We start from the raw sequence: 57,671 nt of genomic DNA on the forward strand, positions 1-57,671 counted from the left end.
AAATCTTAAAATCTTAAAATCTTAAAATCTTAAAATCTTAAAATCTTAAAATCTTAAAGCCTGAACTAGACATTGTTATGAAGATAAAGCGCTCATCTTTGAGCGCTTTTTTGTTGATGTCGCTAGGGGAGTTCTAACGGCCTATGACTGACCTTTATCGTTGGTATTTGAGTTCGATAAGGTGAATTGGTTGATAAGAGATTCAAGGTGATCCGACAGCTCTTCTAAATCATTACTGATTCCACGAGTTTCAGCTGCAGACTGCGATGTGTTGTCGGCGTGAGAAGTGATGGTTTCAACTTTTTGTTGCACATCTTGGGTTGCTTGTGTGGTGGATTGCGTCTGTTGCTGAATATTTTGTGCATGAGCTAACACTTGTTTCATCTCTTCAACGACACCGTTCATTTCAACGGACAGTGCGTCGATATCTGTCGAGCTTTGATGTGCTTGTTCGCAAACGCGGTCAGCAGAATTCAGCGATTCTTCACTGCCTTGTTGGAACTGATGAATGATAGACTCAATACTGCCAGTAGCCTCTGCCGTTCGTGATGCAAGATTACGAACTTCATCTGCCACTACGGCAAAGCCGCGACCTTGTTCTCCCGCACGGGCCGCTTCAATCGCTGCATTCAAGGCTAGAAGGTTGGTTTGGTCGGCAATGCCACGAATCACACTCAATATTGAAGAGACTTCTCCAGTTTGCTCATTAAGTGTTTGTATCTTGTGTTTCACTTCTTCGATACTGCTCACTAGATTCTTAATCTCACTACTTGCATCATGTGCTTGGTTAGCACTCTTACAAGCCACATCTGAGGTGTGATTGATGAGTTCTGACGCGGTTAAAGTGGCTTGTTCTACATTGACCTGTTGTGCTTGTATTCCTTCGACATTGTTTTGCACTTCTGTGGTTTCGTTTTGTTGATCGCTGGCGGCTTGCTCGGTAATTTGAGCAACGCTAGTCAGTTGATTGGCTGACGCATTCAGTTTGTGCGAAGTATCTTGTACCTTTTCTAAGCTGTTAGAAACGGTTCCCATGAACGAGTTGATGGCGTTAGCCAGCGTGCCAATCTCATCTTTACTTTGTTCGGGCAAACGAGTGGACAGGTTTTTATCGCTGCTGACTTGAGTCATAAAGCGAGAGGTTTGTTGAAGCGGGCGAACGATTATCTTACGAATCAATCCCATAGTAAGAACGAATCCGGCAAAGGAGATCACTGCCATGATACCGATCGCTGTCATCGTTTGAGTATTGATCAGCGAGTTGACATGGTTAAGGTTATATTCAAGTCGAATTGCACCTAATACTTCCCCTTCTGGCGCCATATGACATGCCACACAATTGGTGCCGCGATAGTTCTCGCTCGACTTCATTGGCAGAGCAATAACCAAGCCTTTTCCCCAATCGGCAGAAAAGGGTTTGATAACGGTTTCACCCGCTAGCGCTCGTTTATCAATATCATCCACAGGTGTTTGGTTGCCATTGCCAGGCCCGTATAATTTACTTACCGCATCAGCACGCAATACACGAACATTTTCAATGCCTTCTTGAGCTAAGGCTTTCTGACGAAGGGTCTCTTTTTGTGCCATGGTGCCAGTGAGCATCATCATATTGAGGCTATCGAAATAGTTGCTCGCTTTATCGTGAAGTTGCTCACTTAACACTGAGTTTACAAGTTGCTTTTGCTGCGAATATTGAAAGTAGGTCGATATTGCTAATAGAAAAGTGAACACGATGGCGAGGGCCACTAGGATTTTAAAGGTGATTGTTGAGCGCATAAGGTGTTTGTTTTTATTAAGTATAATGACATGCATACTTTACGTGTAAGCGGCTCTACCACCTATGGGGTATAACCGATTGTGTGACCACACTCCGGTTGTGGTTATGTTTCTGTGATGTAGCGGGTTTGTAATGATGTTCTTTGGGCGAATGGATGGGAGTTTATCGCTAAATTTGAAGGGTATTAAAGCCCAATAAACGTACATAACTTAAATAAAAATTACTCTCTAAAAGGCACCTAATAGATGCCTTCTTCGTATTATTCAATCTGGCTTAACTGCTGAGTCAGTATCATTCCAGTGAGCTTTTAACTAGTTAGGTTTAAGCCCAGTTGAAGTGCCATGCTTAGCTCATTGCGTTCAACAATCTCCTCGACAACTTTGCCTTCATCATTGAATCGGAAATAAGTAAGGCTAGTCCAAGTAACGTTTTTTCCATTCAGTTGGTAGCCTTTCCACTCATCAGCACCTTTAGCTCTGTGAGTGAGCGCAACAACAACTTGATGGCCGTCTTCTACGATTTTTTGAAACGTCGTTTCCTGTGATTCATATCGTTCAGTAACGTGAACTTTTAACATGGCTTCGAACTCAGAGAGGCCGTTAATTATCTTATTGCAATCAGGTCTATGGATCATCGTATTTTCAGCGAAATATTCGCCAATACGGTGAGTTTGTTTACCGTCTACACAATGCTTAAAGTAGTCTTTTACAACCTGAACTTGTTTGCTTGTCATAGTTTCTATCCTTATGTTTGTTGAGTGCCAACAATCTAATGGAACGTTACTGCCTTGAATAGAGCCCATTTTGTAGATAGTCTGTCGACAATATGTAAACTGTGGGGTGAGTTCATGAACGTATTAACGTCTATTAAGTCATTTATTGTGACTGTTGAGGAGGGCAGTTTTACAGGTGCGGCTAAGAAGATCGGAGTGTCGAAGTCTTTAGTTAGTCGCCATGTAAGAGAGCTTGAGGCTTACCTAAATACTCGCTTATTGAATCGCTCTACCAAGTCACTGTCCTTAACTGAGGTTGGTCGCCGCTATTTTAATGAGGCTCATGGGTTGGTCGACGGCATTGAAGATTTAAATGATTCTTTGAGGTTTGATAGTTCAGAAATGGTTGGCTCTTTGAGTGTTATGGCGCCTAAAGGTCTCACTGAGATCATGTTGATGCCCTTCATTTTGAAATTTTCAAACAAATACCCAGATGTGGCGTTCAATCTCATGCTTTCAGATGGTGTTCAAGATCTCGCGACGGTTGGTTATGACATTGCGATTCGTTCTGGTGATTTAGTTTCGAAAGACTTAGGCATGATCGCGCGCACTATCTTTGTAAATCAGAACTTGGTTTGTGCTTCACCTAAATACCTAGAAAATAATACAGAGATTACAACGCCAATTGATTTAGCTAATCACACCATAATTGAAGATCCAAACCTTAAGAATGATGGTGTGTGGAGGTTTGAGTTTGGTGGGTATTTCCATGATGTAAATCTTAAGCCAACACTCACGGTAAACAGCGTGCAAGCAGTAAAGGTCGCGGTTCGTTTTGGCTATGGTATTGCAATGCTGCCAAGGCAATTAGCCGAAGAAGATGTAGAGTCTGGCGCAATTGTGGAAATCCTATCGCAGTACACGCTTAAAGAGAGAACGGTTTATGCACTTTACCGTGAGAGAGTGAATACTCCGCGTAAGGTGAAGGTGTTTATTGATGAGCTATGCGAGCACTTTTCATGATGTGAATATGCACCTCGTTTTGGCCACTGATACGGTAACTTTTGAGGGGAACCCTTGCAGCTAATAAGGCCGTACAGTGGTGATAGAACTTGTAGTGTGCATTGGTTTTACGTAATATTGCGTGTCATTTTTTTAGCCTGAGAAACACAATGAGAACTGAGTTATACAAAGAGTTTATGTTTGAAGCAGCCCACCATCTTCCACACGTGCCAGAAGGGCATAAGTGCGGTCGTTTGCATGGTCACTCTTTTCTTGTTCGTTTGTACGTAGAAGGCGAAGTTGACCCGCATACAGGTTGGGTAATCGACTTTTCTGAAATTAAAGCTGTATTCAAACCAATTTACGACCGTTTAGACCACTACTACCTAAACGACATTGAAGGTTTAGAAAACCCGACAAGTGAAGTATTGGCTAAGTGGATCTGGAATGAACTTAAACCAAGCTTGCCACTTCTGAGCAAGGTTGAGATTAAAGAAACATGTACAGCGGGTTGTATCTACCGCGGTGAATAAGGTTTCGATGCTGTAGATTTCAAAGATACAGCTATCAAAGTTACAGCTATCAAGGCAACAGTCTTCAATACTATAGCTTTCAAGGTTATAGCCTTAAAAGCTATAATCGAACGAAAGGCGCTTACAAGAGCGCCTTTTTTGTAGCTGTCATATATGTTTGGGTGCTCTTTATACAAGCTTTGTTGTTTATGGGGTGGGGTGTTTATAGTTCCGCTTTTTATTAATAATGATTATTGTTTTACGCGGTTTGGTGGTCGATTTGTATCCAAATGGCTATTTTGTTCAATTTAATAGCAAAAAATGTGGTTATAGCGTTGTGTTTCAAAGCTCATTCGATAAGATGAAAAGACCTCTATGATAGAGGTAGGGCAGCAACGGATACGCTGCTTCAAATACTATGGAATGTGACTCAATTATTGGACACATACATGAAATTCAAGATTACATCGCCGATTATTGAACCTACAGAAGGTTCACCACATCACTTAACGCAAACTCACGCTTCTCGTTTTACCTCTTTTAAGACAAGCTCCCCTTTGAACACCCTGTTCGACAACGTCTCTGCACGCTTCTTTACTGCTTATCGCTCCTATTGTTATTCGTTTTATAACTTTATTTCTATCTGAACTCCTTTGTCATCCGCTTGATGTACGAAGACTCACACCTATAAAAACTAAGCAAATAAGTTAAAAACAATGAATATTAAAATGATGGGTAGCTCCCTAATTATCGCTGGTACCGCTCTCGGTGCTGGTATGCTTGCGATCCCAATGGTATTAGCTCAATTTGGATTGCTTTACGGCACGCTGCTGATGGTTCTGATCTGTTTCGGTACCACTTACGCAGCATTATTACTTCTAGAAGCGACCATCAAAGCCGGTGGCGGTCTAGGGTTGAACTCTATTGCTCGAAAAACTCTGGGCAAACAAGGGCAGTTGATTACCAACGGCCTACTTTACGCGTTATTGATTTGCCTATTGATGGCCTACATTCTGGGTGCGGGTGATTTGCTTAGTAAGTTACTGTCTAACTTCGGTGTAGACATTAGCGCAACGACGAGCCAAATCACCTTTACTTTACTTGCGGGTGCCGTTGTCGCGAGTGGCACAGGAGTGATTGATAAGCTCAACCGTGCATTGTTCTTTGTGATGCTAGCAAGCTTGTTTGCAACTATGGTGTTTTTGGCACCAAGCATGACGCAAGAAAACTTGATGCAGGTAACCAGTCATGACCACGTCGATCTAATCAAAACCAGTGCAATCCTGTTCACAAGCTTTGGCTTTATGGTTGTGATTCCAACCTTGGTTTCTTACAATCACGAAGCGACGGACAAACAGCTGCGTAACATGGTGATCGTCGGTTCTCTGATTCCATTAGTGTGCTACTTGTGCTGGTTGTTTGCTGTGGTTGGTAACTTGAGTGAAGAGCAATTTAGAAGCTTCAAGAACGTATCAGATTTGATGGCGGCGTTTGAGGCTCAGTCTCCTTGGGTGGGTAACGTTCTGTCTACCTTCACCGGCTTGGCGTTGTTGACTTCTTTCTTTGGTGTAGCGATGGCGTTGTTCAACCAAAACAAAGACATGTTCAACCAAAATACAGCGGTCACTTACTGCATTAGCTTTATCTTGCCTCTGGCGGGTTCACTGCTTGCTGCAGATAAGTTCCTACAAGTGTTGAACTATGCAGGTATCATCTTAGTTTTCTTAGCCGTGTTTGTTCCGCTAGTGATGGTTCATAAGCAACGCTTTATGAAGGTAGCGGAAGACAGATACAGTGCTGAAGGTGGTCGACCAATGATGCTTTTCTCATTGCTGTTTGGTTGCTTCTTGCTAATCTCACAAGTGATTTAGCAGAACAATTTAGTGGTTGAATCAATCAGTCACCAAGCTTTAGCGACAAAAGCTTAAGATACAAAAAAAGGAACGCATCGGCGTTCCTTTTTTATTATCGGTTTATTAATTCAGAAATGATTAACAAACAACCTTAACTGCCAAACCACCTTGAGAAGTCTCACGGTATTTAGCGTTCATGTCTTTACCTGTTTCTAGCATTGTTTCGATAACTTTATCTAGAGAAACAGTAGGAGCAGAAGAACGACGAAGTGCCATACGAGTTGAGTTGATTGCTTTAACTGCAGCAATACCGTTACGCTCGATACATGGAACTTGTACTTGGCCAGCAACTGGGTCACACGTTAGACCTAGGTTGTGCTCCATGCCGATTTCTGCAGCCATACATACTTGCTCTGGGCTACCACCCATAAGCTCAGCAAGACCAGCAGCAGCCATAGAACACGCAACACCAACTTCACCCTGACAGCCAACTTCAGCACCAGAGATAGAAGCGTTACGCTTGTAAAGACCACCGATCGCGCCAGACGCTGCGAAGTAACGGATGTAATCTTTCTCTGTCACTGTTTGGATGAACTTATCGTAGTAAGCCAATACAGCAGGGATGATGCCACACGCGCCGTTTGTTGGTGCCGTTACTACACGACCGCCCGCTGCGTTTTCTTCGTTTACTGCGAAAGCAAACATGTTCACCCAGTCAACAACCGTCATTGGATCGTTAGTTGTTTTTTCTGACGTGATCAGCTGTTGGCGAAGTGCTGCTGCACGACGAGGTACACGCAGTGGACCAGGCAGGATACCTTCAGTATTCATACCGCGATCCATACACTCACGCATCGTTTTCCAGATGTTAGCGAAGTAAGTGCGAGACTCTTCGTCTGAGTGGAAAGCCGCTTGGTTTTTCATAACCAGTGTACTGATAGAAAGACCACTTTCTTTACACTGATTAACCAGCTCTTCCGCTGTTGTGAATTCGTAAGGTGCTTTAATTGGGTTTTCTTCTTCTTTGCCGAAGTTCTCTTCGTCAACGATGAAACCACCACCAATTGAGTAATACGTTTTTGAATATGCGACTTCGTCATCAACCCAAGCATGAATGCTCATGCCATTCTCGTGTAGAGAAAGGTTGCTAGTGTGGAAGTTCATTCCGCCGTCGCGAGGGAACGAAACAGTATGACAGTGCATACCGACAGGTAGACGTTCAGTTTCTTCTACTCGAGCAATGAAGCCTGCAATAGAATCGATATCAACACGCTCAGGAGTATTGCCAGCAAGACCCATGATGATTGCGATATCTGTGTGGTGACCTTTCCCTGTCAGTGATAGTGATCCATATACGTCCACGGTGATTTTAGTGATGTCGCGCAATTTTCCCATTGAACGTAGGTCATCAATAAATTCTTTACCCGCTTTCATTGGTCCAACTGTATGTGAGCTCGATGGACCAACACCGATTTTATAGATATCAAATACACTAATCATAGCGATTACCTCAAAAAGAGAGCCTCCCAAGGGGAGTAGGGAGGCTCATTTATTATCATTATATTTTTTGTCTAACCTCGCCATATAAGATGAATGTCATCTTATAAAAAGGGCTTGAGATTAAAGAGCGCCGTAGATTACAGAACTAATAGCCGCTAGACCACATAAAGCTGTAAAGATTTGCACAGGTGCTGAAGTTTTGTACTTAGCCATAGCTGGTACTTTGTTCATTGCGAATACAGGCATTAGGAACAGGATAGCTGCAATCATTGGAGCACCCATTGTTTCAATCATGCCTAGGATGCTTGGGTTAACTACCGCAACAATCCAAGTTGTAACAACGATGAACGCTAGAGAAGCTTTCTCAATCGTGCTGATTGAAGAACCAGAGCGAGACTTGATTAGACCAACAAGACCTTCATGAGCACCTAGGAAGTGACCGAAGTAGCTAGAAGTGATTGCTGCGAACGCTACTAGAGGACCCATGTAAGAGATAAGTGGAGACTCGTGAACGTTAGCTAGGTAAGAAAGTACAGAGATGTTTTGAGATTGCGCTGTTGCTAGTTGCTCTGGAGATAGAGAAAGTACTACAGAGAAAACGAAGAACATTACAAAACCCATCAGCATCATTGCTGCGCCACCAGTGATCGCGTCAGTTTTCTTAACCGCGTCTTCACCGTATACACGACGTTGCTCTTTAGAGAACTGTGAAATGATTGGGCTGTGGTTGAAAGAGAACACGATGATTGGAATCGCAAGCCAGATAATAGAAGGCATTGCTGACCATTCTGGGCTTGTTTCCATCATTGAAGTGTTCCAATCAGGAACTAGGTAGAAAGACAATGCTAGTAGGATGAATACTAGTGGGTAAACCATTGCTGAAGTTGCTTTAAGCATCAGCTCTTTACCGAATACAACACCTGCTGTCATAGCAAGGATAAGTGCACCAGAAAGAAGAGGACGAGGAATAGATTCCATGCCCATTTGGTTTACTAGGAAAGAGTCAACCGTGTTTGTGATACCAACACCGTAGATAAGAACGATTGGGTAGATAGCGAAAAAGTAAGCGAAAGTAATAAGGTTCGCGCCAGTCTTACCGAAGTGTTCTTCAACTGTGTCTGTAATATCTGCTTCTGGGTTCTTAGAAGACAGTACGAAACGAGCTAGAGATTTGTGTGCGAACCAAGTCATTGGTGCCGCGATTAAAGCTAGGATAACTAGTGGCCAAAAACCACCCGCACCAGCTTTGATTGGAAGGAATAGTACACCAGCGCCAACTGCTGTACCGAATAGTGATAGACACCAGGTGAAATCTTTATAGTTAAACTTGCTTGTATCTGTAACGGCATTTGCCGAAGAAGTTGTTGTGTTCATGTTAAATTACTCATTTTTTGGGAACAGGAAATAAGTCGGGGCTAATTCTGCAGAATTTTCTTCTACAAAAAATAGATCTAAATCATGTAATGAAACGGCGTGTCACATGATATGCGAAAAACGGATTTTTGATCACGAAAATAGCGTGCCACAGGTGATTTATGCTCATGCGTGCTATTAGTTTATCTTATGTGAAAGGCGGGGTTGTACAGAATTATACCAGGGAAACGTTTGCGTAAAATTGGATTAATAAATCTGTTCCATGGAAAAGGCTGTGTTTGTTAACAAGGATTAAACAAAACGTAGTTTCTATGTAATTTGTTGCACTACGTGTTGCTGCAGTGATTGGATGATTTGAGCCGTAACGCCCCAAATTAGGTGCTCTTGGAAGGGCATGGCAAAAACACGATGCTTGATTTTTTTTAAGTTAACAGTGTGGCTGTGTAACTTGGCTTGGTCTAAAACATAGGTGGCGGGCACCTCAAAAATCGAAGCAACTTCGTTCTCATCGATGATGGGTTTATAGTCCGAATCGACCACTACAACAATCGGTGTAACTAAAAATTTACTAATGGTACTCAAAGTAGGTAATTGCCCAACAATTTTAACCTGATCCGATCGAATTCCGACCTCTTCGTGAAGTTCTCTAAGTGCGGTGAATTGCATAGAAGGATCGGAGAGTTCGTGTTTCCCTCCAGGAAAGCTGATTTGACCAGGGTGATGTTTTAAATGAGCGGCTCTTTTCGTAAAAATAACATGTAAACCATCCTCTCGTTCCACTAAGCCGACTACCACTGCTGCTTTACGCAATTGATCGTCATTGATATGTGAAACGCGCTCAACGGATTCTGGGTGATAGCCAACGGTAGAGTTGAGCTGGAATTGTTGAAGGAAGTTATCTTTGTTCATATAAAGCCAATATATTGATTATTATGATTTTAAGTATAGTCATAACCGTGTGTTGATTACCAATTTCGAATTTGCCTTCACTTTCCTCCGTTAGTACCGGCAATAACTGGAAAATAAGAAGGGACTGGGTAGCGGCGTTTTTCAAGGTAAATGTTCCCAATCTTCTAAGAGTGACGGATTTTGCTATATTTGAATATGTGTACTTCTACTAGTAAGCGTTATCCATGTCATAAATTGGGTGATGAAACGTACATTTTCTGTTTAAGAATTTGATAACAATGACTTAGTGGACCATTCTAAAAAGAAATAGAAGAAAAGGTATGAAATGAAAGGAATCATATTCACCGAATTTTTAGAGCTTGTTGAAGACAAGTTTGGATTAGAGCTTTTGGAAGAAGTTCTAGAGATGTCAGAAGATGAAGGGATCTACACATCAGTCGGAAGTTACGACCACAAAGATCTTGTTCGATTGATTATAAACTTGAGTAAGAAAACCGATATTGATGCAGCGAGCCTGCAACGTGTTTTTGGACAATCGGTTTTTAAGAACTTACTGGCCTCATTACCGAATAAAGCGAGCCTCGCTCATAGCAACACCACTTTTCAATTTATTCAGCACGTAGAGCGTTACATTCACGTAGAAGTGAAGAAGCTCTACCCAGATGCTGAGCCTCCAAAATTTAGCTTTATCACCACGACCGAAGCGCAACTTGTTTTTGACTATAAAAGCGCACGATGTATGTCTCACGTTTGTTTGGGATTAATCGAGGGGTGTGCTGACTATCATGGTGAAACCATCGTGGTAGAAATGACACCTCAGAATGATGACCAAAGTGTGGTTAGGTTTAATCTCAAAGTAGAAAAGTGATATGGATCTGGCATCTGCCCAAGAGAAAAAACTGAAACGTCAAATAGCAGCACGGAAAGCGGCTGAAACCTTGTTGGAGCAAAAGAGTCTCGAACTGTTTGAGGCCAATCAACAGCTTGAACTTGCGTTGCGCCAATTAGAAAAGCGTTCAAATGCGAATATTCGACGGATCGAATTCCAAGAACAAATCGACAACCTGTTGATTGATTTCGGACGCGCGTTTCTGAGGAGTGATCTCGATGACGTAATGTTGTCCCAATTGACGGCGAGTGTAACTAACAGTTATCTAATTGAAGCCAGTCGCTTGGTGTTACCCCCCAATCTAATCCCTCAGTTACAAACCCATGACTATGGTGATGAAACAGTCGAGGTAATAGAGAAAGACATTCAAGAACCTCATTGGCAAGGTTGCTTGCTTACCGTGCCATTAGAGGTCGAAAAAGTGATTGTGGGCGCGTTAATCGTTCAGGTCAGGTTGTTAGATCAAGACTACGAATTCATCCAAAGCCAACTGTTGTTAGTGACGGACCTTATCTGCAGTGCGTTAACTCATCAACTTGCGATTAACCGAAATATAGAATCACGTAAACGAGCGGAAGAGTCCGAAAGGGCAACGCGTGACTTTGTCGCCATGATTAACCATGAATTGAGAACCCCACTCAATGGTCTTCTTGGTAGTGCGGAGTTGATAAGCGACACCGAACTGAGCAGTTCTCAACGTGAGATCGTGAATAACTTGAGCCAATCCGGTGAGTTTCTTAGAACCATCATTAATGACCTTCTCGATTACAGTAAAATCAATGCGGGTATGCTGGAATTAATTCCCAAAACATTTGCACTCCAAGATTTGAAAAATACCATTGATAGTATTTTTACCAATCGAGCGATTGAAAAGCAGATCCAGTTTGATGTCAATGTAACCGATGGGGTACCCAGTCACTTCTACGGTGACTTAGAGCGTATTACTCAATTGTTCGTGAACTTAATCGGCAATGCAATTAAATTCACCGATCAAGGCCATGTGAGCGTAGAGATAAAATGGCTTAACGACCAATTTATTTTTTCTGTTGAGGATAGTGGCGTTGGTATTGCTCAATCTGCTATTAAGACACTGTTTGAACCTTTTACACAGGCCGATAACTCAAGTAGCCGAAATTACGAAGGGACAGGGCTTGGTTTAGCGATTTGTCGCAAGCTAGCTGCGTTAATGAGGGGAGACATTGAGGTGAGCAGTATTGTTGGTTCGGGTACGACATTTACCATTTCACTCCCTCTTCAAGTTGTCGATACACTGGCTGAGCGCGATAGTGTCGCCAAAGGTTTTGAGTCTGAGGTTGAATTGACATTGCTTAAAGTGCTGGTGGTTGATGATATTAAGATGAACCAGATCATCATCCAACAAATGCTACGCAAATACGAAATAGAGCCAGCGATTGCCGGTAATGGTATAGAAGGTTTGGAATTAGCGTCGAATAATGAGTATGACATTGTGTTTATGGATTGCCGGATGCCAGTCATGGATGGTTTTGAAGCGACGAAGAAACTGCGAAGTTCAGGATATAGCCAACCAATTATTGCATTAACCGCTGGTACGACAAAAGAAGAGCGAGAGTTGTGTATTGAATCTGGTATGGACGATATATTGAGTAAACCCTATACCGCTAACGACTTAGTGATAATGCTGAATAAGTGGGGCTAATAAATATCATTGCCTTTGTAGTGAGTGAATATGCAACGTTATTGATTTGTCTCTAATGTCTTGAGTATATTGTCAATGTAACAAGTGAGCTGACAATGCTATACGTTCACTTACTTTATTGGTCGCTTTTATTAATTATATTAAGGAGGTTTGAAAAACTATAAAAATGGATTCGATATGAAAAAAATGATAGTGACGCTTGCTCTAATTGCACCTTTATCTGCAGTGGCTGCACAAAAAGACCCAAATGGTTTCTATATCGGAGTAGGAGCTGGTTCAACTGAACTTGATGATGGTGGTTTTGGTAAGGCCATTACTCGCAAAACCACAACAACTGAAACTGAATCACCTTCTTATAAACTCATTGCCGGTTATCAGATCAACCGTATTATTGGTATCGAAGGCCAATATACTAAATATGGAACGTCTACAACAAAAGTAGGCAGTTCAAAAGCATTCACAACAGATTTTAGTTCAATTAGCGTTGCTGCGAATGTTGGTTATACGTTCGATATTGGTCTTCGACCTTATGCACTTTTAGGTTATAGCTTTTTAAATTCAGAAATTGAAAACAGTGGTAATAATAAATACTTTGCGACTAAGTCATCAACCGTATCTGGTATAAAAATGGGGGTGGGCGTAGAGTATGCAATTCCTGCTGCACCAGCTCTAGCATTACGTGCAGGTATTGATTGGGAAGCAGCTGATATCAAAGTGAAAGATGAAAAGAACAAAGAGTTATCTAACGTTCACACACTAGGCTCATTCTATTTGGCTACAACATACACCTTCTAGGCTAGTGTTATTGAAAAGCTAAGTAGGTGATTGCCCACTTAGCTTTTTTAATATTAAAGTACTTTCCAGATTGGCTTTTTAGCTGTTTTTAATAACCCGTCTTAATAAATCTAGATTAAATTTATCTATCAGGCAGTACAGGCAATATTCTACTCAGCTTATCAAGAGTCTCTTGGTACTCAGAAGCACAATCACTATCAAATACTACACCTCCTCCAGCCCAAGCATAAAGCGTATTGTTTTCTGCCACTAAGGTACGAATCGTAATGCTGGTGTCCATTCTGCCATTACGGCTGATATAACCAATGCTACCGCAATACGCCGAGCGACGATGAGGCTCTAGCTCCTCAATGATCTGCATCGCGCGAACTTTTGGAGCGCCGGTAATCGACCCCCCGGGAAAGCAAGCCCTTAATAGGTCATGTGCTGAATGATGGACATCAAGCTCTGCCCTTATCGTGCTCACTAAGTGGTGCACAGCAGGGAAACTCTCTATATCGAATAGCTTTGGTACATGAACCGATCCCGGCTTTGCGACTCGGCCAATATCATTACGAAGCAGGTCGACGATCATCAGGTTTTCTGCCTGATCTTTCTCAGCATTCAACAGGTCTTGAGCATTGGCGTCATCAATCATGGAATTTTCAGAACGAGGACGTGTCCCTTTGATTGGCTTGGTTTCAATGGTGCCACTATTGAGCTCTAAAAAACGCTCAGGTGAGACACTGAGAATGGTGCAGCCTGCTAAACGGATAAAACCAGAGAATGGAGCTGAGTTGTACTTCTCTAACTTTTCATAAGCGAGCCATTCACTGCCTTGGTATTGGGCATTGAAGCGCTGAGCAAGGTTTATCTGATAACAGTCACCCGACAACAAGTACTCTTGAACGCTATCGAATTTATTGGCATAACTTTGTTCAGTCATATTGGATTGCCATGGGGTGGTTAATCCAAACTTCTGACGAGCTCGTTCTGTTTGTTCCGCTCTTTCTGCTTGTTGGCTTGGCGATTGTTGTTGAGTTAACCAATCCCAATGGGTATCAATGTTTTGCCCAACAAGGAACGCAGCTTTAAGCTTATGATCAACAATCACAGCCCATTCATACAATCCAACCGCCATGTCTGGTGCAGAAATATCACGCTTAGCAAGAGAGGGAAGAGCTTCTATTCGTCGCCCTAAATCGTAACTAAAATACCCTAAAGCACCACCAACGAAAGGCAGTTCAGGGTGCTCACTGATTGCGGGTAGTAATTGCTGCTGATATTGGTCGAGTAGTTCGAAAGGGTCTGACTCTGAAACCTCGCACGTCTCATTAACATTGACGGTCGTTTTCGCACCGATTGTCTCGAAGGTGGCGATGGGTTGAGCAACTAAAATGTCGTATCGACTATCGACGTGGCTTTCTGAGGCAGAGCGTAATAGCATTGCCCACGGCACGCTTTCAATATGAGAAAACAGCTGTTTAGCTAAAGTTGATTGATATTCAAGCGGCTTGATTTGGATAGAGCGAAATTCGTTGTTATTCATTTGTTTAATTTGTGACAAAGAGTTCGATCACTGCATGGCGTGTGAGAGGAAGCAAGAGTATCATAAATTGAAAATAAAATGGGTTCTTGATTAGAACGGTGCAAACTACATGGTTTAGTTTACAGCTATGCAAGCGATTGCTAAAGCAACTAAATACAGCTCAACACAATAAAAAGCTAAACCATCTAATCCGATTCGGCACACATAGCCAAACGATGAACCCACATGGAACCAGAACAATAAAGAGGCATGCAATGACGGTTATTCGTAAGCAAGATGTGATCAGCAGTGTCGCTGACGCACTTCAGTACATTTCTTATTATCACCCTTTAGACTTTGTCCAAGCCCTAGAAAAAGCGTACGAGAAGGAAGAGAGCCAAGCAGCTAAAGATGCTATTGCTCAGATTCTTATCAACTCGCGTATGTCTGCGGAAGGCCATCGTCCAATTTGTCAGGATACGGGTATTGTTACTTGTTTCGTGAACATCGGTATGGATGTTAGGTGGGAAACGGATCAAACAGTACAACAGATGGTTGATGAAGGCGTTCGTCAAGCTTACAACAATCCAGATAACCCATTGCGTGCATCTGTCCTAATGGACCCTGCAGGTAAGCGTATTAATACCAAAGACAACACACCAGCGGTTGTTCACATTAATATGGTTCCAGGCAACAAAGTTGAAATTCAAATCGCGGCAAAAGGCGGCGGTTCTGAGAACAAAACCAAGATGGTTATGCTGAACCCTTCTGATGATATTGCAGAGTGGGTAGAGAAGACGCTACCAACAATGGGTGCAGGCTGGTGTCCACCGGGCATGCTAGGCATAGGCATTGGTGGTACGGCTGAGAAAGCCGCGGTACTCGCTAAAGAATCTCTGATGGAACACATCGATATCCAAGAGCTTATCGACAAAGGCCCAGAGAACGCAGAAGAAGAGCTTCGTTTAGATATCTTCAACCGTGTAAACAAACTGGGCATTGGCGCACAAGGTCTTGGCGGTCTAACGACTGTGGTTGACGTGAAAATCAAAACAGCACCAACGCACGCAGCCTCTAAGCCTGTTTGCTTGATCCCGAACTGTGCGGCAACGCGTCACGTACACTTCACTCTAGACGGCAGCGGCCCTGCAGAGCTAACACCACCTAAGTTAGAAGAGTGGCCAGATATAACTTGGGAAGCAGGCGCAAATACACGCCGTGTTAACCTTGATGAAATTACTAAAGAAGACGTTCAAGATTGGAAGACCGGCGAAACGGTTCTTCTATCAGGAAAGATCTTAACGGGTCGTGATGCAGCGCACAAGCGTATTCAAGGCATGCTTGAAAGTGGTGAAGGTTTACCAGAAGGCGTCGACCTGAAAGGTAAGTTCATTTACTACGTTGGCCCTGTTGATGCTGTGGGTGATGAAGCGGTAGGTCCTGCTGGCCCGACAACGTCTACTCGTATGGATAAGTTCACCGACATGATGCTAGAAGAAACTGGCATTATGGGCATGATTGGTAAAGCAGAACGTGGCCCTGCGACCGTTGAATCAATCAAACAACATAAGTCAGTTTACCTAATGGCTGTTGGCGGCGCCGCTTATCTTGTTGCAAAAGCAATTAAGAAAGCACGTGTGGTTGCGTTTGAAGATCTCGGTATGGAAGCGATCTACGAGTTTGAAGTTGAAGATATGCCGGTAACGGTTGCGGTTGACTCTAATGGCGTGAACGCGCACCAGATCGGCCCTGACACGTGGAAAGTGAAAATTGCTGAAGCTGAAAAAGCATAATTAACCGACGCCAAAAAATTGTAATTGTCGCTAACTTCAGCGTTTGAATTGCAAATCTTGACAGAAAGTTGAAGACAAAAGTGCAGCATTATTTGCACTTTTGTCTTATTATCAATGATATAGTGATAAACACATAGTTTGATATAAGAACATAGGAGAGAGGAATGCCTCGTTTTATTCAGATCCTACAGATTATCTTGGCAGTGGTGATTGGTGCTTTTGTTGGTTACGACCTGATCTTGAAAGGGATCAGTATCTTTGATAATAAATACGTGACGATTACTTGTGCACTTTGGCTAATCGCAGAGATTGCACTGTTTGTTATCTACAAGTTGATTGAAGACGATTAAGAGTCGGATATCGCAGAAAAATTCTAAAGCCCCTGATTATGAATGTAGTCAGGGGCTTTTATTCATCTAGCATTAAGAATGGGTATTGCATACTCACCACTATTAGTAAAAGAACAAGAAAAAGAAAAAGAAAAAGCAAAAGCATACAAACAACCCTAATAGGGAAAGAACATAGGCTAGCCTATCTATTATCATAACCGACTGGCCTAATTATCACGGAGTCGTTCAAATGAAACACCTAACTCAAGAAATGAGTGACTTTATAAGCAGAGGAACGGATTCTCACATTCGAGTAGCGGTCACGGGGCTTTCTCGTGCGGGTAAGACAGCATTCATTACTTCGCTGGTTAATCAGCTTCTTCATACGTCTACCCACAAAAATCTGCCTCTACTTGCATCGGCGAGAGATGGCAGAATTATTGGCGCAAAGCGCATCCCGCAACAAAACATGATGATCCCACGTTTCTCTTATGATGAAGCGATGGAGTCGTTGAATGCACAACCACCAGAATGGCCAGTGCCAACGCGAGATGTTAGTGAGATTCGTCTAGCCATCAAATATAAGCCTGCAAAGGGCGCGAAAAAGCTGCTGAGTAAAAACAGCACGCTTTATCTAGATATTGTTGATTATCCAGGTGAATGGCTGCTTGATTTGCCGTTACTGGATATGGACTTTGATACTTGGAGCCAATCTCAGTTTGCCGCGTTGAAAGGCGACAGAGAAACCTATTCGCAACAGTGGAACGCCATGCGTGGTGATATCGATTTGCTAGCAGAAGCAGAAGAAAAGAAACTGGTCGCGATTGCCGATAGTTACACTCAGTACCTTCATACTTGTAAAAGTAACGGACTGCATTGGGTTCAACCGGGTCGATTCGTATTACCCGGTGAGCTTGAAGGCGCGCCTGTACTGCAATTCTTCCCGTGTATCGCGCCTGAAGGTAAGTTTTCAAAAACAAGTAATTACGCGGTACTGAAAGCGCGTTATGAAGAGTATCAACAGAAGGTCGTGAAAGCGTTCTACAAGAATCACTTTGCTACGTTCGACAGACAAATCGTGCTGGTGGATTGCTTACAGCCGCTCAATGCGGGCTATGACTCTTTCATGGATATGCGTGGCGCATTAGAGCAGCTACTAAAAAGCTTTAAGTATGGTCGAAGCAATATATTAAGACGCTTATTCGCGCCGAAGATCGACAAGATATTATTCGCCGCAACCAAGGCCGATCACGTGACACCGGATCAACACCCGAACTTGGTATCGCTGTTACAACAGATGGTGCATCCGGCTTGGCAACAGGCGGCGTTTGAACACATCGACATGAGTTGCATGAGCATCGCGTCTATTCAAGCGACCAGCGCGGGTTATATCTCGTCGGGCTCAGACAATGTTCCGGCGTTGCAAGGTGTGACTTTAGATAATGTCCCTCAAACCATGTATCCGGGAGAGGTGCCGCGTAAGTTGCCCAATAAACAGTATTGGGAAACCAACCAGTTTGATTTCACGAGCTTTAGGCCGATGGAGCAACATTCCGATGAGCCTTGCCAACATCTAAGAGTCGACAAGGTTTTAGAGTATCTCATTGGCGACAAGTTGAAGTAATTGAGGCAATCAAAATGAGTGAATTAAAAACAAAGCAGGTCTTTAATGAACCGTTGAAGACCTCTTTTGATGAGCAAGACAAGAGCGAAGTTGGCCCGGATTTAGGCGCTCAACAACTGTTCACAGAGCAAGAGAAATTTGTCCCTGTCGCACCGCAAGTGGAAGCCGAACTTGATGGTGAAGCTGAGCAGCAATTGGAACAAGTGATTCGACCGAGCAAAAAGAAGAAGTGGTTTGGAACGGGTTTATTGGTCGCTTTCTCTGGTCTAGTTGGATGGCAGGCAATTGATTCGGTGATTACCGCGATTCAAACGGCTGACTGGCTTGCGTTAGGTTGGGCTGGCTTTATTGCTGCCATTGCTTCATTGGGTTTAGGCGCAATAGGCAAAGAGCTGTGGAAACTGCGCTCACTTAAAGATCACTTTAGTGTGCAAGAGCAGAGTGAAGAACTACTCCAAAGCCAAAGTGTCGGTAAGGGCAAAGCGTTCTGTGAAAACATTGCCAAGCAGGGCGGTATTATCGCTGAATCACCCGCTTATGATAAGTGGCGAAACAGCATTAACCCAGCGCACAGCGATGCTGAAGTGTTGGATATGTACGATGCGTTGGTCGTGAGTCAGCAAGATAAGGTAGCTACTCAGATCGTCACTAAGTTCTCTACCGAATCCGCGGCTTTGGTTGCTGTGAGCCCATTGGCGGCTGCCGATATGTTGCTGGTGGCGTGGCGCAATTTCACCATGATAGACAAGCTTGCTGATGTGTATGGCATTGAGCTTGGCTACTGGTCTCGTATTAAGCTATTTAAACTGGTGTTAATCAACATGGCAGCTGCGGGTGCCAGTGAACTCGCGATAGACGCGAGTATGGACCTCGTCTCGATGGATCTTGCAGGCAAGGTTTCAGCTCGAGCAGGGCAGGGGCTCGGTGTCGGTATTCTCACTGCGAGACTGGGTTTAAAAGCCATGACATTGCTGCGTCCTATGCCTTGGCATAATGAGCGAAAAGTAAAAATATCAGATCTTCGCAAAGCCGTCCTTTCTGAAATAAAGCGCATTACGCTTAAATAGAGTGAGTTGCTTATCAATAAAGCGCATCACGCTTAAACAAAGCGAGCTACTTAGCAACAAAGCGAGCTACTAACCAATAAAGCGAGTTACTTAGCTATAAAGTGTATGACATTGAGTCGTTTGCGAGTGAAGAGTAAACATATGTTTACTCTTCTTCTTGACTGAACTCAGAGCTTAATCCACACTACTGTCAACTTATCCTGACACCTATAATAGGACTATTTGTGCGTCTTGAAGTATTGTGTGAAGACAGACTCGGCTTAACGCGTGAGTTGCTCGATATCTTGGCCTCAAAAAGCATTGATTTAAGAGGAATCGAAATTGATGTTAAAGGCATTATTTACTTAAACTGCCCTGATATTAATTTTGATGCTTTTAGTGAACTTATGGCTGAAATTCGCCGAATTTCAGGTGTGAAGGATGTACGTAAAATCCAATTTATGCCAAGCGAAAGGCATAACACAGAGTTGATTGCTCTGCTGGCAAACCTACCTGACCCTGTGATAGCGATTGACCTTAAAGGCTCAATCGATATGGCAAACCACGCTGCATTGAACCTCTTTAACAAGCAAGAAGACGAAGTGATCGGTGAGCCGCTAGCGACGTTCGTTCCTAGCTTTAACTTCTCTCGTTGGATTGAAGGCGATGTAACGCGCCATCGTGAAGTTGTGGTGTTAGATGGTTTAGATTTCTCTATTGAGATCCTGCCGATTTACCTTGGTGGTGATGTGAACGAAGCGGTACTGGCTAGCGCGGTAATGACAATTCGTTCTTGCAACCAAGAGATGAACACGCCAGACGCAATCCCTGAACAGAATAACCTAGGTTTTGAACACTTTGTTGGTGTCTCTAATCGCCATAAAGCCTTGATCAGCCAAGCTAAGAAACTGGCTATGCTGGATCAACCTCTGCTTATTGAAGGGGATACAGGCACGGGTAAAGAGATGCTGGCTAAAGCGTGTCATAACCGTTCGAACCGAGCGTCATTCCCATTCTTGATTCTAAGCTGTGCATCGATGCCTGATGATGTAGCGGAAACGGAATTGTTTGGTCATGCACCGGGTTCATTTAACCATGAACAAGGTCATAAAGGCATTTTCGAACAAGCGAATGGCGGTACCGTATTTTTAGATGAAATTGGCGAGATGAGCCCGCATCTACAAATCAAACTGCTGCGTTTCCTACAAGATGGTTCATTCCGTCGTGTTGGTGAAGAAGAAGAGATGCACGCGGATGTTCGTATTATCGCATCAACGCGCCATCGTCTATCCGAATTAGCCGACTCGGGCTCGTTCCGTGAAGATCTGTTCTACCGCTTGAACGTGCTGACTTTATCGATTCCTGCTTTGCGTGAACGTTCAAACGATGTTGCCCCATTACTGGAGCTATTCGTTGCAAAGTACGCACAGCAATTAGGCATGTTGAAACCAAAGCTGACTCAAGAACTAATCGACCAATTAGGTAACTACCAATGGCCGGGCAACATTCGTCAGTTAGACAATATGGTTCTACGTGCTCTAACAGAGTTGGATTCAGATACGTTAACGGTTGAGCAATTCCACCTGCCACAGCTTGAAACCATGACTGCTGGAATGGCGAACTTGAGCTTAGACGGCTCGCTGGATGAGATCATGAAAGACTATGAATCTCAGATTCTAGAGAAGCTCTACCAGTCTTTCCCATCAAGCCGTAAGCTTGCAAAACGTTTGAATGTATCTCACACCTCAATTGCGAATAAGCTTCGTGATTACGGTATTAGAAAGAACTGATCGAATAAGAACAAGATTATGGAAGATTTGAGTACACCGGAGCGCATTTATAAGCGTGACGGTAACCTGATTCTGAGAACGGCTGAAATCGACGACGCAGCGATGATCAGTGAGTACTTTCAGGTTAACAGAGAGTACCTGAAACCTTGGGAACCGATTCGCGAAGACGCGTTCTTTGATAGAGCGAGTTGGGCGCAGCGACTGATCAAGTTAAATGAGTTGCATAAAATGGGGCTAGGCTACTACTGTTTATTGATTAACGCTGACTCTAACGAGATGCTAGGTACAATATCGTTCAGTAATTTGTCTCGTTTCCCGTTCTACGCCTGTAATGTCGGTTATTCATTGAGTCAAAGTGCACAGGGCCACGGTTACATGCGCAGAGGCTTGAGCATGGCAAAAGACTACATGTTTGATGTGCAGAACATGCACCGCTTAATGGCGGGCTACATGCCTCACAATGAACGCAGTGCGGGTGTATTGGAACATCTTGGCTTTATTCGAGAAGGCTTTGCCAAAGATTACTTACAGATTAACGGTAAATGGGAAGACCATATACTGACTGCGTTAGTTAACCCTAACTGGGAAGACAAACGCAATGTCTAGACTAAATAGTATCTAGGCGTAAGAGCAAGTAACGAATTTAAAGGCAGCGAATATCAAGCGATCTCTAATCGCCGCTGTATCAAAAAGAACATATAGGCATGGTAGAACCATCAGCCTGAGAAGATATTTGAGGAATTTTGATGTCATACACAACTTTGGACGAATACCAAAGAAAATGGATTTTCACTCACCAGTCAATGCCGCTGCCAGCAGAGGATTTGGAAAAGATTAAACCAATGACACAGGCGAGAGCATCTCAGTTTTGGAAAGAGAACGTGAGCCCTCAAAGCCCTGATGCGGAAAGACTAAGTTCGCAAGATTGGCCAAGCAAAGCGTCTAACTGGAATGAAGAGATCAGCTGGATGGCAAATTGGGAAGCCGATGAGCCTGAAATGCCAGAAGAAATCCTTAACTTCATTGATTGGCAAGATGACGTAACTGTTTATTTTTGCTACGAAAAATACAATGTTCTTGAAACCAAATGGTCGGTTTTCAAGAAGCATTGGAAAAACTTTTTGTTCTACGATGATGGCCCTATCTTACTAGGTCGCCGTCGTTCAGAAGCCCTTTGGTTTGCTACAAATGGTACGGTTAAAATTGGTAACCGTGCTTAAGTTGGTTTGATTTAATCGTGCGAGTGTTGGCGATCCGATCAACAGATAGACAGACAAGAAGCGAGCATTAAGCTCGCTTTTTTTATACCTGATGATCTTTGAAGATCATGGGGAATACCCACTGTCTGAGCTCAATTGAAAATGAGCGCTTCCACTTTTTTAAAGTGGGTAAATTTCGAAATTGAGATCGCTATCTCATTGGCTTAGTTGAAGTTTTGTGGGGTTGAGCTATCTTTATATTACTGCCTTAGTGGAGGTGAAGTATTATGATTTGGGATACTCTCGAACGTGTAAATAAACTTCGCAAGGAAGCAATGGAAGATCCAGAGTTTTTGGATTCAGCAAAAATGCATGAGGAATGGCTTTTAAGCGAAACTCATAATCAATTGAACCAAGGAGCTAAAGAGAAGAAACCGAAAAAGTTATCTGATATTTATGAAAATACGGATTTTCCTATCAACCCAACAGGTACGAAACATTAACAATGATGAACTGCAATACGGCTAAGGCTCTTAACCAAGATGCGATAAGTCGACTAAACATACCAGCCTTAAGCCACCAATAAAAAAGCCACTTTCAACGAATCGAAAGTGGCTTTTTCTTTTCTCGTTAGCTTCTTTACTCATTAACAACTAAAGCTAATCGTTTTTAAACCTAGTTATTAATCAGGCTTAACCCGCTTGGTAATGCATCACCAAACACGCGTTTAGACTCGCTCTCAGAAAGTTCAGTGACTTCACTCACTAGCGTTAGCCATGAATCAGGTACCTTGCTTTGCTTTAATTTATCAAGAACTTGAGCACGGTAGTCATCAGAGATATCGAACTGTCGGTCACCTGTCTTGCGGCAAATCATCACTGCCGCGAAAGCAATCATTTGCTCTTTCTGCCAATTTTGGTCAAGCAGCTTTGGTAACCACTGTTCTGCTTGCTCTCTTGGAATGACGCTGTGTTGGCTTCCGTATAAAGGTGTACGAGACGCTAAGCGACCCAGAGCCCACCAGTGAGCCTGTTCGAACTGATTATGGTTAATTGCTTTGCTCAAGAACCATGTAGCCAATAGAACTTTATCTTCCACCTCGAGTTGCTCAAGGGACGCTGCCAATCTCACCATGGCTTCATAGCCATTGTCTTGCGCATCTTTCGCTGTCTTAGGGTTCTTCATTGCACCTGGGTGAAGGTACTTCGCGATATCAGCCAAGATGGTTTCTTGCTGTTCTTGATTCAGGCCACCCGCAACACGACGCCAGAATACCCACCAGTCCGTCCAACCTTGGTGGTTCTGGAACTGAATGTTTTGTTGATAAAGGCCCCAAATTTGTTCGATACGCCATGAGTCAGTCGGATCGCCAAAGCCTGGACGCAGCGAGTAACCCGCCAAACGCAGCCAGTTCTTCTCGTGTGCTTCTGAACGACGACGGCGTTTACGACCTAATGAAAAGGTATCAAACAGATGGCGAAGGGTGGTAAAGTCCCATTCATCACGTTTACCTAGTCGCTTTTCAAGATCTTTGGCTAGCGTTTTGATCTCTTTAGATTCCGCACTTTTCTTGTTGCCGCTATACAGGCGAGAAATCAACTCCTTACATTCGTCTAGTCTTGGATGAAGTTTAGAGTTATCGGATTCATCGCTTTGCTTGTTTCTGACTTCGAACTCAAGCAACCAACGCTTAGTGTCATCTTCCGTACTCACACATTCCATTTTCAATGTGCCGACTTCGGTTAACTGACAAGCAAGCAACACTTCAACACGCTCTTTTTGGTTGGCCTGAAGCTCTGCAGTGCCTGATCCTTCCAGCGTAGAAATATACGGTGGAAGAGGGGAGAACAAGTCAGCATCCACATTGACCATCACACCGTTTTGAATGGTAGTGTCATGAGCAATTTGATCGTGTGTTGAAGTCAGTAGATTGAAACGTACCGGCTCACCCAAAGTCAGTGAGAAACGACGGCTGTTCAAACGTATTTCTTGGCCTTCTTCAGTCCCTTTAGCAAGCAGACAAAGTGCTTTACCCATCTTGTTCTTCTCTTGTAGATGCAAGAAGTAAGAACGAGCGGCACCGCCACCGATTTTCAGTTGTGCACCACGGCGTGCTTTACCAAAAGCTACTGCACCAAGGGCTACAGACCAATCTGGATGAGGGTTATCGAGCACTGTAATCGGAGAACCGTTCCAATTGCCCAGTAGCTGAGTAATTCGCTCTGTTACCAGCTCACTGTTGAACACACCACCGTTGAGTAGTACACCAACAGGAATCGCCGGTTTTGTGTCATCAAATTCGATTGTTCCAGATTTCTCTAGTGCCGCCTTTGATACTTGCTGGTGTGTCGCTAGGAATTCGGCAACGTGCTTACTTACAGCAGGATCTGCTGCGTAGGGTAGACCGAACTCTACAACCGCGCTACGTCGTTTGTCGGGTACTTCCGTAAACTCTGAAAGCGGGAAGAAACCTTCTAGTGCAATCTGATGAACTTCTTGTTTGGTTAAACCAATACTCTTCGTTCCGCCAAGCAGTTTTGAACCGCTGCCCAGCATGGTGATCTTCACATCGTCTGGCGCATTAGCAGAAAGCAGGCTCTCTTTTGCGGCGCGAGTTTGTTGAATAAGCTTGGTTAGGCTCGAAGCATTCAATTTTTTGTTTTGATTGAAGCGCTGCTCTGCAAGGTGGGCAAGAGCTAAATCGAGGTTATCACCCCCGAGCATCAAGTGTTCGCCAACGCCGATACGGTCGAGTGCGAGCTCTTGATTGCCACCGTTATCCGATTTGAAGCTAGCTTCGATCAAACTTAAATCGGTTGTACCGCCACCAACATCACACACTAGAATCAGCGGGATCTGTTGAAGTTCATCTGCAGCGGTTTGTTGGTGGCGTGCATACCAGTCATAACAAACGGCTTGAGGTTCTTCGAGCAATAGAATCTTACCTAAGCCAGCCAGAGCAGCGGCTTCGAGTGTCAGCTTACGTGCTGTCTCATCGAATGAAGCAGGAACGGTGACTACAACGTCTTGGTCTTCAAGCTTATTGCTTGGATTACGGTAGTTCCATGCTTGGCGGATGTGGTTGAGGTAGCTTGCACTTGCGACAACAGGAGACACCTTATCGACGTCAGTTGCGCCTGCCCAAGGAAGAATGTCGGAGTTACGATCAACCGCTTGGTGAGATAGCCAGCTCTTTGCACTGGATACTTGGCGGCCTTCGACTTTTGCGCCCAGTTCGCGAGCCCATTCACCAACGATGACATTTTGAATATCGCCTTCAACTAAGCTCGGTTCCCAAGGCATAGTGAGATCGGAAGGCGAGATCTGACCTTGTGCGGGATGATAACGAAATGATGGAAGTAGCGGCTTGCGAACCACTTCACCGGGGCCGATGAGTTGGTCAATATCGAAAAGAGAAACGGGAGCATGTTGTAGGTCGTCGTTGATTTCACAGTAGGCAACCACAGTGTTGGTTGTGCCTAAGTCAATGCCGACTAAAAAACGAGGAGATGCCATACAAAACCTTATTCTGCCAAAGTGATGACCAGTTAATGGATAGTCTTGGTCTTATTATTGTCTTTGGAATGTTTTTAATACAGGGCTAGGGAATCGCATTGATAAAGTAACGGCACCCGCTAAGGTGCCGTTGATTCATTATGCTTCTACGTTTGAGTCGTTATTCGAGTCTTCACGAACGTCGAACTCAACATGCCATTTCTGACCATTGTCAGTGGCTATCGCTTCTAGGTATAACGTGCCTAATTCAGTTACACGAGACGCCAAAGTCACCGGAACCACTTCACCTTCGCGACGGCCTTCAGAAACAGGCAGTGTCACTTGGATTTCAGGAAGCTCATCTAGATCTTCTGGAGCCCAGTGATCAAGGTGCGTACCCGCTTCATCTTCACGACGTGTTGTTGAACCGAAGAATTGGAAGTGAACAGGCTGACCAATCACTAGACCGAACTCTTGGCTAGGAACTAGAACGCTTGAGCCTTCTTCCATGCCAAATGGTGCAACACACAATGCTTCCATTGGAGGCGCCATACCTGGAATTGCTGGCATCGCGCTTTCAATTCCAACGTAGTAAGAAGATGCGATACCACCACGGATACGAACGCCTTGGCCACGACGAACTGCGCCGTAGTAAGAAGCGCCACTTGCAACTGCTAGGTCTAAGTCTAAGCCTGAAAGCTGTTTAGCGAATTCTGCGTCTGCATTAATTAGCCATTCATTGATCGTGTCTGAAAGACGATCAGCAAGTAGGTTAGATTTTAGAACACCACCATTGAACAGTACCGCTGTTGGCTTGATGAAGTCTGCTGCTGGCGCTTCTGACCCTTGCGCTTCTGTACCGGGCATACCCGGCATGTTTGCAAATGGGTTGAAATCTTGTTGAGCGGCTTCACTATTTCCAGAAAGCGCATTGGCTTGCTTAGAAAGGAATGCAGCAATGTGACGAGTAATTCCTGCGTCTTGAGCGTAAGGCAGACCCATTTGAGTCAGTGCACCACGTGTTTTTTGTACCGGGTGATCCGTTACAGCGACTTGTGGGAAGAAGCCGTCAACCAATGTTTGTTGTACTTCTTGCTGAGTCAGTTCTGTTTTCAGTGTTGCGCCAAGTAGCTTAGAGCCACGGCTTGGAACAACGATCGGCACAGATTGGAGTTCAGCATCGTTTAGCAGTGCTTCTTTCGCATCACGACATGCATGAGTCATCGCTTGAACCTGCCAAGGAGCCAGTTCTTTGCCTTCTTGAGCCAGTTTCATTTTCAGACGGTAAGCGAGCGCTAAGTCCATGTTGTCGCCGCCAAGTAGGATGTGCTCACCTACTGCAATACGGTTCAGACTTAGGTTGCCTTCATCTTGTGTTACTTCAACCAACGAAAGGTCGGTTGTACCACCACCGATATCAACAACAAGAACGATGTCGCCAACGTTCACTTCATCACGCCATGTGTCGTTACTGTTATCGATCCAGCTGTAAAGAGCCGCTTGTGGCTCCTCAAGAAGTGTCAGGTGAGTGAAACCAACATTACGCGCAGCTTCAGCTGTTAGGTCACGAGCTGCAGGATCAAACGAAGCTGGAACGGTGATTGTTACGTCTTGGTCTGCCAGTTTGTATTCTGGGTTAGCGTGGTTCCAAGCGTCTTTAAGATGCTCTAGGTACAATTCAGTTGTCTTAAGCGGAGATACTTTTTCAACTTCTTCAGGGCTACCTGCAGGAAGGAACGCATCACGACGGTTTACACCACCGTGGCATAGCCAAGATTTAGCACTTGCGACCAAGCGGATAGGGGTTTTTGAACCTAGGTTACGCGCAATCGCACCAACTAGGGCTTTAGGTTCAGAAGACCAAGGAAGAACGCGAGAGCCCGCATTCATTTCATGTTCGTGCGGCTGGTATAGGAACGAGCCAAGTTGGCTGCGAGTTTCTACTGTACCAGGTGCCGTCAATTGAGGGATTGGCATCACCTCTACACGAGCATCTTCATTGCTTGTGTCGATGTAAGACAAAACGCAGTGTGTAGTACCTAAATCGATACCGACACTGAACTTAGGCGCTTGCTGTTGCTCTTGAGAAGATAGCTCTTGTGAATGCGTCTGTGCAGATGACTCGTGTGATGATGGCTGAGTTTGGTGTTCCATTATAGCTCCACCTCTGCCAGTGCAATCACAGATGCATCGTAGTTCTCAGCAAGCTTAGGCAGGTTCATGTCAGTTGCTTTCCAACCTTTGTGAACCAATGTGCCATTGAACGGTGCATTGCCCGTTACGTTGCCTGTTAGGCGAATTTCTTGAGGGTTGAAACCTTCAGCGATAGTGATGCGCGTTTCTTCATCTTCAGTACGGATGTGAGAAAGCGTCACGTAATCGGCTAACACTTTTTTACCGCCAGTGTGAATTACACGTGCTGCTGCGCCAACTTCTTCGTCAGAGAATGACGTTAGGTCTTCTTTTAGGAAGTCAATTAAACGAGCTTCTTGCTGCATGATAGACAGTAGCTGCATTGCAGAATCTGTTGGTGCTGTTGCCAGCTTAGATTCAACTTCTACGATTTTTTCGATTACACGTTCAACTTCAACAACTTTCTCTACTTCGACAATTTTCTCAACTGGCTTTTCAACTTCAACGATCTTTTCTACTGGCTTTTCTACGACTTTCTCAACCACTTGGGTTTTACGAGAAACGGCAATAAGCAGTAGTAAAACGCTTGATGCAGTTAGGCCTGCGTGAAGCATATCAAACGTTTGTGGGATTAGGTTCAAATCAACGATCATAGTGATTTCTCTTTAAAATTGATTTAACGGTATATTCGTCGGTTTAAAGGAATATACAGATTGGAAAGAAACTCGGTAGCACGAGACTGAAACGGTCGCTTTCAAGCTATAAATATGGGTGGATACTAGCATATTCAAGGCTTAAGAGGTGTATTTAATGTTTTCAAACAAGTGGCTTTTTAGTGTGTTAGCTTGAAATTTAGTCGAGATTTGTCTGGTTATTGGTCATGGGGGTCAGTAAAATTTACAAAATGCCCGTTTAATGTGACATTTAGGACTAAACATGAATGGAGCATTATTTCCGTCCGTTATATACTTTTCATTCAATAGAGCCTATTTGGAACCCGCATGCCCCAAACTACTGACCCACTAACAGGGTTGAAGAGACAAACTCTCCCGTTGGTCGTATTTTCGGTCAGTTTTTTGATTACTGTTTTGTGCTTTGTATTAGTCATGCTTAATCAAAAGCGTGCGCTGAATATGAATTTGGATAGTTTTGCTACTCACCAGACATTGAGCTTGGAAGCCTTTATAGATAATGATGTTGCATATATTGGGTCTGGTGCTAATTTTTTCTACGCAAATGACCCTGAAAATTGGGATAAGTTTGATCGCTTTGCTAAGCAAACCATAGATGATTCAAAGAGTTTAATTGCCTTGCAGTGGATGCAAAAAGTGCCCGCAGACGAGATAGCTGAGCACACGGCGAAAATGAAAGAAAAGTACCCATTCTTTAAGCTGTATACCATTCCTAAGAACCAAGCAAAAACCTATGGCTACATTTTGGATGGTCAGCCAGCTTTCGTTGCTAGCGATATTTTCCCCAACACAGAACCAAACAACAAAGTTCTTGGCTTTTACTCTTCTAGAGAGCGATTTGATCTCGTTCTAGATAATATCAAACAGACACGTAAGGCGAATATTTCAGACAAAGTTCGCTTGATACAAGATGGGCTAGATAAAGACACAAAAAAGAGTGGCATGTTGGTGTATCACCCTGTCTTTGAGGGAGAGAGTGACAACTTACTCGGCGTTGTAATTGGTGTGGTTCGCACCACATACTATTTTGAGAACTTGCTGGCTTCGACGGTTGGGGATATGAATGTTTATGTCCGCGTTAGTGATGTCGGTTTTGAAGCCGAAGATGCACCTGTCTTGTTCGAAACGAAAGGTTATGAGGGTGTGACTGGACAACATATCACCAAGAAAATCACACTCACTAACCGTGAATGGGTTGTCGACTTCAAGATAGACTCATGCATTTCGTTTAATGGTTACCTGGTGTTGGCCGGGATTGCCCTCGTGGGCACGACTATTTCACTGTTGCTTTCTTATATCGTTAAACTGCAAGTCCAAGAAAAAGTACGCCTGTATAAAATGATTGATGAAAGAACGGAAGAACTCCGTTTTCTTGCCAATCATGACAGCCTCACAGAGATTTATAATCGACGAGCCTTTAATAAGGTGCTCGATAAAGCAATACAAGGTGACAAGCCGTTTAGCTTGATTGGATTTGATGTCGATAAATTTAAAGGGATTAATGATCAATTTGGCCACCCGGCTGGTGATGCCTTACTGGTTCATGTAATTCAGTTGATTTCAGGCAGTTTGAAAGAGGGCGATCATGTCTTCCGTATGGGAGGAGATGAGTTTGGTATCATTTCGAGCGTCATTGAACACGACGCACTGGCTCGTTATTTAGAATGCATTTTAGATACGGTGAGCGAGTCTCACTGTGAGCATAAAGGTCAACTATTGAGTTGTACTCTAAGTATCGGTGCTACCATCCGCAGTAAAGAAGACATCGAAGAACTCCTTCAAAAAACCGATAGTATGCTTTACCTAAGTAAGTCAAATGGCCGAAATCGCGTTACAATTGCAGGCTAAATGAGCACTTGATGCAACTAGGGTCGAGTTCTGTATTGGGCTCATGTACAATTTGACAAAATTTTTGACGAGAGAATTAGGCGACGTATGAATCACAATCGAGTGGTATGTTTCGATTTGGAAATGTGCTGTTGGAGCGAAGACGGTGTGGGAACAACAGGCGAGATCATTGAAGTTGGTCTTGCTGAAATTGATCTAGCATCTGGCACTATCGTCAAGCGAGCACAATACTACGTTAAGCCAGAGAAAGATGAAGTCTCTCTGTTCTGCGCCGAGTTAACCGGTATTACACCCCGTAAAATCGAAAAGCAGGGGCGCCCATTAGAATCGGTTATCAAGTCGATGATTAAAAACTTCGGTGGTCCGAAAAAAATCTATGCAGCGTGGGGACGTGATGACCTTATCTTACACAAAGAGTGTATAGAGAAAGGCATTGAGCCTCCGTTCAGCGAGTTCTTGAATATCGCCACGCTTTATCGAGTTCAGAATCGATTGAAAGAAAAACGTATTGGTCACCGTGCTGCTCAAGAAGCGAAAAACATTGAGTGGGAAGGTCGTCAGCACTCTGGTTATGTTGACGCTTATAACTTGGCAAAGCTTGCGCTGACTATGTTGTAATCGTTTGTATTTCAGAGAGGCGCTTGGTTAAATACTGAAAGGTTAAACACTTAAAGTTAGCCTGAATCTTGTGAGTTATTAAAATGAAGAGCCACCTACTTATTAGGTGGTTTTTTTGTGCCTGTTATTTGAGGGTAATGACGATCCAAATTGAGGGCAATGACTATTCACGTTAAGGGCAATGACTATCCCAAGAAACCTAATTTCAACAAGTGGTTTATCAATAGTGAATGGCTACATCGCTTATTTTACGAGTGAATAATATTGGTTTGAAATTTAGCTTTTTAATTAATATTAAATCGCAGGTCTCGACCTTGATTGGGTAGGGCTAGGTGGTAGCGTTAGCTCACCCAAAACAAGGAGAATAGGATGAAGAACATTATTAAGTATGGATTGGCACTGGGGGCGCTAAGCGTAAGTGCGTTGGTTTCGGCACAACCCGTTGTATTGATAAATACCTTTTCAGTCGAGCCGGCCCATGAGGCCGCTACATTAACGTATTGGGAAAATGCGCGAGACGTATTGATGAAGCAACCCGGATACCTATCGACCAAACTGCACCGCTCTTTAAGCTCGGACGCGACATACCGCTTTATCAATGTCGCTGAATGGGAGAGTAAGAAGCAATTCCATGATGCAATACAAGTGATGAGAAAAGAGCTACCACCTTTAAAAATCGAAGGGGTTTCTGCTGACCCTAACTTGTATGAAATTATTCGCGACTAATCAGGAAACCACATAATGAAAACAACTCTAGGAACCTTTTTAGCTATTTTTAGCTTTCTACTTTCAGCGACTCTTTTTTCAACCCATGCCCATGCTGCGGCATACGGTGTGTCAGTCGCTTGGAAAACCGACGATGCTCAAGCGGTATTTGAGGCGATGCCTCATCAGAAAAAAGCATTTGCTAACTTAATTGACGCGGGCTTGGTACACGATATGTTCGTATCGGAAAGCTTTATCGGAGACAAGAAATTTCCGATGATTAAGTTTGTGATTGAAGCGGACAGTGAACAGCACGTTCGAGAGTTGATTGGTAACCTACCATTCCAATTTAAAGAGCTTGTCGAGGTGACTGAAATCAGAGACATCGGTAATAAGTGGTTAAACACTGACGTCGCTTTCAAAAACTACGCAGTCGAACTCGCTTGGACAGAGCCTGAGAATCAATTCATTGTCGATGAGATTATCAGCCAAGATTTACAAATGGTTGTCGATTGGAGCGCTCAAGGCGTGATTACTTCTGCTTACTTAAAACATCAAGAAATAGCTCAAGAGAAGCCAAACCAAAAAGCGATGATCAGACCCATTTACTCAATGGCAATATTGGCTAAAAACGAAGAACAAGCTCGCGGAGTTGCCAGTCAGTTGAATGCAGTAAAGTTAGGCTTCGCTGAAGTTATGATCAGTGAACTTGGATTCAAACTGGAACTATAATTTCGCTAGAACAGAATTGTGACCTCGTTTTCAGATTGCGTAACGACGAGGTCTTAATATAGGACCATGACAAGTTTAGAGTTAAACTTGGCTATGTTCATAGGTGAGTGAGTTTTCGTGACTGGCTCACCTTGTTGTTATTTTATCTTGTTACTTGCTGAGCTTATATTTGGCTTAATTATTGACTAAACTTATTACTCTTCTTTTCCATGTATGGTTTGCTATTAATTCGACCAAATAAACACCTTTTTGATGACCTTTTATTTATGAACGCCTCGCCGAAATGAACGCCAATAGCCCTGATAAGATCACCTTAGACGCTTCGGGTATCGAATTGAATAACAATACTCTCATTAATTCGAGCTCTAACAAGCAGGTCACCTTGTCTTCATCCGAAAGTTTGATCCTTGAACATTTGGTGATGAATAGCCCGAAAGCGATTGGCCGAGACTTCCTTCTTGAACATTGCTGGCCTGGGCGGGTGGTGACAGGAAGCTCGCTAAACGTAGCGATAAAGAACATTCGTACAGCGTTGAATGAACTGAACTGTGAGTGCAAAATTTTAACGGTTCAGAAGCAAGGGTACAGTTTTAGCAGACCTCAACAGCTTGGTGGTTATCTATCAACACCCATTTCTGCTATTCAAACTCAAGTAGCTCAAGTTAATGTTCCTAATGAAACCGTTGAGCTAGAGGTTTTTAATACTGACAGTGATCGCAGTGATCGCAGTGATGACAGTAAAAGCGAGTCTGTATTACCCCAACAACGGGAACTTCATAAACAGCGAAGGGTTAAGAGTTTTCTCACTCGTCACCAATCTCGTATCGTAGGGATGGTCGTCAGCGCGCTTCTTCTCGTGCTGTTTTATCAGTTCGTTTTTTTTATGGATAAAACGAGCTATCGTGGCATGGATGTTTATCACGACAGTTTGAATTTTGATCAAGAATTATTAACCGAACTCAATACCGTCTCAGAACTCGGTGTTGATTCGCTTTATCTGCATCGCATCGGAGTTGGGTGCCAGAATATCCAAGCCGTCGCATTGATAAACGGGCGCTGGAAAGAGATGAGTCACCAGTTTAAATCTTTGTCTTGCGATGACGATAATGACGATGAGCGAGGGTGAGTGATATGAATCGTAAGTTTTGGATGCCTATCTTACTCACGTTTTTTGTGATTCTAAATGTAGGCTTAATTTCTGGGCTCGCAACCAAAAGTACTTATAAATTTTCCGCAGAATACCCGATGGTAGGCTGGGAAAAAATATCACTTCGATTGGAAAATGGTCGAGTCAAAATGCAGTACATTGGTTACGATATCGATGGGAATATCGCTCAAACTAAGCAGATGTTTGGCGTGTTCTTGCGCTGGGGGAATCATTACTACTTTTATCAATTGGATCAAGATCAGGCCCAAGATAAGCAGACATTCAATATCAAGCACTTATACATTCAACAAACACAAGGCAAGCGCAGTGTGTTGGTATCAAATCAGCGCGGCCTTTATGTCACTAAGAAGGGCACGCCGCTAGAGCTCAAAGGCATCATGCATGGCGACCGTTTACGTTGATCCAGTCACTTAACGTGAGTATCGAGCCTTTGGTTAGCTTTTACCGATGACGTTCAGCTTAGTTTTGATAAAGTCACTGTGGTCAACGTAGAGCAGTTCTGCGGTTTTACGGATCACTGAATCTTCAAGTGGGTCAATCTCTCCATCCGCATGCGCGACTTCCCACATAGCTTTGATTAATTCTATGCGAACCGGCTGCGAAAGCTCTCGCAGTTGAGAAGTGAAATCGTACAGAGAAACAGATTGTTCAACTTGAGGCTCAGCTTGTGTTAATAAAGCTTTTGATTCTTCTTCGGTTATGTTCAGTAAACGCTGAAGTAAGTGCAGTTTGGCTTGTTGCTCTGATTCGTTGATCGCGTGGTCTGCACCAGCGACTTCGCATAACAAGCTGGCGATGGCTAAGTTAGGTGAGGCAGTGGGCGTTTTGCCTAAATCAGAGCCGTCAACTAATTGTTTAAATAACGAGGTAAGTGAGTTAAACATAAGAGCATTCCAGTTATGGTGAATATTATTACTATTGGGCCTACGGAGTGTGATCGCAAGCGTCTTTACTTAAAACTGACATTACGAAGAGGTCAGCAATAAGGAACACGCCCTAGTAAGGTTCAGGAAAGCGGGTGGTTTTACCGTCACCGCTAAGTGTTGTGATCGACTGTGGTTTACCATCCTCATCTAGCCTTAATTCACCAATCGCACTTCGGTTTGAAAGGCGATAGAAGGTTTGATTGTCTGGGCTTCGCTTCTCGATCTTTAAGCGCTTTCGCTTGGTGAAATAGTTCAAAACTGAGCGAGGACTGTATAACAGGCGGTCCCACACATCACAGAATTTAAGCAGCGGCGCTGGGAATTGATTTTTAATGCCACTACAGGTGATTTGATAAATGTTCGGGCTATTTCGGCGGTATCTAAGCTTGATATCGTAAGCAAAGGAGTAGTGAACATCGCCCGAAAGCACCACGAAATTGGTCGGTGTTTTGGTATGGGTAAAGATACTGATCAGCGTATTGGCACTGCCCGGATGTGCCATCCAGTTTTCAGCGTCAATCACCAATGGCTTACCAATTGTAGTCGCCATCTTTTGCAATGTTTCAATAAACTTCACGCCAAACATCGGTGCAGCTGAAACGATCACGACTTTATCTTGATGCATCAATTGATGTTGAAATTCAATCAAGGCCTCCCAGTCCATCAAACCTGAAGGTTTATTCATACGAGATTCCGAACGCCAGCGACGGGTTCGGGTATCCAACACAATGACTTTGGGTGAAGTATCTATTGTGTAATGCCACTCCTCAAAGCGACTCAACATCTCAATGAAGGCTCGATGCTTGTTTGGCTCGATGTCGCTAACAGAGTGAGTAGTCGCGGCATCGCCGGTTTCACTGTTCGTTTGTTTAAGGTTGTCCGTTTGTTCAACGTCATGCGTTTGTTTAAGAACGCGCGCTTGATCGACAAAAAGCTGTTTTGCTTGCTCGATGAATGTCTCGTCGAAGCTCTCCGGTTTATTACCCCAGCCCTGACACATCCAGTAGGCCGCAAGGCCGTTACCAATGACTTGAGTTGCGAACTGGTTTTGGTCTACGGCATGTTCCCAACCCACGGTAAGGTTCCAATCATCGGTCACATCGTGATCATCAAAGATCATGTACGTAGGGATATGTGCGAACAGACGTTGTACTTGCGGTAAGCCAGCAATGAAATCAGCCATGATGACGCTTTCATCACGCCACTGTTGCTGCTCAGTCGGTGTTAATTGGCGTCCACCTTGAGTGAAGTTATTCTCAATTAAGCGCTCTCGATTGACACACTGCCACAGTGTCGGCGACCAAACTAACAGGTACATCGCGATAAACTCAGACAGCGTGACCAAGTGGTTTTCACAATCGGTAGAGCTAAAAATCGGTACGCCACGATTCGGGAAGAACTTATCGAGCATGGATTCTGAAGTGGTGTGGTGTGGCAAGTACTGATCACGTTGATATAAGTGATATTCGCTCTCAAATAAGGCGTCACTGCTGTTGATTCGGTTAACTTGCGAGTCAGTCGGTAAGCTCTCTCCCACTAGGCCAAGCAATTGAATCACTTGCTGAATAGCATCAAGTGTTGGACCTGCCACATGGTCAGCGTAGATCTGATCGCCGCTCATCATCAGCATATCGGGTCTTTCAGCGACGGTTTGATCGGCCATCTTGTTATCTGCTGCGACGAGGCTGTCTTTGCTTGGATGATGTGGATTACGGCAAGAGCCATGAAGAATGTAATCAGCCGAGGTAGATATCTTAAACTCAACGCGAGATTTACCGTTGTAAACAAGGTGAGGTGCGAGCTCTTTTAATGAGCCTGACTCTGTGTGAACGTCATACTCTAGAGGTGTATTCGTCGGGAACTCACCTTGTAAGCGGATGAGCGTTACCCACGCATGTGTACCGATTTGAATCGAATCATGATCTTCAAGCGATGAGGTATAAAACGGCTGGTCTTGTGCTGCTTCAGAATCGTCTATTTCTTGAGTATGAAGTTCGGCTCTGCCTGTCAGAGGCGAGCTGGTGGCTAACCAAAGTACGACTTCAGTTGCAGTCGTTTTTCTTAAAATGGGTCCGGCGAGTAACAGGGGAAGAGATGATGTCGTAGAGGGTTTCAATACGGTACCTAAAATCGTTGGTGGCTAGTCGTCGTGGTGTTGTTTTGTTTCGAGCTTGTTCGTTTCAGGCTCTGTTATGTCAGGCGCGATCATTTCAGACTCAGGTGTTTCAGAACCATCTGCTTCAAGGAGTTCGATAACTTCCGAGCTAGAAAGTTCATGGCCCATTAGAAATATTGCCAATAGGGCATCGGCTTTGGTCTTAGTATCGGATGTGTCGTCTAACACTTGCTCCAGTTTTTCACGAATCATAGCAATTTCGTGTTCAACAAAACCACGGCCTTCTTCATCCCCTTGATTGTCTTCAGGGGCATTATCGAACTCAAGAAATAGCATGTCGCCGTCTAGGTTGGTATTCACCAAACGCTCGGGCAACCATGCCTCACCAATAACAATATCCGGATCGGAATCTTTGGGTAAGTGATCTATAATGTTTTGTAATTCGGAGACTTTCACAATGCTTTCATTTAACCGAGAATATTCTACATTGTAACGGTCAATGCCGCTCAAACCTAAAATTAGTTAGCCGTTATGGCTAATAAATGTCTATTCAGTAACACAAAATTTATTACAAAGAGTAATTACATAAGAATGAAGCTCAAATATTTACCGACTCTCGCTTCGTCGGGCGTTGTTTTCGTCAGTAGCGTTTTCCTAAGTGCGAATGCGTGGGCCGCTGAAGAGCAAGAGTGGGGCATCGCTGCAATGTTTCGTACGGCAAGTATTCCTTACGACACGTCAGGTGGCGACCAAACGGTTAGCTCTTTTGTTCCAATGCTATTTTTCAAGAACGACTATGTGTTCATTGATGGAACTGAGATGGGTGCTTACCTTTATCAACCCGATGACGAGAAATGGTCTCTTAATGCTATCTCTCGCATGCGCTTTATTGATATCCCTGCTTCTGAGCAGAATGAAATTGAAGGTGATACGGCGGACTTTGGTGCTCAACTGACTTACCAACTTGATGGGCCTTGGTCTGTCGAAACGGAGTTAATGAGCGACAGTGAATTCAATTTTCACGGTAACTTACGTGCGAAAGCTAAGTATGAAACCGGAGACTGGGAGTTCACTCCGCGTGCGACACTGCGCTACAAAAGTGCGGATTTCAACAGCGAGTATTACTCAGCAGCAAATGAAACCATCGGCGCAGGTGTGGACCTGAATGTCGGTGTAGAAGCGCGTTACCATGTGGTTTCGAACTTATACTTATTGGGTTCAACCAGTGTGACTCGACTGGATGACAACGCTTACGATTCGTCGATTGTTGAAGACCGTTATCAAGGCGAACTTTACCTTGGTTTTGGCTTTTTCAATGATAAAACCAAAGCGCCAAAACCTAAGCTGAGCAATGCGCCGTATTTACGTGTTGCACACGGCTGGGCGACGCCATCGAATATTGGCGACATCATGAAATTCAACAGGGAGAAAGACGAATACAACAACCAGTTGACCTCCTTCTTCTATGGCCACCCGTTAACCGATGAGATCTTCGGTTTCCCATTGGACATCTACTTAACACCGGGTATCGCGCATCACTGGAATTCAGAGGTTCAGTCAAGCAGCACTGAATACATTGTCGCTATCAAAGCGTATTACACTTTCGACTGGCCGACACAATGGCGTGTTGGTGTGGCAGAAGGTATGTCTTACATCGATTCGCTGACTTACATCGAAGCGAAAGAGATGAAAGAGAAGGGTTATAACGGGAGCCACTTGCTTAATTATCTCGACTTTTCGGTCGATGTAAACGTAGGCGATTTGGTGGGTAAGAATGACCTGAACAACTTATGGTTCGGCTATTCGTTGCATCACCGTTCTGCTATTTTTGAAAACGCCTCTCAGTTTGGTCGAATCAAAGGCGGCAGTAACTACAACACGGTTTATCTACAGTACGAGTTTTAAGCGCGTTTTTTAGCAGGCAGTTTATAACAGGCGTTTTTAGCGTTTAGTTTTTAACTGTGATTTTTGAAACATTCGGTTTGCGTTCGTCACGCTTCCATCGCTTTTACTAACGTGAGAGTGACTAATCAGCCTGATAGCAAAAGGTTTTCCCTTTGTTGTCAGGCTTTTTTGTTTGAGACTTGTGATATAATCGCGCGAGTTTAATAAGTACAAGAATAGGACACGCTTTGACTTCGTCTCCGGAAAAAGCAGATAACAACAAGAATGCAGCACAGCCAAGTTCTTCACAGAGCAAAGCGAAATCAAATAAGCCTGCATCGAACCGACCTGCTAAACAATTAAATGCTGAACAATCAAATACCAAAAAAGCTGAACAATCAGCGACAAAGACAAAATCATCTCAGAATAGCCCAGTATCTCTTCGTAAAGCGCTCCACGAATGTATGATGCGCGATCGCTTCCGCTTGAGTAAGCGAATTACTGGCGCGAGTAAAATCAAGAACGAACAATCTAAGCACGCTGTCTTCGATGAGATTGCGTTAGATATTGCCAAGTCAATGATGACGGCAACTCAGCGTGCTGCGCAGAAACCAACCATCGAATACCCAGAGATTCTCCCAGTAAGCCAAAAGCGCGATGATATTGCGAAAGCCATTGCTGAAAACCAAGTAGTTATCGTGGCGGGTGAAACGGGGTCGGGTAAAACTACTCAGTTACCCAAGATCTGTTCTGAGCTTGGCCGAGGTCGTTTTGGCCTAATTGGTCATACTCAGCCTCGTCGTCTTGCGGCGCGTTCGGTTGCAAACCGTATTGCGGAAGAGATGGAAACGCAGTTGGGTGAATTCGTTGGTTACAAGGTTCGATTCAACGACCAAATTTCTGAAAACACCCAAATCAAATTGATGACCGACGGTATTCTACTGGCGGAAATTCAACACGACCGTTTCTTAAGCCAGTACGACACCATCATTATCGATGAAGCGCACGAACGTAGCCTGAACATCGACTTCATCATGGGTTACTTGAGAGAGCTTCTACCAAAGCGTCCTGACTTGAAAGTGATTATCACGTCGGCGACTATCGATCCTGAGCGTTTCTCGAAGCACTTTAACAACGCACCGATCATTGAAGTGTCAGGCCGTACTTACCCAGTAGATACGCGTTACCGCCCATTAGGTGGTGATGACAGTGATTCAGACCGCGATCAAATCGAAGGTATCTTTGAAGCCGTTGATGAGCTGTGTGATGAAGGCCAAGGCGATATCTTGATCTTCATGAACGGTGAGCGTGAGATTCGTGATACCGCGGACTCTTTAAGTAAACGTAACTTGCGTGATACCGAAATTGTTCCGCTTTACGCACGCCTTTCTGCGGGTGAACAGAACCGTATCTTCCAGTCTCATACTGGTCGACGCATTGTTCTGGCGACCAACGTGGCAGAAACCTCGTTAACCGTTCCGGGTATTAAGTATGTCATCGACCCGGGTACGGCGCGTATTAGCCGTTACAGCTACCGTACTAAAGTACAACGCCTACCGATTGAGCCAGTGTCTCAAGCGAGTGCTAACCAGCGTAAAGGTCGTTGTGGTCGTGTTGCTGAAGGTATCTGTATTCGCCTGTACTCTGAGGAAGATTTTGAATCACGCCCAGAGTTTACTGACCCTGAGATTCTTCGTACTAACCTAGCATCGGTTATCCTTCAGATGACAGCGTTAGGCCTAGGCGACATTCAAGCATTCCCATTTGTTGAAGCGCCCGATAAGCGCAATATTCAAGATGGTGTAAGGCTACTTGAAGAGTTGGGTGCGATTGCGACAGTTGAACCGTCAGCGAACAAAAACAAGAACCATGGCGACGATAAGAAGAAGCTAACGGCAATTGGTCGTAAGCTCGCTAAGCTGCCGATTGATCCACGTTTAGCGCGTATGGTGATTGAAGCGCCAAGCAACCGCTGTTTGCACGAAGTAATGGTGATTGCCTCTGCATTGTCGATTCAAGACCCGCGTGAGCGTCCATCAGACAAGCAACAATCATCTGACGATAAGCACAAGCGCTTCTTCGATAAAGAGTCAGATTTCATCACGTTTGTGAACCTTTGGGATTACGTTAAGCAGCAACAAAAAGCGCTGTCGAGTAACCAGTTCCGCAAACAGTGTAAGCAAGATTACCTGAACTATTTACGTATCCGTGAATGGCAAGATGTGTACTTCCAAATTCACCAAGCGATGCGTGAATTAGATACCAAGCTGAATACAGAGCCGGGCAGCTACGATGGCATTCACATGTCACTGCTATCAGGTTTGCTTTCGCACATCGGTATGAAAGACCAAGAGAAGAATGAATATCAAGGTGCTCGTAACGCACGCTTCCATATCTTCCCTGCGTCTGGCTTATTTAAGAAACAGCCTAAGTGGATCATGTCTGCTGAGCTTGTGGAGACCTCAAAACTTTGGGGCCGTGTTATCGCCAAAATTCAGCCTGAATGGATTGAGCCATTAGCGAAACACTTGATTAAGCGTAGCTACAGCGAACCACATTGGTCGAAGAAACAAGCGGCGGTAATGGCTCACGAAAAAGTGATGCTTTACGGAATCCCAATCATTCCGAAACGTTTGGTTAATTACGGTGCCATTGATGCCACTGTCAGCCGTGAGTTGTTTGTACGCAGCGCATTGGTAGAGGGAGAGTGGGAAACCAAACATGCCTTCTTCAAACAGAACCGCAAGCTACTGCAAGAAGTAGAAGAGCTAGAACATAAGTCTCGCCGTCGTGACATCTTGATCGACGATGATGAACTGTTCGACTTTTATGACCAGCGTGTGGGTGAAGAGGCAGTTTCAGGCCGTCACTTCGATACATGGTGGAAGAAGACCAGCCAGAAAACACCGGAGCTGCTTAACTTTGAAAAGTCGATGCTGTTCAGAGGTGATGCTAGCCACGTTACTGATTTGGATTATCCGAACTTCTGGCACCAAAACGGTATCAAGCTGAAGCTGAGCTACCAATTTGAGCCGGGCGATGACAACGATGGTGTAACGGTCCACATTCCGCTGCCTATCTTGAACCAAATCGACCAGAACGGTTTTGATTGGCAGATCCCAGGCCTACGTCAGGAACTGGTGATTAGCCTAATTAAGTCGTTACCAAAAACGCTACGCCGTAACTTTGTGCCTGCACCAAACTACGCTGATGCGTTCTTGGCTCGTGTTACGCCGCTTGAAGCTCCATTATTGGATTCGCTTGAGAAAGAGCTGCGCCGCATGACCGGTGTGGAAGTGGTACGTGATGACTGGAAGTTAGACCAGATTCCAGAGCACTTAAAGGTAACATTCCGTGCTGTGGATCATCGCAAGCGCAAACTGAAAGAGCAGAAAGACCTGCATGAGTTGAAAGAGAGCCTGAAAGACAAGGTTCAAGAAACACTTTCTAAAGTGGCAGACGATGACATCGAGCAGCAAAACCTGCATACGTGGAGCTTTGGTGAGTTACCAAAAGTCTACCAACAGAAACGTGGTGGCTATGATGTTAAAGCCTTCCCAGCACTGGTGGACACCAAAGACAGCGTAGAGATCAAATTGTTCGAAACCGAGCAAGAGCAGATCACTGCAATGAAATCGGGTCAGCGTCGTTTAATTCTGTTGAACGTACCATCGCCGATCAAATACTTGCACTCGAATTTACCGAACAAATCTAAGCTCGGTTTGTACTTCAACCCATACGGACAGGTGCTCGATCTTATCGATGACTGTATCGCTTGTGGTATTGATAAGCTGATTGAGCAGAAGGGCGGCATAGTTTGGGAGCCAGAGCAGTTTGAAGCTCTAAAAGAACACGTACGTGCAGAGTTGGATGACACAGTTGTTGAGATTGCTCAACAGGTTGAAACCATCTTAACCACGGCATTCGCCATCAGTAAGAAGCTGAAAGGGCGTGTCGATCTTTCAATGGCATTTGCGCTTTCAGACATTAAAGCTCAAATAGAAGGTTTGATTTTTAAGGGGTTTGCCACAGAATGCGGCTGGAAACGCTTGCCGGATATTCTACGCTATATGAAAGCGATAGAGCGCCGAATGGAAAAACTGCCGATTGATCCGAATAAAGATCGCCTTCATATGATCAAAGTGGACTCTGTAATGAATGATTACAAAGAGCTGCTGAATAAAATTCCAAAAGGGATCGCGGTTCCAGAAAATGTAAAAGAGGTGCGTTGGATGATAGAAGAGCTTCGTGTAAGCTTCTTCGCACAGCAACTCGGTACACCTTACCCAGTATCAGATAAGCGTGTTAAAAACGCGATTGATGCTTGCTAAACGAATAAAGCTAGACGCAGTGGCAAGGTTTGGGTATAAATCTTGCTTATTGCATTACTAATTGAATAGTTATTACATACAGGGCGACTTGGTGGCAATTCATTACCACGCAAGGCCTGCCAACAGGACGAAAAAGGTCGAATATGAAAAAAACGTTATTGGCTCTAGCACTGCTAGGTGCATCTTCAACAGCGATGGCTGATTCTTGGTTGTACGGCGGCGCAATGGGTGGTCAAAACTCATTAGGTAATCAAGAAGAGACAGCGATGGGTATCCACGTGGGTACGGGCATCCTTCCATTTATTGGTGTTGAAGCGGGTTACTGGGATCTAGGTTCTTTCGACAGTGTTAAATACGGCAACCAAACACTGACTAAACTAGACGCAAGCACAACTTACCTAGCAATCAAACCAAGCATCGACTTTGGTCCTCTTCACGTATACGCGAAGGGTGGTCTTCACTCTTACGAGCTTAAAGCGAACGGCTTCAAGCAAGACGAAGTTGATATCATGTACGGTGTAGGCGCAGAATACTTCATCTTTGGCCCACTATCTGTAGGCGCTAGCTACCAAAACTTCAACATGAAAGATGACGACTCAGGCGTTTTCTCTCTAAACGCAACTATCCACCTACTGTAATTAATCAGTAAGGCGATCGTAAATAGCGGTCGGATAATTGTTTGATGGGTTTATAATACCAATCGTAGTAAATAACTGTTCATCCTAGCTAGTTAAAACGCTCGATAACTTCGTTAGAAATTTTGATTGTAGAATAACTACTTATCAAAAATTGCTGCCTTGTTCTCAAGCCTTTTTCCGGCGCTATTTATGATCATTTACTTACTGTGATTGGTATAAAAACTCATAAAAAATGCCAGCTTGATAGCTGGCATTTTTGTATCTATTGACTGGGTAATCTTGACGGTATTTTCTGACCGTAGACCGTAGACCGTAGACCGTAGACCGTAGACCGTAGACCGTAGACCGTAGAAGGCTACTTTTTACTGTTTAGAATTTTCTGAATTCTTGGGTTAATCGCTTTGCCGTGTTGGCTTTCGTACTCTTCACGTTTTAAATCGTTCAGGTTCTTTACGGAGTTAGCAGCAAGAAGGAACTGCGGTAATTCAGTTTCTAGCATGCCTTTCTCATCTAAACGTTTTGCTTCCAAATAGTACTTCTTAAACAGGCCATCAAGCTTGTTTTCAGCGGTGCGTTTCAAGTCGTACAGCTTGTTTTGGATAAGCCATTTTTCAATGTTGTTAACAGCTGTGCGTGACAACACGCGAATGCGGCTATCAAGCAGCTCTTCTTCTGTTAATGAATCCTTTAGAATCCAAAGCTCACCCATTTGCGGCGGCCAACTGTTGCCAAGTTGAATACGTTCATGACAGTGCATTAGCACGCGATTAAGGCCGTCTGAGTCTACAGAGTGCGCAAACTCAAGAAACTTTCCGCTTGGCTCACTACCGTATTGGTATTCCCACTGAGTTTCGTACACGCTCAAAAAAGAACCGAAAACATGGATACACCAATCTGTCAGCTCCAACTCAGCGGGATCTTGGTCAACAACAGGCACTTGTTGAGACGAACCCGTGCTAGCAGCATTGGGTGTCGCTACTTCAGTGCTCTGTGCTTCAATAACCTCAGGTACTACAGAGCCTGTAGAGTCAGGAACAACAGGTGAAGCTGGCTCAGAAGGTTGGCTTTTTGCCTTTTTGAATGAGCTGCTGCCTGAAGCGTTCAGATGGGCTAAGCTTTTGTCTATACCCATTTCCTTGAGCTTGTCCTGCATTTCCTGAATATTGAGAGGTCTTCTGCTGTTGTTGTCTTTCATTTTGCTTCTCGTTAACTAGCCAGTACTGCAGCTTGGATTCAATCCGAGATAGTGGCATTAATTCATTGGCTTTGGCTTTATACCAGAGGACAAATTTCTTCCATACTAAACTATGGTCACCGGTCAAACCGGAGAATTTAAACGCACGTTCTGCCCATGATGGTATCTCTTCTTCGTTGAGATCATGAGTAGATACGGTGTTGCTGTTCATTGAGCCTCGGCCTTGTGGGCGAGGGGCATGCTGCATGTGTTGCATCGGTGCCGGAGCAGGCTGAAACTTGGGTGCAGGTGCAGGTGCAGGTGCAGGTGCAGGTGCAGGTGCAGGTGCCGTAGAGTAGACAGGAATACTGTTGGTCGGTTGAACCTCAACGTGCGCCGTAGCTTGCTCTTGCTCAATGAGCATTTTGAAAACGTGAATCTCTTTTTGATCTCGATAATCTACTTTTATCTTATCGAGAAAACCTTGGTCGACTAAACACTTAAGGCAGTCGGCTAAACCAAACGTAGAGAGAGCACAAAGTTGACCTGCTGTTTGTAAGCACACATTGGTGTAGCCGAATTCGTCAGCACCGTCTGCAAGCATCAATAAAACAAGCTTTTCTGCTGGGCTAGAAGTATTCACTTGCCAAGCTAAATAAGAATATTTGGCGCTCAATATCGTGTTCTCAAAAAAGGTAAGTCGTTGTCACTATTGTAAGTCACCCCTTACCTAATTTATAGCAACTTAGTAGAAAACGGCATTAGTAAGCCAAATATTAACCATAAGGAGAGGTCTGCACCAAAAAGTGAACCTGAACTCACTCATTCTCGTGGTTTACGTACCCCTCCATTCGGCTCGAATAGCTGACTGTCCTAAACCATCATGCTCTATTTAGATGAAGACAGCGTAATGGGCTTGTATTGGTTTCGCCAAACTAAGGCGCTTCTTCCTGTGTTGGTTAGTGATGTTGCGTTGGTTAGTGATGTTGCGTTGGTTAGTGATGCTGTGTCGGTTATTGATCTTATGTTGGTTACTGATGCTATGCCAGTTAATGACGGCAGGCTGGTGAGTAACGCGATGTGATTATTGATGGTTTTCTCATCTATTCATAAAGTGAATTTAATTTTATGAAACACCTTGATATGATCAATATTTGCGCTATTATGACGATAAGTCAGAAATGACGAAGCGTCACAAAATGGTTAACTACATGAATTTACTATTCGTGTTAATATATTGGATAGGAGCGTTTTAAATACTGGCGAAGCTTAGATGATAGCTAAGCTCAAATACGGACTGAGAAATTATGTTTGGCTTTGGTTGTAAAGGCGATAAACAAGGTATCTTTGGTTGCAAAGGCGTGTTGTCTAAAAAGCAGCAGTCTATAGCAGACCGAGAAGTAGAATTGATGTTGTTAGCAAAAGATCTGGTTCGAGAACAAGGGTTCGGAAACCTCACGATGGATAGGCTAACGGCAGCAAGTTCTTATTCTAAAGGTACGATATACAATCACTTTTGCAGCAAAGAAGACGTGGTTTTAGCCTTGTGTATTCACTCTTTAAAGACCGAGGCATTGATGTTTGCTCGTTCTGGAGAGTTTGAAGGCAACACACGTGAAAAGATTGTCGCACTGCACGTTGCTTACCGAATCTATGCTCGCATGGAACCGGTACTATCAACCTGTGCTATCATGGCGAAAAGCCCGTGGGTACTAGAGAAAGCGTCTAGTGCACGTGTAACCGAGATGAATGAACTGGAAGAGTTGGTGATTGAACAAGCCGATTCAATGGTAAACCGAGCAGTAGAAGCCGGTGACCTTAAGTTCTCTTCTGGTGTGGGTTCAGATGCCATCGTGTTTGCAAACTGGTCAATCGCATTTGGTTCAAATGCCTTGTCGCAGAACGCATCAAACAGTCATTGTATCAAGCGGTTACAAGACCCGTATTCAGTATTACATAACGCGAACATGCTTCTAGACGGCCTAAATTGGCAGCCCCTTTCTAGTGATTGGGATTACCGCAAAACTTGGCGTCGTGTAGAGCAAGAACTGTTCAGTGAAGAAGTCGCTTACTTAGAATCAGTAGGTCGATAAGCTTCCATTAAGCCCACTCATGTGGGTTTATTAATAACCATTAGTGACGATTCGTCATAAACTTAAGTATAGCCTAACGTGGTTTTGGTTTTCTTGAGTGTATGACTAAGAATTGTGTCTTTTGTCAGCTTCGGCTGGCTTTTTAAGACACAACTATGACGAATCGTCACAAATGGAGACTGTGATGGAACATGACAGCCAGAAGCCCGCTTTCGATCACCAAAATCGAGATAACCGTAATGTCGATAGCGTAAACGGGGATCTAAATAACAGTTGGCACTCAATACCGACTAAGCGTTCGTTTATCGTTCTGCTGGTGGTTTTTTCAATCATCATGCTTTCTGCTTTTGGTGCGAAGAACCTCTACTTTAGAGGGGACTACAACATCTTCTTCGAAGGCACCAACAAACAGTTGATGGCGTTCGACGAAATCCAAACTACCTTTGCGAAAACCGACAACCTCGCGATTGTCGTCGCGCCTGAAGGCGGCAATGTCTTCACCCCAGAAACCCTCACCTTAATTCAAAACCTCACGGTTGACGCGTGGCAGATCCCGTACTCAAGCCGTGTCGATTCGCTGGCCAATTATCAGCATACCGAAGCGGTTGAAGATGACCTGTTAGTTGAAGACTTGCTGTACGAAGAATATGCGCACACACCAGAGCGAATCGCCAAAGTAAAACAGATCGCGCTCAACGAACCTCTGCTTAAAAACGCATTGGTGTCAGCCTCTGGTGACGTGACCATTGTTAATGTCACCGTGCAATTACCTGAAGTGGATAAAACCGCCGAAGTGCAAGAAGTGATCGCGGCCATCAATACTATGATCACCAAGTACCAAGCCGATTACCCGAATGTCGAATTCCATAAAGCGGGCATCATTGCCATGAACAACGCGTTTATGATGTCGGCTCAAGAAGACAGCTCGACGCTCGTGCCGTTAATGCTGTTGGTGGTATTGGTGTTCCTGACCTTTATGTTGCGCTCGTTCTTTAGCGTGGTGGCTACCTTAGTTGTGATTATCTCTTCGATTGTCGCGACCATGGGTTTGTCTGGCTGGGCAGGGATGTTCCTCAGCACCGCGACTGTTAACGTTCCAACCTTGGTATTAACCCTTGCAGTTGCCGATTGTGTTCACGTGATTGTGACCATGAGACAAGCCATGCAGCGCGGAATGGAGAAAGCACAAGCCATTCAATACAGCATCAAGCTTAATGCGATGCCAATCTTAATTACTTCTGTCACCACCGCGATTGGTTTCTTGATGATGAACATGTCGGATTCTCCCGTATTGAGAGACTTCGGTAACTTGTCGGCATTGGGCGTGATCATCGCATGTTTCCTATCTGTGACTATGCTTCCTGCGCTGTTAAAGCTCTTGCCAGTGAAGACCTTGCCAGCGAATGAAGCAGCACAAAACAAAGTGACTTTCATGGATAAGCTCGGTGATTTTGTCGTAACCAACCGTAAAGCACTGCTGCCGATTTCTACCTTAGTGATTGTTGGCGCTGCCGCGTTAATTCCACTCAACAAAGTGAATGATGAATCGGTGAAGTATTTCGATACCTCAAGTGAGTTCAGACAAGCCGCCGATTTCATGGAAGAGACCGTAAGCGGCATGACCACCATCAGCATCGCAGTCAAAACCAACGAATCTCAAGCGATTGCTGATCCTGTGTTCTTACAAGCGATTGGCGACTTTACTGAGTGGCTACGCGTTCAACCAGAAACCGACCATGTGGCCACGCTTTCCGATGTTTACATGCGTTTGAACAAGAACATGCACGGCGATGACGACAGCTATTATCAATTGCCGCTTAACCGAGAGTTAGCAGCGCAATACCTACTGCTTTACGAGATGTCTCTGCCTTATGGTTTGGACTTGAACAACCAAATCAATGTCGATAAATCATCGATCAAAATGGTGCTGACGGTGGACAACTTAGGCAGTGTGGAATTGGTTGAACTCGAAGAGCGCATCTACTCATGGTTTGCCGCTAATGCACCTCAGTATGAAGTGGTCGCATCGAGCCCATCACTGATGTTTGCTCACATCGGCGAAACCAATATGGTGAGCATGCTATCAACTCTGCCTATTACCTTGGTGCTTATCTCTGGCTTGATGATTTTTGCATTGCGCTCGGTTCGCTTGGGCATTATCAGCCTAGTGCCAAACATTGCCCCGGCGATTATCGGCTTTGGTTTGTGGGCGCTTATCTCTGGTGAAATCAACTTGGGTTTGTCAGTCGTGGTTACGCTCACACTGGGTATCGTTGTTGATGATGCAGTGCACTTCTTGAGTAAATACCAACGAGCACGATTAGAAGGGAAATCAGCGGAGGAAGCCGTTCGTTACGCGTTCCACACAGTTGGCCGCGCACTGTGGATCACGACTGTCGTGCTTGTGGCTGGTTTCTCTGTACTGGCGATGTCGAGCTTCAGACTCAATTCCGATATGGGCTTACTCAGCGCGATTGTGATTTTCATTGCGTTGGTAGTCGACTTCATCTTGCTACCGAGCTTGCTGATGATTTTCGACAAACAGACCCACTATGCAGATAAACCTCAGCACGAATCAAAGCCTGACACCAAGCCACAGCCTAGCTCGACTGGCGAACTGTCTGCTTCAACCAAATAAGGAATCGTCAGCCTGCTGCGGTGGGCTGACTCAAGGAGAAATTTATGAAAAGCGTTAAACGAACATTCGTTACTACATTATTCACACTGAGCACGTTGGCAGCTTTCCCAGCATTAGCAGACCCTGCGAAAGGCTTAGAGATTGCCGAGCAACGCAAAGCCGTCGATATGGGGTGGGGCGATTCTGTTGCGACCATGGAAATGCTACTTCGCAACAAACAAGGCGAAAGCAGCTCGCGTCTAATGCGATTGAAGTCATTAGAAGTCGATGACGATGGTGACAAAGGACTGACTATTTTTGATGAGCCACGTGACGTAAAAGGCACGGCTTTCTTAAACCATTCACACATCTCTAAATCGGATGACCAATGGTTGTATTTACCTGCTCTGAAACGTGTAAAACGCATCTCTTCACGCAACAAATCGGGCCCGTTTATGGGCAGTGAATTTGCTTACGAAGACTTAAGCTCGTTTGAGTTAGAAAAGTACACCTTCAACTACATTGAAGACGCCAAAATTGAAGGTGTTGATACCTTTGTTTTAGAGCAGGTTCCGACCGACAAAAACTCTGGCTACACCATGCAGAAAGTATGGCTAGACCAACAATATTACCGCCCCGTTCAAGTGGAGTTTTACGACCGTAAAGGCGCATTGTTGAAAACCCTCTCGTTCCAAGACTACAAACAATACCTAAACCAATACTGGCGCGCGCACACCATGTCGATGCAAAACCATCAAACAGGCAAAAGCACCGTTTTAACCACGACAGATTTAGCGTTCCAAACCGGTCTTAAGGACAAAGATTTCCAGAAAAACACACTGAAACGTGCAAAGTAAGGCAAGAATATGAAAAGGATTGTGTTAACAGGAACGCAGTTATCTTTAACCTTGGCAGCGACCGTTGGACTCATGCAGGTGTCGTTGCCATGTGTGGCGGCTGGAATTAGCTCTGAGTTCGTAGAACAGATCACCCCACAGCTCGCAGGGCAGATTAACCTCGAACACAGGCAGTTCTTTAGTGACGGTTTGCAAGGGCAAGATAAAGGACAAAGCTCACTGGTGTTGCAACCAGAGTTTTACTGGGAGCAAGAGGAGGGCAACGGCAGCTTTACCTTCACGCCGTTTTACCGCCTAGACAGCGAAGACGATGAGCGAACCCATGGCGACGTTCGTGAAGCTCTGTATCTCAATTATTGGGACGATTACGAATTGCGAGCCGGTGTCGGCAAGGTGTTTTGGGGTGTAACCGAATCGGCGCACTTGGTGGATGTGGTAAACCAAACCGATGCCATTGAATCGGTCGATGGTGAATCTAAGTTGGGTCAGCCTATGGTGCACTTTACCTCAATCAAAGACTGGGGAACCATTGATGCCATGTTACTGCCGTATTTTCGTGAGCGTACCTTTGCAGGGGAAGACGGTCGATTAAGGTCGACTGTACCTGTATCGGACGATGCGCTTTACGAATCTTCGAGAGAAGAAAAGCACGTTGATGTAGCGCTGCGCTATAGCCAAATGTACGGCGATTGGGATGTCGGTTTAAGCTATTTAGGCGGCACAAATCGCGACCCTTATTATCGTGTAGAAGGCAATCAGCTAAAGCCGTATTACGCGCAAATGCAGCACTTCGGACTCGATGTGCAAGGCATTATTGGTGACTGGTTATGGAAGCTGGAAAGCATTTATCGCGACAGCTACGACAACCACACCGGCGTAGCAACAGGCTTTGAATACACATGGGTTGGGGCGCTTGAATCGTATTGGGACATCGGCTTTATCGCTGAATACTTGTATGACAGCCGAGGCAATAACGCCCAAACCATCGGCCAAAACGATGTGTTCCTTGGGGCGCGTGTCGCCTTGAATGATGAAGACGGCACCGAAGTACTTACAGGCATTACTCAAGACTTAGACAACAGCGATGTCTACAGCGCCAAGTTGGAAGCCTCAAGCCGCATCAATAACAACCTCAAGTGGCGATTAAACGCTTGGTTGTTTGAGAATGAAACCCCAGAAGACTTACTGTTCTTCGCTCGTAAGGATGATTTTGTCGAAGTGGCGTTGGAGTATTACTTCTAAAGGCTCGATGTTTTAGCTCCCATTCTTTACGTTCAAATTAAGCTCTCTACGAATAAACCAAGGAGCGGTGGTCTTAAATCTCGCTTCTTGGTTTCTTATCTCAGTTCTACCTAGTTATCTCAATTGTACATTCTGATCTCAGTTCCAGCCTTCCTATCCAAATCCTGTGAACACCACCTCAACCTAGGTTCGGTGAATGTAATCAAACTGTCTCACTTGGTGACGTTTTTGTATCGGTTTCTCTTTGATTTCATCGATTTCAATGAAATTCTGTTTTCTAACGTTAAATTTGCCGTGTTTTTAGTCAATAACTTGTTCTTTTAGCGATTCAATTTGGCATTGGTAGCGTGTTTGATTACTATGTGTAGCTATCTAAAAAAACTAATCATCCGATACGGACACTACCAACTGGTAGATGAGGAAATGATGCAACATCTAGAAGAGATCATTGCTAATGCAACGACTGCTATTGATACAGCAGATTCGTTAGTCGCACTTGATGAAGTGCGAGTTCAGTATTTAGGTAAGAAGGGTGAACTCACTCTTCAACTACAAAGCCTAGGTAAACTTCCACCTGAAGAGCGTCGCACTGCTGGTCAAGAGATCAACAAAGCGAAAGGTGCTGTTCAACAAGCGATCGCAGCTCGCAAAGACGCACTACAACGTGCAGAGCTTGAGGCGAAACTAGCTGAAGAAACTATCGATGTGAGCCTACCAGGTCGTCGCATTGAGAACGGTGGTCTTCACCCAGTTACTCGTACAGTTGAGCGTATCGAACAGTTCTTTGGTGAGCTTGGCTTTAGCACTGAGTCTGGCCCTGAGATCGAAGATGCATTCCACAACTTTGATGCACTAAACATCGCAGACGATCACCCAGCTCGTACTGATCACGATACTTTCTTCTTCAACCCTGATCTAATGCTACGTACGCACACTTCTGGTGTTCAAATCCGTACGATGGAAAACGGCAAACCGCCTTTCCGTTTCATTGCTCCGGGTCGTGTTTACCGTAACGACTACGATCAAACTCACACGCCAATGTTCCACCAAGTGGAAGGTATGTTAGTTGATGAGAACGTAAACTTCGCACAACTTAAAGGCATTCTTAACGATTTCCTTTGTAACTTCTTTGAAGAAGAAGTTGAAGTGCGTTTCCGTCCTTCATTCTTCCCGTTCACAGAGCCTTCAGCTGAAGTTGACGTGAAACGTAAAGATGGCAAATGGCTAGAAGTTCTAGGCTGTGGCATGGTTCACCCTAACGTACTTCGCTCTGTTGGCATCGACCCTGAGAAATACTCTGGTTTTGCATTCGGTATGGGTGTAGAGCGTCTAACGATGCTTCGTTACGGCGTAAATGACCTTCGTGCGTTCTTCGAGAACGACCTTCGTTTCCTTAAACAATTCAAGTAATCCGGGGCAGTCAAAACTATGAAATTCAGTGAATCTTGGCTACGCGAGTGGGTTAAACCTGCAATTAACAGCGAAGAGCTAGCTCACCAAATCACTATGGCTGGTTTGGAAGTTGACGATGTAGAACCTGTTGCTGGTGAATTCACCGGCGTTAAAGTAGGTAAAGTGGTTGAGTGCGGTCAGCACCCAGACGCAGACAAACTACAAGTTACAAAAATTGATATCGGCGAAGAAGAGCTTTTAGACATCGTATGTGGTGCATCTAACTGTCGTCTTGGCCTAACTGTAGCAGTAGCAACAGTTGGCGCAGTACTTCCTGGTGACTTCAAAATCAAGAAAGCAAAACTACGTGGCGTTCCATCGCACGGCATGCTTTGTTCTTTCTCTGAGCTAGGTATCGACGTAGAGTCTGACGGCATCCTTGAGCTACCAGAAGGCACAACGCTAGGTATGGACGTACGTGAGCTTCTTGAGCTTAACGACGTAACTATCGACGTAGACCTAACAGCAAACCGCGCAGACTGCTTCAGCATCCGTGGCCTTGCTCGTGAAGTTGGCGTACTAAACCGCGCAGACGTTACAGAGCCAACAGTTGAAGCTGTTGCAACAAGCATTGAAGACACAGTATCTGTTGAAATCAAAGCAACTGATGCTTGTCCACGTTACCTTGGCCGTGTGGTTAAGAACGTAAACGTAAAAGCGGAATCTCCAATCTGGATGCAAGAAAAACTGCGCCGTTGTGGTATCCGTTCAATCGACCCAGTTGTAGACATCACAAACTACGTGATGCTAGAGCAAGGCCAACCAATGCACGCATTTGATCTAGCTAAGATCGAAGGCGGTATCGTGGTTCGTCTAGCAGAGCAGGGCGAAAAGCTAACACTTCTAGATGGCAACGAAGCTGAACTAAACAGCAACACACTTGTTATCGCTGACCAAAACAAAGCACTAGCAATCGCTGGCATCTTTGGCGGTCAAGATTCAGGTGTTACGACTGAAACGACAGACGTACTTCTTGAAGCAGCATTCTTCGCACCGGATCACATCCGTGGTCGCGCACGTGCTTACGGCCTTCACACTGATTCTTCTCTACGTTTCGAACGTGGTGTTGATTCAACACTTCAAGCAGCAGCAATGGAGCGTGCAACACAGCTTCTAGTTGAAATCTGTGGTGGTGAAGTTGCGCCAGTTAACGGCAGCGAATCTGAAGCTGATCTTCCTAAAGCAAACGTAGTTGCTCTACGTCGCGCTAAGCTAGACAGCCTACTAGGTCACGAAATCCCATCTACAGACGTAGTGGAAATTCTTACTCGCCTAGGTTGTGAAGTTGAAAGCACTGATGCTGGCTGGACGGCAACGTCTCCATCTTGGCGTTTTGATATCGCAATCGAGCAAGACCTAATTGAAGAAGTAGGTCGTATCTACGGTTACGATAACATTCCAAACCAAGCGCCTAAAGCGGCACTTAAAATGAATGACCACAAAGAAGCTAACCAACCGCTTAAGCGCGTTCGTGACCTTCTTGTAGACCGTGGCTACCACGAAGCAATCACATACAGCTTCGTAGAACCAGAACAGCAAAAACTTGTTGTACCTGGTGTTGAGCCGCTAATCCTGCCATTCCCAATCTCTGCGGACATGTCAGCAATGCGTCTTGGCCTAATCCAAGGTCTTCTAAACACAGTGGTTCACAACCAGAAGCGTCAACAGTCTCGCGTTCGTCTATTCGAATCAGGCCTACGTTTCATCCCTGAAGCAACGGCTGAAAACGGCATGCGCCAAGAAATGATGCTTGCGGGCGTTATCTCTGGTACTCGTGGTGAAGAGCACTGGGACATTGCAACTAACACTGTAGATTTCTTCGATCTTAAAGGTGACCTAGAAGCCGTTCTTGAGCTTTCTGCAAACGAAATCGCATACAGCTTCAAAGCAGCTAAGCACCCAGCACTTCACCCAGGTCAAACTGCGGCTATCGTAGTAGACGGCAAAGAAGTGGGTATCATTGGTACTGTTCACCCAGAACTAGAGCGTAAGTTTGGTCTTAACGGCCGTACTATCGTATTCGAAATTGAATGGGCAGCTATCAACACTCGCGTGCTTCCAGAAGCAGTAGCAGTATCTAAGTTCCCTGCAAACCGTCGTGATATCGCAGTAGTTGTTGACGAAGCAGTCGCTTCTGGCGACATCGTTGAAGCGTGTATCGCAGCGGGTGGCGAATTCCTAACAGGCGCTAAACTGTTCGACGTATACGTTGGTCAAGGCGTTGAAGAAGGTAAGAAGAGCCTAGCAATCGCACTTAGCCTACAGTCTGTAGAGCGCACACTTGAAGATGCAGACATCGCTGGTTCAGTAGATGCTATCGTAGCTTCAATCTCAGAGAAATTCGGCGCAGCACTTCGCGACTAATCTCTTCTGATAGATAGAAAAACCAAAGGCCTCGCAATTGCGAGGCCTTTTTGTTTTTTGTGCAAAGGAGTCGGGGCTAGCTCATTATTGGGCAAAAGTTTGTAACAATTTTTGAGTAACGTGGGTATTTCAGATAAGTTCAATTAAGACAATAACGGTGCATAAATTGCTCAACAGTACATGGTTAAAAGTCAAATCGTGACGTTATTTGACTTAACCCTACTTTTTCAGAACTAAGAATCAACGAATATCAGTCGGAAATATGAGTATCGCATCCCAGTATTAGCTCCACTAAGTTGTCGACACTCACGCCCTCTATTGGTACCTCCAGTTTATCTTGACGATCTAAGATATAGGCAGGAACTGGCTTCGGAGTGGGGATTACCTCCTTAGGAAGGTGCGATAGCATATTCTCACTCTTTACCTTTAGGTTCTTATATCCCAAGTGATCTGCTAACTTGATGAATTCTTCTAGCATTGCTTCGTGCATCATCCACACGAACGCACGTTTGTGTTTCTGGCGAATGAGATTGAAGTTCTCCTCTGTTCCTACCTTTTCTGGGTCTATTTCTGCTTTATACGCATCAGGATCTTCCAACACGATCCGTTGCCGGTATATAACAAGCATCCTGCTATAATCTCTCACTACTGCGGTTAGGTCTTCTTCATTTGGAGGAGATTTCTCTGCTAGCCTTTCAGGATTCAAGCGTACTGGCATGAAGAACTGGAAATCGATACCAGATAGAAACAACATAGTGTCAGCTACCATGGCGTATAGTTCGGCTGTTGGGAAACATCCGCGTGCGATAGCCAGTCTCTCATCCTTGGAAAGAGTGAGTAGGTAGTTTTCCCCTAAGTTCAAAGACAAGTACTCATAGAGGTGTTCCGGTTTCAGCTCGATATCTACTTCTGGAAGTCCGACAACAATACGCCCTAAATTGTTGTTTTCTTTTACGAAAGGACTGAGATCAAACTCACTATATAATGCTGAACGACATGGTGAATTCGCCAATGCGTTGAAGAAGTCACGACGTGAGTTCGCATCTGGGTGGTCTAGAACCGCTTCTAAAAATTCACCAAGAACCCTCTTGAACTGTAACGTACAGAGTCCACCAGTGTGTACTACGGCCATGCTAATGAAACGAACCATGGCATCAATAGCTCTCCTAGTACCATTTTCTATATCACTATGAGTCAACACTTGAATACACTCAGCTATATTCTCAAACAATTGAGCAGCATTAAATAACTCATCATCCTGACATACTTGATCGAAAAGACTGGTGTATATACTGCTCTGCACGCCATAAGGGTCTTTACTACATATATAGTCCCGTAAATAAATCTCTATGCTTCGCAGCTCTTCACAAGAAATCGAAGGAGCTATCTCCATCAATTCTTTCTCACGCATATCACGCCAATTATCAATGTTAATCGAAGAATCACGACGCGGTCTTTGTAGGATAAAGGTTGGAGTGATATCGAGTAACGCATCCGCGCTGGGGTATTTTTCTTGAAAGATATGACCCCAAGGGTTTGAGAATTTTTCGTGAAAAACGGTTGAACCAGCAATATTGAAGCTTATTGAGTTTGAATGCGAGTATGGCTTACCATTATTTCCAGTGAAAGGTTGTTCCCAAGCAGGAAAAGCTGATTGAATCTGGTTTCCTCTGAGTTGTATTCGCAATTTTATAGTCTTTAGAGGGGTATTCACCAAAGCGTACCCATAAAGTACTCCAGCTCCTTGTTCTGATGTTGGGTAAGTAGAATCATCGTCATCAATATTATCAAAGGCTTCGGTAAGGAACTTGATAATATCATCTTCAGTGGAACCTATAGGGTATAGCGTCTTCCAAAGGTAACCTGATTTATAATAGTTGTCAGGTTGCATAGTTATTTTAGCAGCGCTACCTGTAAATAACTGTCGGGGAATTTTTAAGGTAATAACTCCATTCTGAAGCTCTCTAGCGAAGAACCAATCGTTATGTCTATCAACATCGTATTCAAGAAGGTGTGTGATGCTTGTATGGTGTGATAGTAAGTTCTCCCAACCCTCCCAGGTGTGAAGTCCTCCAGAGAGAACTACTTCGGTCGTTCTAACACCTTGTGAACTTACCGGTCTAATTGAAGTATCGCCGGACAAAATATGTTTGAGAGCAGACTCAGTTAACTCATATCTTCCTTTCTTCCCGAAGTGAATAGGGTACACCTTTGGCATTGCCATTCTCTCACTTATCTTAAATAGTTCTCTTTTTGAACGTAAGAACCCTCGCAGTTGCTTGCGTATTTTTTTCATC

General features: G+C 44.4%; 45 protein-coding genes (1 of these 45 running past the window's edge). 30 read left to right on the forward strand and 15 right to left on the reverse strand.

Translation table 11 applies throughout. The annotated features are described in order from the left end of the window. Positions 1-141: 141 nt before the first annotated feature. The gene (locus ACED25_RS03960) at positions 142-1,776 is read right to left on the reverse strand and encodes a methyl-accepting chemotaxis protein (protein WP_371694680.1); all 1,635 of its coding nucleotides are present in this window, start codon (positions 1,774-1,776) and stop codon (positions 142-144) included. Positions 1,777-2,084: 308 nt separating this feature from the next. Beyond that, positions 2,085-2,510 carry an ester cyclase gene (locus tag ACED25_RS03965; RefSeq protein ID WP_371694681.1) on the reverse strand — a complete coding sequence of 142 codons (426 nt, stop codon included), beginning with the start codon at positions 2,508-2,510 and terminating at the stop codon, positions 2,085-2,087. Positions 2,511-2,624: 114 nt separating this feature from the next. Between ACED25_RS03965 and ACED25_RS03970 the strand changes: the two genes are divergently transcribed. The 3 genes from ACED25_RS03970 (at position 2,625) to ACED25_RS03980 (ending at position 5,874) form a co-directional block, all read left to right on the forward strand. Then, on the forward strand, positions 2,625-3,512 hold the full coding sequence (locus ACED25_RS03970) for a LysR family transcriptional regulator (protein ID WP_009847039.1): 888 nt from the start codon (positions 2,625-2,627) through the stop codon (positions 3,510-3,512). Between the two features lie 149 nt (positions 3,513-3,661). Then, positions 3,662-4,024: a 6-carboxytetrahydropterin synthase QueD gene (gene queD, locus ACED25_RS03975; protein ID WP_009847038.1), complete on the forward strand. Its 363-nt coding sequence runs from the start codon at positions 3,662-3,664 to the stop codon at positions 4,022-4,024. A 707-nt stretch (positions 4,025-4,731) separates the two neighbouring features. Continuing rightward, the gene (locus tag ACED25_RS03980) at positions 4,732-5,874 is read left to right on the forward strand and encodes an amino acid permease (RefSeq protein WP_114633298.1); all 1,143 of its coding nucleotides are present in this window, start codon (positions 4,732-4,734) and stop codon (positions 5,872-5,874) included. Positions 5,875-5,994: 120 nt separating this feature from the next. Here the strand turns inward: ACED25_RS03980 and ACED25_RS03985 are convergent, their stop codons facing one another. From ACED25_RS03985 to ACED25_RS03995, 3 genes are all read right to left on the reverse strand, one after another. After that, complete coding sequence (locus ACED25_RS03985) at positions 5,995-7,356, reverse strand: L-serine ammonia-lyase (RefSeq protein ID WP_009847036.1); 1,362 nt, start codon at positions 7,354-7,356, stop codon at positions 5,995-5,997. Between the two features lie 120 nt (positions 7,357-7,476). Further along, positions 7,477-8,730, reverse strand: a complete 1,254-nt coding sequence (locus tag ACED25_RS03990) for an aromatic amino acid transport family protein (protein ID WP_009847035.1) — start codon at positions 8,728-8,730, stop codon at positions 7,477-7,479. A 309-nt stretch (positions 8,731-9,039) separates the two neighbouring features. Then, positions 9,040-9,639 (reverse strand): CoA pyrophosphatase, encoded by a 600-nt coding sequence (locus ACED25_RS03995; RefSeq protein ID WP_009847034.1) that lies wholly within the window; start codon positions 9,637-9,639, stop codon positions 9,040-9,042. Between the two features lie 325 nt (positions 9,640-9,964). Here ACED25_RS03995 and ACED25_RS04000 point away from each other — a divergent pair, with 325 nt between their 5' ends. The 3 genes from ACED25_RS04000 to ACED25_RS04010 all read left to right on the forward strand — a co-directional run bounded on the left by ACED25_RS04000 (position 9,965) and on the right by ACED25_RS04010 (position 13,001). Continuing rightward, complete coding sequence (locus ACED25_RS04000; RefSeq protein WP_009847033.1) at positions 9,965-10,507, forward strand: heme NO-binding domain-containing protein; 543 nt, start codon at positions 9,965-9,967, stop codon at positions 10,505-10,507. 1 nt (position 10,508) lies between these two features. Continuing rightward, a complete protein-coding gene (locus tag ACED25_RS04005) occupies positions 10,509-12,206 on the forward strand; it encodes an ATP-binding protein (RefSeq protein ID WP_371694682.1) in 1,698 nt (565 codons plus the stop codon). Between the two features lie 177 nt (positions 12,207-12,383). Next, complete coding sequence (locus ACED25_RS04010; RefSeq protein WP_009847031.1) at positions 12,384-13,001, forward strand: porin family protein; 618 nt, start codon at positions 12,384-12,386, stop codon at positions 12,999-13,001. Between the two features lie 121 nt (positions 13,002-13,122). Here ACED25_RS04010 and pabB read toward each other — a convergent pair whose 3' ends face one another. After that, on the reverse strand, positions 13,123-14,529 hold the full coding sequence (gene pabB / locus ACED25_RS04015; RefSeq protein WP_371694683.1) for an aminodeoxychorismate synthase component I: 1,407 nt from the start codon (positions 14,527-14,529) through the stop codon (positions 13,123-13,125). Between the two features lie 254 nt (positions 14,530-14,783). Here pabB and ACED25_RS04020 point away from each other — a divergent pair, with 254 nt between their 5' ends. From ACED25_RS04020 to ACED25_RS04055, 8 genes are all read left to right on the forward strand, one after another. Next, the gene (locus ACED25_RS04020; protein WP_029222862.1) at positions 14,784-16,301 is read left to right on the forward strand and encodes a fumarate hydratase; all 1,518 of its coding nucleotides are present in this window, start codon (positions 14,784-14,786) and stop codon (positions 16,299-16,301) included. A gap of 164 nt (positions 16,302-16,465) precedes the next feature. Continuing rightward, a complete protein-coding gene (locus ACED25_RS04025) occupies positions 16,466-16,651 on the forward strand; it encodes a hypothetical protein (protein ID WP_004734731.1) in 186 nt (61 codons plus the stop codon). A 229-nt stretch (positions 16,652-16,880) separates the two neighbouring features. Next, positions 16,881-18,254 carry a YcjX family protein gene (locus ACED25_RS04030; protein ID WP_371694684.1) on the forward strand — a complete coding sequence of 458 codons (1,374 nt, stop codon included), beginning with the start codon at positions 16,881-16,883 and terminating at the stop codon, positions 18,252-18,254. Between the two features lie 14 nt (positions 18,255-18,268). Then, a complete protein-coding gene (locus tag ACED25_RS04035) occupies positions 18,269-19,321 on the forward strand; it encodes a YcjF family protein (RefSeq protein WP_371694685.1) in 1,053 nt (350 codons plus the stop codon). Positions 19,322-19,545: 224 nt separating this feature from the next. Further along, positions 19,546-21,090, forward strand: a complete 1,545-nt coding sequence (gene tyrR, locus ACED25_RS04040; RefSeq protein ID WP_108100109.1) for a transcriptional regulator TyrR — start codon at positions 19,546-19,548, stop codon at positions 21,088-21,090. 18 nt (positions 21,091-21,108) lie between these two features. After that, positions 21,109-21,696 carry a ribosomal protein S5-alanine N-acetyltransferase gene (gene rimJ / locus ACED25_RS04045; RefSeq protein ID WP_371694686.1) on the forward strand — a complete coding sequence of 196 codons (588 nt, stop codon included), beginning with the start codon at positions 21,109-21,111 and terminating at the stop codon, positions 21,694-21,696. A 140-nt stretch (positions 21,697-21,836) separates the two neighbouring features. Beyond that, complete coding sequence (locus ACED25_RS04050) at positions 21,837-22,310, forward strand: DUF2947 domain-containing protein (protein WP_004734736.1); 474 nt, start codon at positions 21,837-21,839, stop codon at positions 22,308-22,310. Between the two features lie 266 nt (positions 22,311-22,576). After that, on the forward strand, positions 22,577-22,792 hold the full coding sequence (locus ACED25_RS04055; RefSeq protein WP_009847023.1) for a hypothetical protein: 216 nt from the start codon (positions 22,577-22,579) through the stop codon (positions 22,790-22,792). Between the two features lie 172 nt (positions 22,793-22,964). Here ACED25_RS04055 and ACED25_RS04060 read toward each other — a convergent pair whose 3' ends face one another. The 3 genes from ACED25_RS04060 to ACED25_RS04070 all read right to left on the reverse strand — a co-directional run bounded on the left by ACED25_RS04060 (position 22,965) and on the right by ACED25_RS04070 (position 28,570). After that, positions 22,965-25,805 carry an Hsp70 family protein gene (locus tag ACED25_RS04060; protein ID WP_371694687.1) on the reverse strand — a complete coding sequence of 947 codons (2,841 nt, stop codon included), beginning with the start codon at positions 25,803-25,805 and terminating at the stop codon, positions 22,965-22,967. Positions 25,806-25,943: 138 nt separating this feature from the next. After that, entirely contained in the window at positions 25,944-27,938 is a 1,995-nt protein-coding gene (locus ACED25_RS04065) for an Hsp70 family protein (protein ID WP_371694688.1), read from the reverse strand. Continuing rightward, positions 27,938-28,570, reverse strand: coding sequence for a DUF2760 domain-containing protein (locus ACED25_RS04070; protein ID WP_371694689.1), 633 nt, complete (start codon positions 28,568-28,570; stop codon positions 27,938-27,940). The genes ACED25_RS04065 and ACED25_RS04070 overlap by 1 nt, the downstream gene beginning before the upstream one ends. Positions 28,571-28,918: 348 nt before the next feature. On the opposite strand from ACED25_RS04070, the gene ACED25_RS04075 reads away from it, so the two are divergent. From ACED25_RS04075 to ACED25_RS04100, 6 genes are all read left to right on the forward strand, one after another. Then, a complete protein-coding gene (locus tag ACED25_RS04075; protein WP_012604200.1) occupies positions 28,919-30,457 on the forward strand; it encodes a sensor domain-containing diguanylate cyclase in 1,539 nt (512 codons plus the stop codon). An 87-nt stretch (positions 30,458-30,544) separates the two neighbouring features. Then, entirely contained in the window at positions 30,545-31,075 is a 531-nt protein-coding gene (locus ACED25_RS04080; protein ID WP_009847018.1) for a 3'-5' exonuclease, read from the forward strand. Between the two features lie 369 nt (positions 31,076-31,444). After that, positions 31,445-31,801, forward strand: coding sequence for an antibiotic biosynthesis monooxygenase (locus ACED25_RS04085; RefSeq protein WP_012604199.1), 357 nt, complete (start codon positions 31,445-31,447; stop codon positions 31,799-31,801). 15 nt (positions 31,802-31,816) lie between these two features. Next, on the forward strand, positions 31,817-32,512 hold the full coding sequence (locus ACED25_RS04090; protein ID WP_017102684.1) for a hypothetical protein: 696 nt from the start codon (positions 31,817-31,819) through the stop codon (positions 32,510-32,512). Positions 32,513-32,795: 283 nt separating this feature from the next. Next, positions 32,796-33,638 carry a winged helix-turn-helix domain-containing protein gene (locus tag ACED25_RS04095; RefSeq protein ID WP_017096749.1) on the forward strand — a complete coding sequence of 281 codons (843 nt, stop codon included), beginning with the start codon at positions 32,796-32,798 and terminating at the stop codon, positions 33,636-33,638. 5 nt (positions 33,639-33,643) lie between these two features. Beyond that, complete coding sequence (locus ACED25_RS04100) at positions 33,644-34,081, forward strand: hypothetical protein (protein ID WP_029222865.1); 438 nt, start codon at positions 33,644-33,646, stop codon at positions 34,079-34,081. A 33-nt stretch (positions 34,082-34,114) separates the two neighbouring features. Here ACED25_RS04100 and ACED25_RS04105 read toward each other — a convergent pair whose 3' ends face one another. The 3 genes from ACED25_RS04105 to ACED25_RS04115 form a co-directional block, all read right to left on the reverse strand. After that, on the reverse strand, positions 34,115-34,564 hold the full coding sequence (locus ACED25_RS04105; protein WP_009847013.1) for a TerB family tellurite resistance protein: 450 nt from the start codon (positions 34,562-34,564) through the stop codon (positions 34,115-34,117). A gap of 112 nt (positions 34,565-34,676) precedes the next feature. Next, complete coding sequence (locus ACED25_RS04110; protein WP_371694690.1) at positions 34,677-36,722, reverse strand: alkaline phosphatase family protein; 2,046 nt, start codon at positions 36,720-36,722, stop codon at positions 34,677-34,679. A 24-nt stretch (positions 36,723-36,746) separates the two neighbouring features. Further along, positions 36,747-37,232, reverse strand: coding sequence for a hypothetical protein (locus ACED25_RS04115; RefSeq protein ID WP_017101161.1), 486 nt, complete (start codon positions 37,230-37,232; stop codon positions 36,747-36,749). An 81-nt stretch (positions 37,233-37,313) separates the two neighbouring features. Between ACED25_RS04115 and ACED25_RS04120 the strand changes: the two genes are divergently transcribed. The 3 genes from ACED25_RS04120 to ACED25_RS04130 all read left to right on the forward strand — a co-directional run bounded on the left by ACED25_RS04120 (position 37,314) and on the right by ACED25_RS04130 (position 43,575). Next, the gene (locus ACED25_RS04120; RefSeq protein WP_017096755.1) at positions 37,314-38,627 is read left to right on the forward strand and encodes a MipA/OmpV family protein; all 1,314 of its coding nucleotides are present in this window, start codon (positions 37,314-37,316) and stop codon (positions 38,625-38,627) included. Positions 38,628-38,854: 227 nt separating this feature from the next. Further along, complete coding sequence (gene hrpA / locus ACED25_RS04125) at positions 38,855-42,937, forward strand: ATP-dependent RNA helicase HrpA (RefSeq protein ID WP_017096756.1); 4,083 nt, start codon at positions 38,855-38,857, stop codon at positions 42,935-42,937. 143 nt (positions 42,938-43,080) lie between these two features. Continuing rightward, positions 43,081-43,575, forward strand: coding sequence for an outer membrane beta-barrel protein (locus ACED25_RS04130; RefSeq protein ID WP_009847008.1), 495 nt, complete (start codon positions 43,081-43,083; stop codon positions 43,573-43,575). 355 nt (positions 43,576-43,930) lie between these two features. Here ACED25_RS04130 and ACED25_RS04135 read toward each other — a convergent pair whose 3' ends face one another. Both ACED25_RS04135 and ACED25_RS04140 read right to left on the reverse strand, forming a co-directional pair. Then, positions 43,931-44,707 (reverse strand): hypothetical protein, encoded by a 777-nt coding sequence (locus ACED25_RS04135; protein WP_009847007.1) that lies wholly within the window; start codon positions 44,705-44,707, stop codon positions 43,931-43,933. After that, entirely contained in the window at positions 44,628-45,425 is a 798-nt protein-coding gene (locus ACED25_RS04140) for a hypothetical protein (RefSeq protein ID WP_009847006.1), read from the reverse strand. The genes ACED25_RS04135 and ACED25_RS04140 overlap by 80 nt, the downstream gene beginning before the upstream one ends. Positions 45,426-45,632: 207 nt before the next feature. On the opposite strand from ACED25_RS04140, the gene ACED25_RS04145 reads away from it, so the two are divergent. The 7 genes from ACED25_RS04145 (at position 45,633) to pheT (ending at position 55,374) form a co-directional block, all read left to right on the forward strand. Further along, positions 45,633-45,833, forward strand: coding sequence for a hypothetical protein (locus tag ACED25_RS04145; RefSeq protein WP_139137586.1), 201 nt, complete (start codon positions 45,633-45,635; stop codon positions 45,831-45,833). A 223-nt stretch (positions 45,834-46,056) separates the two neighbouring features. Then, positions 46,057-46,842, forward strand: coding sequence for a TetR/AcrR family transcriptional regulator (locus ACED25_RS04150; protein ID WP_009847004.1), 786 nt, complete (start codon positions 46,057-46,059; stop codon positions 46,840-46,842). Positions 46,843-46,963: 121 nt separating this feature from the next. Continuing rightward, complete coding sequence (locus tag ACED25_RS04155) at positions 46,964-49,480, forward strand: RND family transporter (RefSeq protein WP_371694691.1); 2,517 nt, start codon at positions 46,964-46,966, stop codon at positions 49,478-49,480. A 44-nt stretch (positions 49,481-49,524) separates the two neighbouring features. After that, positions 49,525-50,316: an outer membrane lipoprotein-sorting protein gene (locus ACED25_RS04160; RefSeq protein ID WP_017102692.1), complete on the forward strand. Its 792-nt coding sequence runs from the start codon at positions 49,525-49,527 to the stop codon at positions 50,314-50,316. Positions 50,317-50,325: 9 nt separating this feature from the next. After that, positions 50,326-51,558: a hypothetical protein gene (locus ACED25_RS04165; RefSeq protein WP_102258576.1), complete on the forward strand. Its 1,233-nt coding sequence runs from the start codon at positions 50,326-50,328 to the stop codon at positions 51,556-51,558. 426 nt (positions 51,559-51,984) lie between these two features. Next, positions 51,985-52,968, forward strand: a complete 984-nt coding sequence (gene pheS / locus ACED25_RS04170; RefSeq protein ID WP_004734764.1) for a phenylalanine--tRNA ligase subunit alpha — start codon at positions 51,985-51,987, stop codon at positions 52,966-52,968. Between the two features lie 18 nt (positions 52,969-52,986). Then, positions 52,987-55,374, forward strand: coding sequence for a phenylalanine--tRNA ligase subunit beta (gene pheT / locus ACED25_RS04175; protein ID WP_371692524.1), 2,388 nt, complete (start codon positions 52,987-52,989; stop codon positions 55,372-55,374). A 250-nt stretch (positions 55,375-55,624) separates the two neighbouring features. Here pheT and ACED25_RS04180 read toward each other — a convergent pair whose 3' ends face one another. Next, on the reverse strand, positions 55,625-57,671 hold the 3' portion of the coding sequence (locus tag ACED25_RS04180) for a hypothetical protein (protein ID WP_371694692.1). It continues 26 nt past the right edge of the window; 2,047 of the gene's 2,073 nt are visible here — the last part of the coding sequence; the start codon falls outside the window, past its right edge; its stop codon occupies positions 55,625-55,627.

It is taken from the genome of Vibrio sp. 1F263, from assembly GCF_041439035.1.
Classification (GTDB): domain Bacteria; phylum Pseudomonadota; class Gammaproteobacteria; order Enterobacterales; family Vibrionaceae; genus Vibrio; species Vibrio tasmaniensis_A.

Excerpts from the sequence above, each read along its gene's own strand:
- ACED25_RS04080 (WP_009847018.1), top strand. The coding sequence starts at position 30,545 with ATGAATCACAATCGAGTGGTATGTTTCGATTTGGAAATGTGCTGTTGG.
- ACED25_RS03970 (WP_009847039.1), top strand. The coding sequence starts at position 2,625 with ATGAACGTATTAACGTCTATTAAGTCATTTATTGTGACTGTTGAGGAG.
- ACED25_RS04100 (WP_029222865.1), top strand. The coding sequence starts at position 33,644 with ATGAATCGTAAGTTTTGGATGCCTATCTTACTCACGTTTTTTGTGATT.
- ACED25_RS04090 (WP_017102684.1), top strand. The coding sequence starts at position 31,817 with ATGAAAACAACTCTAGGAACCTTTTTAGCTATTTTTAGCTTTCTACTT.
- ACED25_RS04120 (WP_017096755.1), top strand. The coding sequence starts at position 37,314 with ATGAAGCTCAAATATTTACCGACTCTCGCTTCGTCGGGCGTTGTTTTC.
- ACED25_RS04050 (WP_004734736.1), top strand. The coding sequence starts at position 21,837 with ATGTCATACACAACTTTGGACGAATACCAAAGAAAATGGATTTTCACT.
- ACED25_RS04030 (WP_371694684.1), top strand. The coding sequence starts at position 16,881 with ATGAAACACCTAACTCAAGAAATGAGTGACTTTATAAGCAGAGGAACG.
- ACED25_RS04095 (WP_017096749.1), top strand. The coding sequence starts at position 32,796 with ATGAACGCCAATAGCCCTGATAAGATCACCTTAGACGCTTCGGGTATC.
- ACED25_RS04165 (WP_102258576.1), top strand. The coding sequence starts at position 50,326 with ATGAAAAGGATTGTGTTAACAGGAACGCAGTTATCTTTAACCTTGGCA.
- ACED25_RS04105 (WP_009847013.1), bottom strand. The coding sequence starts at position 34,564 with ATGTTTAACTCACTTACCTCGTTATTTAAACAATTAGTTGACGGCTCT.
- pabB (WP_371694683.1), bottom strand. The coding sequence starts at position 14,529 with ATGAATAACAACGAATTTCGCTCTATCCAAATCAAGCCGCTTGAATAT.
- ACED25_RS04150 (WP_009847004.1), top strand. The coding sequence starts at position 46,057 with ATGTTTGGCTTTGGTTGTAAAGGCGATAAACAAGGTATCTTTGGTTGC.
- ACED25_RS04145 (WP_139137586.1), top strand. The coding sequence starts at position 45,633 with ATGCTCTATTTAGATGAAGACAGCGTAATGGGCTTGTATTGGTTTCGC.
- ACED25_RS03995 (WP_009847034.1), bottom strand. The coding sequence starts at position 9,639 with ATGAACAAAGATAACTTCCTTCAACAATTCCAGCTCAACTCTACCGTT.
- ACED25_RS04025 (WP_004734731.1), top strand. The coding sequence starts at position 16,466 with ATGCCTCGTTTTATTCAGATCCTACAGATTATCTTGGCAGTGGTGATT.
- ACED25_RS04075 (WP_012604200.1), top strand. The coding sequence starts at position 28,919 with ATGCCCCAAACTACTGACCCACTAACAGGGTTGAAGAGACAAACTCTC.
- rimJ (WP_371694686.1), top strand. The coding sequence starts at position 21,109 with ATGGAAGATTTGAGTACACCGGAGCGCATTTATAAGCGTGACGGTAAC.
- ACED25_RS04020 (WP_029222862.1), top strand. The coding sequence starts at position 14,784 with ATGACGGTTATTCGTAAGCAAGATGTGATCAGCAGTGTCGCTGACGCA.
- ACED25_RS03980 (WP_114633298.1), top strand. The coding sequence starts at position 4,732 with ATGATGGGTAGCTCCCTAATTATCGCTGGTACCGCTCTCGGTGCTGGT.
- ACED25_RS04130 (WP_009847008.1), top strand. The coding sequence starts at position 43,081 with ATGAAAAAAACGTTATTGGCTCTAGCACTGCTAGGTGCATCTTCAACA.
- ACED25_RS03965 (WP_371694681.1), bottom strand. The coding sequence starts at position 2,510 with ATGACAAGCAAACAAGTTCAGGTTGTAAAAGACTACTTTAAGCATTGT.
- ACED25_RS04000 (WP_009847033.1), top strand. The coding sequence starts at position 9,965 with ATGAAAGGAATCATATTCACCGAATTTTTAGAGCTTGTTGAAGACAAG.
- ACED25_RS04085 (WP_012604199.1), top strand. The coding sequence starts at position 31,445 with ATGAAGAACATTATTAAGTATGGATTGGCACTGGGGGCGCTAAGCGTA.
- ACED25_RS03960 (WP_371694680.1), bottom strand. The coding sequence starts at position 1,776 with ATGCGCTCAACAATCACCTTTAAAATCCTAGTGGCCCTCGCCATCGTG.
- pheS (WP_004734764.1), top strand. The coding sequence starts at position 51,985 with ATGCAACATCTAGAAGAGATCATTGCTAATGCAACGACTGCTATTGAT.
- ACED25_RS03990 (WP_009847035.1), bottom strand. The coding sequence starts at position 8,730 with ATGAACACAACAACTTCTTCGGCAAATGCCGTTACAGATACAAGCAAG.
- ACED25_RS04070 (WP_371694689.1), bottom strand. The coding sequence starts at position 28,570 with ATGATCGTTGATTTGAACCTAATCCCACAAACGTTTGATATGCTTCAC.
- ACED25_RS04010 (WP_009847031.1), top strand. The coding sequence starts at position 12,384 with ATGAAAAAAATGATAGTGACGCTTGCTCTAATTGCACCTTTATCTGCA.
- pheT (WP_371692524.1), top strand. The coding sequence starts at position 52,987 with ATGAAATTCAGTGAATCTTGGCTACGCGAGTGGGTTAAACCTGCAATT.
- queD (WP_009847038.1), top strand. The coding sequence starts at position 3,662 with ATGAGAACTGAGTTATACAAAGAGTTTATGTTTGAAGCAGCCCACCAT.
- ACED25_RS04065 (WP_371694688.1), bottom strand. The coding sequence starts at position 27,938 with ATGGAACACCAAACTCAGCCATCATCACACGAGTCATCTGCACAGACG.
- ACED25_RS04135 (WP_009847007.1), bottom strand. The coding sequence starts at position 44,707 with ATGGGTATAGACAAAAGCTTAGCCCATCTGAACGCTTCAGGCAGCAGC.
- ACED25_RS04060 (WP_371694687.1), bottom strand. The coding sequence starts at position 25,805 with ATGGCATCTCCTCGTTTTTTAGTCGGCATTGACTTAGGCACAACCAAC.
- ACED25_RS04005 (WP_371694682.1), top strand. The coding sequence starts at position 10,509 with ATGGATCTGGCATCTGCCCAAGAGAAAAAACTGAAACGTCAAATAGCA.
- ACED25_RS03985 (WP_009847036.1), bottom strand. The coding sequence starts at position 7,356 with ATGATTAGTGTATTTGATATCTATAAAATCGGTGTTGGTCCATCGAGC.
- ACED25_RS04055 (WP_009847023.1), top strand. The coding sequence starts at position 22,577 with ATGATTTGGGATACTCTCGAACGTGTAAATAAACTTCGCAAGGAAGCA.
- ACED25_RS04035 (WP_371694685.1), top strand. The coding sequence starts at position 18,269 with ATGAGTGAATTAAAAACAAAGCAGGTCTTTAATGAACCGTTGAAGACC.
- ACED25_RS04160 (WP_017102692.1), top strand. The coding sequence starts at position 49,525 with ATGAAAAGCGTTAAACGAACATTCGTTACTACATTATTCACACTGAGC.